Source organism: Caulobacter endophyticus (assembly GCF_003116815.1).
GTDB lineage: Bacteria > Pseudomonadota > Alphaproteobacteria > Caulobacterales > Caulobacteraceae > Caulobacter > Caulobacter endophyticus.
In genome coordinates this window covers 1-56,826 of sequence record NZ_QDKQ01000011.1, presented here as the reverse complement: position 1 = coordinate 56,826, position 56,826 = coordinate 1, and the positions used below count along the sequence as shown (strand labels likewise).

Annotated in this window: 47 protein-coding genes, 1 tRNA gene and 2 pseudogenes (1 of these 50 only partly in view); 23 read left to right on the top strand and 27 right to left on the bottom strand. The window is 70.0% G+C overall.

Annotation, left to right across the window (positions count from 1 at the left end; genetic code table 11):
* Both DDF67_RS01270 and DDF67_RS01265 read right to left on the bottom strand, forming a co-directional pair.
* Positions 1-1,096, bottom strand: partial view of a nicotinate phosphoribosyltransferase gene (locus DDF67_RS01270; RefSeq protein ID WP_109099161.1) — the 5' portion only. It extends 296 nt beyond the left edge of the window; only the first 1,096 of its 1,392 coding nucleotides appear in the window; its start codon is at positions 1,094-1,096; its stop codon lies off the left edge, out of view.
* A 64-nt stretch (positions 1,097-1,160) separates the two neighbouring features.
* A complete protein-coding gene (locus tag DDF67_RS01265; RefSeq protein ID WP_109099160.1) occupies positions 1,161-2,198 on the bottom strand; it encodes a bifunctional nicotinamide-nucleotide adenylyltransferase/Nudix hydroxylase in 1,038 nt (345 codons plus the stop codon).
* A gap of 176 nt (positions 2,199-2,374) precedes the next feature.
* Here DDF67_RS01265 and DDF67_RS01260 point away from each other — a divergent pair, with 176 nt between their 5' ends.
* On the top strand, positions 2,375-2,866 hold the full coding sequence (locus tag DDF67_RS01260) for a hypothetical protein (RefSeq protein ID WP_109099159.1): 492 nt from the start codon (positions 2,375-2,377) through the stop codon (positions 2,864-2,866).
* Here DDF67_RS01260 and DDF67_RS01255 read toward each other — a convergent pair.
* From DDF67_RS01255 to DDF67_RS01240, 4 genes are all read right to left on the bottom strand, one after another.
* A complete protein-coding gene (locus DDF67_RS01255; RefSeq protein ID WP_109099158.1) occupies positions 2,854-3,903 on the bottom strand; it encodes an HpcH/HpaI aldolase/citrate lyase family protein in 1,050 nt (349 codons plus the stop codon). The genes DDF67_RS01260 and DDF67_RS01255 overlap by 13 nt on opposite strands.
* A 95-nt stretch (positions 3,904-3,998) precedes the next feature.
* Entirely contained in the window at positions 3,999-4,358 is a 360-nt protein-coding gene (locus DDF67_RS01250; protein WP_109099157.1) for a hypothetical protein, read from the bottom strand.
* Between the two features lie 3 nt (positions 4,359-4,361).
* Positions 4,362-5,381: a mechanosensitive ion channel family protein gene (locus DDF67_RS01245; protein ID WP_109099156.1), complete on the bottom strand. Its 1,020-nt coding sequence runs from the start codon at positions 5,379-5,381 to the stop codon at positions 4,362-4,364.
* A 98-nt stretch (positions 5,382-5,479) separates the two neighbouring features.
* On the bottom strand, positions 5,480-6,478 hold the full coding sequence (locus DDF67_RS01240; protein WP_109099155.1) for an aldo/keto reductase: 999 nt from the start codon (positions 6,476-6,478) through the stop codon (positions 5,480-5,482).
* A 120-nt stretch (positions 6,479-6,598) separates the two neighbouring features.
* Here DDF67_RS01240 and DDF67_RS01235 point away from each other — a divergent pair, with 120 nt between their 5' ends.
* From DDF67_RS01235 to DDF67_RS01225, 3 genes are all read left to right on the top strand, one after another.
* Positions 6,599-7,486 (top strand): LysR family transcriptional regulator, encoded by an 888-nt coding sequence (locus DDF67_RS01235; protein WP_109099154.1) that lies wholly within the window; start codon positions 6,599-6,601, stop codon positions 7,484-7,486.
* Between the two features lie 125 nt (positions 7,487-7,611).
* On the top strand, positions 7,612-8,097 hold the full coding sequence (locus DDF67_RS01230) for a VOC family protein (protein ID WP_109099153.1): 486 nt from the start codon (positions 7,612-7,614) through the stop codon (positions 8,095-8,097).
* A 77-nt stretch (positions 8,098-8,174) separates the two neighbouring features.
* The gene (locus DDF67_RS01225; RefSeq protein ID WP_109099152.1) at positions 8,175-9,152 is read left to right on the top strand and encodes a phosphotransferase; all 978 of its coding nucleotides are present in this window, start codon (positions 8,175-8,177) and stop codon (positions 9,150-9,152) included.
* Here the strand turns inward: DDF67_RS01225 and DDF67_RS01220 are convergent.
* The 5 genes from DDF67_RS01220 to DDF67_RS01200 all read right to left on the bottom strand — a co-directional run bounded on the left by DDF67_RS01220 (position 9,149) and on the right by DDF67_RS01200 (position 15,541).
* On the bottom strand, positions 9,149-11,218 hold the full coding sequence (locus tag DDF67_RS01220; protein WP_109099151.1) for an ATP-binding protein: 2,070 nt from the start codon (positions 11,216-11,218) through the stop codon (positions 9,149-9,151). The two genes, DDF67_RS01225 and DDF67_RS01220, sit on opposite strands and share 4 nt — an antisense overlap.
* A gap of 110 nt (positions 11,219-11,328) precedes the next feature.
* On the bottom strand, positions 11,329-11,550 hold the full coding sequence (locus DDF67_RS01215) for an alkylphosphonate utilization protein (protein ID WP_109099150.1): 222 nt from the start codon (positions 11,548-11,550) through the stop codon (positions 11,329-11,331).
* Between the two features lie 93 nt (positions 11,551-11,643).
* Entirely contained in the window at positions 11,644-13,062 is a 1,419-nt protein-coding gene (locus DDF67_RS01210) for a purple acid phosphatase family protein (RefSeq protein WP_109099149.1), read from the bottom strand.
* 89 nt (positions 13,063-13,151) lie between these two features.
* Complete coding sequence (locus DDF67_RS01205) at positions 13,152-14,069, bottom strand: site-specific tyrosine recombinase XerD (RefSeq protein ID WP_109099148.1); 918 nt, start codon at positions 14,067-14,069, stop codon at positions 13,152-13,154.
* A complete protein-coding gene (locus DDF67_RS01200; protein WP_199229110.1) occupies positions 14,066-15,541 on the bottom strand; it encodes a hypothetical protein in 1,476 nt (491 codons plus the stop codon). Before DDF67_RS01200 ends, DDF67_RS01205 begins: the two co-directional genes overlap by 4 nt.
* Before the next feature lie 231 nt (positions 15,542-15,772).
* On the opposite strand from DDF67_RS01200, the gene DDF67_RS01195 reads away from it, so the two are divergent.
* The 6 genes from DDF67_RS01195 to DDF67_RS01170 all read left to right on the top strand — a co-directional run bounded on the left by DDF67_RS01195 (position 15,773) and on the right by DDF67_RS01170 (position 23,452).
* Positions 15,773-18,211 (top strand): membrane-bound PQQ-dependent dehydrogenase, glucose/quinate/shikimate family, encoded by a 2,439-nt coding sequence (locus DDF67_RS01195; protein ID WP_109099146.1) that lies wholly within the window; start codon positions 15,773-15,775, stop codon positions 18,209-18,211.
* Positions 18,208-19,464 (top strand): carbohydrate porin, encoded by a 1,257-nt coding sequence (locus tag DDF67_RS01190; protein ID WP_109099145.1) that lies wholly within the window; start codon positions 18,208-18,210, stop codon positions 19,462-19,464. The genes DDF67_RS01195 and DDF67_RS01190 overlap by 4 nt, the downstream gene beginning before the upstream one ends.
* Positions 19,465-19,590: 126 nt before the next feature.
* Positions 19,591-20,166 (top strand): shikimate kinase, encoded by a 576-nt coding sequence (locus DDF67_RS01185; protein ID WP_109099144.1) that lies wholly within the window; start codon positions 19,591-19,593, stop codon positions 20,164-20,166.
* 4 nt (positions 20,167-20,170) lie between these two features.
* Positions 20,171-21,286, top strand: coding sequence for a 3-dehydroquinate synthase (gene aroB, locus DDF67_RS01180; protein WP_109099143.1), 1,116 nt, complete (start codon positions 20,171-20,173; stop codon positions 21,284-21,286).
* A 172-nt stretch (positions 21,287-21,458) separates the two neighbouring features.
* On the top strand, positions 21,459-23,078 hold the full coding sequence (locus tag DDF67_RS01175; RefSeq protein ID WP_109099142.1) for an HWE histidine kinase domain-containing protein: 1,620 nt from the start codon (positions 21,459-21,461) through the stop codon (positions 23,076-23,078).
* Between the two features lie 5 nt (positions 23,079-23,083).
* Positions 23,084-23,452 (top strand): response regulator, encoded by a 369-nt coding sequence (locus tag DDF67_RS01170; protein ID WP_109099141.1) that lies wholly within the window; start codon positions 23,084-23,086, stop codon positions 23,450-23,452.
* Between the two features lie 158 nt (positions 23,453-23,610).
* Here the strand turns inward: DDF67_RS01170 and DDF67_RS01165 are convergent, their stop codons facing one another.
* Complete coding sequence (locus DDF67_RS01165) at positions 23,611-26,613, bottom strand: TonB-dependent receptor plug domain-containing protein (protein WP_109099140.1); 3,003 nt, start codon at positions 26,611-26,613, stop codon at positions 23,611-23,613.
* 447 nt (positions 26,614-27,060) lie between these two features.
* On the opposite strand from DDF67_RS01165, the gene DDF67_RS01160 reads away from it, so the two are divergent.
* On the top strand, positions 27,061-28,935 hold the full coding sequence (locus tag DDF67_RS01160) for an alpha/beta hydrolase family protein (RefSeq protein WP_146197923.1): 1,875 nt from the start codon (positions 27,061-27,063) through the stop codon (positions 28,933-28,935).
* A 57-nt stretch (positions 28,936-28,992) separates the two neighbouring features.
* On the opposite strand, the gene DDF67_RS01155 is transcribed toward DDF67_RS01160, so the two are convergent.
* Positions 28,993-29,565, bottom strand: coding sequence for a methylated-DNA--[protein]-cysteine S-methyltransferase (locus tag DDF67_RS01155; RefSeq protein WP_109099138.1), 573 nt, complete (start codon positions 29,563-29,565; stop codon positions 28,993-28,995).
* A gap of 80 nt (positions 29,566-29,645) precedes the next feature.
* On the opposite strand from DDF67_RS01155, the gene DDF67_RS01150 reads away from it, so the two are divergent.
* A complete protein-coding gene (locus tag DDF67_RS01150) occupies positions 29,646-31,286 on the top strand; it encodes an amidohydrolase (RefSeq protein ID WP_109099137.1) in 1,641 nt (546 codons plus the stop codon).
* A gap of 6 nt (positions 31,287-31,292) precedes the next feature.
* Here DDF67_RS01150 and DDF67_RS01145 read toward each other — a convergent pair whose 3' ends face one another.
* From DDF67_RS01145 to DDF67_RS01135, 3 genes are read right to left on the bottom strand one after another with little or no spacing between them, the layout of a single operon-like run.
* On the bottom strand, positions 31,293-31,682 hold the full coding sequence (locus DDF67_RS01145) for a type II toxin-antitoxin system VapC family toxin (RefSeq protein ID WP_109099136.1): 390 nt from the start codon (positions 31,680-31,682) through the stop codon (positions 31,293-31,295).
* 1 nt (position 31,683) lies between these two features.
* Positions 31,684-31,923, bottom strand: coding sequence for an antitoxin (locus tag DDF67_RS01140; protein WP_109099135.1), 240 nt, complete (start codon positions 31,921-31,923; stop codon positions 31,684-31,686).
* A 55-nt stretch (positions 31,924-31,978) separates the two neighbouring features.
* On the bottom strand, positions 31,979-34,234 hold the full coding sequence (locus DDF67_RS01135; protein WP_158277967.1) for an ATP-binding protein: 2,256 nt from the start codon (positions 34,232-34,234) through the stop codon (positions 31,979-31,981).
* A 158-nt stretch (positions 34,235-34,392) separates the two neighbouring features.
* Between DDF67_RS01135 and DDF67_RS01130 the strand changes: the two genes are divergently transcribed.
* Both DDF67_RS01130 and DDF67_RS01125 read left to right on the top strand, forming a co-directional pair.
* Entirely contained in the window at positions 34,393-36,957 is a 2,565-nt protein-coding gene (locus DDF67_RS01130; protein ID WP_109099133.1) for a helicase-related protein, read from the top strand.
* On the top strand, positions 36,954-37,259 hold the full coding sequence (locus DDF67_RS01125; protein WP_109099132.1) for an RNA-binding S4 domain-containing protein: 306 nt from the start codon (positions 36,954-36,956) through the stop codon (positions 37,257-37,259). The genes DDF67_RS01130 and DDF67_RS01125 overlap by 4 nt, the downstream gene beginning before the upstream one ends.
* Before the next feature lie 7 nt (positions 37,260-37,266).
* On the opposite strand, the gene DDF67_RS01120 is transcribed toward DDF67_RS01125, so the two are convergent.
* Complete coding sequence (locus tag DDF67_RS01120; protein ID WP_269845425.1) at positions 37,267-37,575, bottom strand: DMT family transporter; 309 nt, start codon at positions 37,573-37,575, stop codon at positions 37,267-37,269.
* Between the two features lie 89 nt (positions 37,576-37,664).
* Here DDF67_RS01120 and DDF67_RS01115 point away from each other — a divergent pair, with 89 nt between their 5' ends.
* Entirely contained in the window at positions 37,665-38,219 is a 555-nt protein-coding gene (locus tag DDF67_RS01115) for a TetR/AcrR family transcriptional regulator (protein WP_109099130.1), read from the top strand.
* Between the two features lie 56 nt (positions 38,220-38,275).
* Positions 38,276-39,097, top strand: a complete 822-nt coding sequence (locus DDF67_RS01110; RefSeq protein WP_109099129.1) for a hypothetical protein — start codon at positions 38,276-38,278, stop codon at positions 39,095-39,097.
* A 7-nt stretch (positions 39,098-39,104) separates the two neighbouring features.
* On the opposite strand, the gene DDF67_RS01105 is transcribed toward DDF67_RS01110, so the two are convergent.
* A complete protein-coding gene (locus DDF67_RS01105) occupies positions 39,105-40,052 on the bottom strand; it encodes an acetamidase/formamidase family protein (RefSeq protein ID WP_109099128.1) in 948 nt (315 codons plus the stop codon).
* A 248-nt stretch (positions 40,053-40,300) separates the two neighbouring features.
* On the opposite strand from DDF67_RS01105, the gene DDF67_RS01100 reads away from it, so the two are divergent.
* The 5 genes from DDF67_RS01100 to DDF67_RS01080 all read left to right on the top strand — a co-directional run bounded on the left by DDF67_RS01100 (position 40,301) and on the right by DDF67_RS01080 (position 45,804).
* Positions 40,301-40,510, top strand: a complete 210-nt coding sequence (locus DDF67_RS01100; RefSeq protein ID WP_109099127.1) for an AtzG-like protein — start codon at positions 40,301-40,303, stop codon at positions 40,508-40,510.
* Positions 40,507-41,895 (top strand): AtzE family amidohydrolase, encoded by a 1,389-nt coding sequence (locus tag DDF67_RS01095; protein WP_109099126.1) that lies wholly within the window; start codon positions 40,507-40,509, stop codon positions 41,893-41,895. The genes DDF67_RS01100 and DDF67_RS01095 overlap by 4 nt, the downstream gene beginning before the upstream one ends.
* On the top strand, positions 41,892-42,293 hold the full coding sequence (gene hpxZ / locus DDF67_RS01090) for an oxalurate catabolism protein HpxZ (RefSeq protein ID WP_109099125.1): 402 nt from the start codon (positions 41,892-41,894) through the stop codon (positions 42,291-42,293). The genes DDF67_RS01095 and hpxZ overlap by 4 nt, the downstream gene beginning before the upstream one ends.
* Positions 42,294-42,511: 218 nt before the next feature.
* The gene (locus tag DDF67_RS01085; protein WP_109099124.1) at positions 42,512-44,692 is read left to right on the top strand and encodes a TonB-dependent receptor; all 2,181 of its coding nucleotides are present in this window, start codon (positions 42,512-42,514) and stop codon (positions 44,690-44,692) included.
* A gap of 143 nt (positions 44,693-44,835) precedes the next feature.
* Positions 44,836-45,804, top strand: a complete 969-nt coding sequence (locus DDF67_RS01080) for a nucleoside hydrolase (protein WP_109099123.1) — start codon at positions 44,836-44,838, stop codon at positions 45,802-45,804.
* Between the two features lie 32 nt (positions 45,805-45,836).
* Here DDF67_RS01080 and DDF67_RS26355 read toward each other — a convergent pair.
* The 6 genes and pseudogenes from DDF67_RS26355 to uraH form a co-directional block, all read right to left on the bottom strand.
* Positions 45,837-45,919: pseudogene (locus DDF67_RS26355) on the bottom strand (hypothetical protein); the annotation flags it as partial.
* Positions 45,920-45,969: 50 nt separating this feature from the next.
* On the bottom strand, positions 45,970-47,253 hold the full coding sequence (gene guaD / locus DDF67_RS01075; RefSeq protein ID WP_109099122.1) for a guanine deaminase: 1,284 nt from the start codon (positions 47,251-47,253) through the stop codon (positions 45,970-45,972).
* Positions 47,240-48,265 (bottom strand): xanthine dehydrogenase accessory protein XdhC, encoded by a 1,026-nt coding sequence (xdhC, locus tag DDF67_RS01070; RefSeq protein ID WP_233247495.1) that lies wholly within the window; start codon positions 48,263-48,265, stop codon positions 47,240-47,242. Before xdhC ends, guaD begins: the two co-directional genes overlap by 14 nt.
* A 158-nt stretch (positions 48,266-48,423) precedes the next feature.
* Positions 48,424-50,769, bottom strand: a complete 2,346-nt coding sequence (gene xdhB / locus DDF67_RS01065) for a xanthine dehydrogenase molybdopterin binding subunit (protein WP_109099120.1) — start codon at positions 50,767-50,769, stop codon at positions 48,424-48,426.
* Positions 50,762-52,240 carry a xanthine dehydrogenase small subunit gene (xdhA, locus tag DDF67_RS01060; RefSeq protein WP_109099119.1) on the bottom strand — a complete coding sequence of 493 codons (1,479 nt, stop codon included), beginning with the start codon at positions 52,238-52,240 and terminating at the stop codon, positions 50,762-50,764. Before xdhA ends, xdhB begins: the two co-directional genes overlap by 8 nt.
* A 1-nt stretch (position 52,241) precedes the next feature.
* Positions 52,242-52,589, bottom strand: a complete 348-nt coding sequence (uraH, locus tag DDF67_RS01055; protein ID WP_109099118.1) for a hydroxyisourate hydrolase — start codon at positions 52,587-52,589, stop codon at positions 52,242-52,244.
* 420 nt (positions 52,590-53,009) lie between these two features.
* Here uraH and DDF67_RS01050 point away from each other — a divergent pair, with 420 nt between their 5' ends.
* Entirely contained in the window at positions 53,010-55,313 is a 2,304-nt protein-coding gene (locus DDF67_RS01050; protein ID WP_109099117.1) for an NADP-dependent malic enzyme, read from the top strand.
* Positions 55,314-55,523: 210 nt separating this feature from the next.
* On the top strand, positions 55,524-55,793 hold the full coding sequence (locus tag DDF67_RS26350; protein WP_109099116.1) for a YecA/YgfB family protein: 270 nt from the start codon (positions 55,524-55,526) through the stop codon (positions 55,791-55,793).
* 138 nt (positions 55,794-55,931) lie between these two features.
* Here the strand turns inward: DDF67_RS26350 and DDF67_RS25880 are convergent, their stop codons facing one another.
* The 3 genes and pseudogenes from DDF67_RS25880 to DDF67_RS01035 all read right to left on the bottom strand — a co-directional run bounded on the left by DDF67_RS25880 (position 55,932) and on the right by DDF67_RS01035 (position 56,793).
* The gene (locus tag DDF67_RS25880; protein WP_233245359.1) at positions 55,932-56,126 is read right to left on the bottom strand and encodes a cold-shock protein; all 195 of its coding nucleotides are present in this window, start codon (positions 56,124-56,126) and stop codon (positions 55,932-55,934) included.
* 126 nt (positions 56,127-56,252) lie between these two features.
* Positions 56,253-56,456 (bottom strand): annotated as a pseudogene (locus tag DDF67_RS25875) (cold-shock protein); the annotation flags it as partial.
* A gap of 260 nt (positions 56,457-56,716) precedes the next feature.
* Positions 56,717-56,793, bottom strand: a tRNA-Met gene (locus DDF67_RS01035).
* Positions 56,794-56,826: the final 33 nt, after the last annotated feature.

Here is a 56,826-nt window from a genome sequence, read left to right as displayed (position 1 = left end):
GCAGGCCGCCGCCCATGCCGAAGGCGAGGTTCTCGGCGCTGAATCCGTCGGCGATCACCCGCTCCAGGATCGCGGCGATGCTGACCGGATTGACCCCGTCGCCCTGGATCACCCGCACGTGGTTCAGCACCTTGTAGCCCTTGGCGTTGACCGTGCTGCCGAAGGCCTCGTCCAGGCGCTTCAGGGTCTCGGCGACGATGGCGACCGGATCGCCGGAGTCCGGCCGGATCACCACCGTCGCGCCGCTGGCGATCACCTCGTCGCGCAGCTCCTGGCCCCAGATGCGGCTGACCGCGTCGAACAGGTCGTAGCTGTCGGACACCACCGAGAACAGGCCGCCGGGCTTGCCGAAGCTCTTCAGCATGTTGCGATAGGCGTCGGCCTCGCGCTCGCGGCCCCAGCTGGTGATCGTGCTGTGCTCGGCGGCCGGGATGGAGAAGGCGGCCATCGGCTCGCCATACCAGGCCCGCCCTGCCTGCACGGCGCTCAGGGTGTCGCTGCCCAGGAAGTTGACGAGATGCGCCAGCCCGCCGATCGCCGCGCTTTCCCGGCTGGAGACGCCGCGCGCCCCGAAGTCGTGCAGCTTGAACGGCAGCTGGCCCGCCGGATCGTCGCTGGTCTTCTCCAGCGCCGCGCGGATCGTCTGCTTGACGCCCCAGCTCGTCGTGGCGACGGTCACCGGATACCAGACCCGCAGCAGCAGGGTCTCCAGGTAGGAGGGCAGCCAGAAACACTCTGGGTCGGTGTTCTCGATGGTCATCAGCGCCTGGTGCGTGGGGACCACGGTTCCTTCCGGCACGGCGCGGATGCGCACCGGCAGGCGGCCGCCGTGCACGTCGACGATCCGCCGCCAGCCGGCCTCGTTGAAGGGCTCGCCATGCGTGGCCAGCAGCTCGGCCGCCTCGTCGACCATGGCGTGGGTCACGGGCGCGGCCAACGCCGTCTTCAAGATGGCCTGCAGGCCGAAGAAGACCGTGCGGTCGTAGCGCCCGCCCCGGCTTTCCACATAGGAGAAGGCGCCCGTCGTGCCGGGCGGATACTGCAGCCAGTGGCTGGCCTTGTAGCTGTCGGTGTCGAGGATCAGATTATCGAACATCGCGGAAGCTCCTTGCCCGCGGGGTCACCGTCCCGTCTTTCGGGTCGGATGGGTTTGGCCGGCGTCAGGCGCCGACGAAGTGCTCGAGGATGTGGAAGTGGTCCTCGAAGAACTGCTCCTCCATCAGCAAGGCCTCGCTGATCGGGACCCAGCGCGCCTGCTCGGCGTCGTCGGCGCCCTTCACGCGCGGTAGCGGGCCGGCGGGGAAGTCGAAGTGGAAGGCATGGGTGATGGTGCGGCCGCGCAGCGAGCGGTCGGGGTGGTCGAACACCCGGCTGGCCTTGATCGAGCCGCGCAGCACGGCCGGCGGGATCTTGGCCCTGGTCTCTTCCTGCAGCTCGCGGATCGCCGCCTCCTGCACGGTCTCGCCCTGGTTCACGAAGCCGCCGGGCAGCGCCCACAGCCCCCTTCCCGGCTCGGCGCGGCGGCGCACCAGCAGCACGTGGCCGGAATGGACGACCACCGCGTCGGCGGTGACGAAGGTCGGGGCGTAGGGCGCGGCGGCCCAGGCCTGGCGATAGCTCTTGATGAAGGCGTGCTCGCGGGCCAGCTGGGCGTAGGCGGGCGAGCCGTCGCGAAACGCGCTGAGCATCTCGTACACAGGGCCTGGCACATTGGCCTCGACCAGCCGCAGGCCGCCGGCCTCGCCGGTCAGCAGCCAGTCGCGCAACTCGGTGGCCGACAGCACGTCGGCGTGCTGCACGTCGACCAGTTCCCATTGCGGAAAGGCGGCCAGATAGGCGGCGGTGGCGTCGTCCTTGTTGCGGCCGATCAGGCCGATGGTTGCGCCCTCGTCCGCGCCGTCATGGGCCGCAGCCTCGGCGACGATGCGCTGCACGTCGCCAACCCACAGGGTCTCGCCATAGAGGCGGTCGCGCAGCGGGCGGACGATCACGCGGGCGGCGTCCTCGCCGGCGGCGGCGCGGATCATCACCGCCCTTTCGGCGGCGTTGAAGGGGTTGCGGATGGTGCGGGGCTGGCCGGCGCTGCCGGTCAGGACGATGACCTTGCGCGCCAGGCGCAGGGCGTGCCGCAGCACCGAGGCATGGCCGTTGTGGAACGGCTGGAAACGTCCGATCAGGACGAGATAGTCGAAGCGCATGAGACTCCCTCACGCCGATGTCCGTCGCCGGTCTATCCGGCGACATGTGTTATGCTAACTTTGAGCAAAAGCGGTTGTCAACCCCGGCGTGCAGGCCTCGTGCAAGGTTGAAGGATTGTCGGTGCCGTCGCCGCGCGGCGCTGGACCAGGCTGGGCGCTCGCGCCAAGACGAGCCCATGTCGGAACGCAACGCCTACCTGACCCAGCAAGGGATCGCCGCCGCCCTGACGACACTGCCGGCCCTGCTGCTGCTGGCGATCGGGCTCCCGCCGGCAGATCCCGACGAATACGACGGCGACTTCATGCCCGGTCTGGCGCGCTTTCTCTTCGGCTTCTTCGCGGCGCCGGCGGCGGCCTTCCTGCTCAATCTCTTCACCCGGCGCGACAGCCGCCGCGGCTTACGGCTCGCCGCCGACGTCACCGGCTGGACCGCCGTGCTGGCCGGCGCCCTGGCCCTTCTGGCGGGCGCCTGGCTGGCGTTGATTTCCCTGGCGAATGGCCAGCCGACCGACGGCCCTGTTCTTGGCTGGGCCTTCTTCCTCGCCTACTTCGGCGGGATCATCCTCTGCGCCGTCCACGGCATGCGCGAGCGTCCAGCCTCCAGAAAGGCCGAGCGTCTGGCCCGGCGCCGGCCGCCGCTCAGCCTGTCCGATCCTCAGAACCCGTAGAGCGCCGCGTACTCGGCGTCCTTGGCGGCGATCTGGCGGGCGCAGTCGACCATCACCTTGGCCTGTTTCCAGGTGGCGTCGTCCTGCATCTTGCCGTCGATCATCGCCACGCCCGAGCCGTCGGGCATGGCCTCCAGGATCCTTTTCGCGAAGGCCACCTCCGTGGGATCGGGGCTGAACACCTGCTTGGCGATGGCGATCTGGCTGGGGTGCAGGCTCCAGGCCCCGGCGCAGCCCATCAGGAAGGCGTTGCGGAACTGCTGCTCGCAGGCGACCGGGTCGTCGATCGCGCCGAACGGACCGTAGAACGGCTTGATCCCGTGGGCCGCGCAGGCGTCGACCATCTTGGCGAAGGTGTAGTGCCAGAGATCCTGCTGCACTGAAACGCGGGGCGAACCGTCCGCATGCGGATCTTCAATCACGCGATAGCCCGGATGGCCGCCGCCGACACGGGTGGTCTTCATCGCCCGGCTGGCCGCCAGATCGGCCGGCCCCAGGCTGATCCCCTGCATGCGCGGGCTGGCGCCGGCGATCTGCTCGACGTTCATCACCCCTTCGGCCGTCTCCAGGATGGCGTGCAGCAGGATCGGCCGGGTGACGCCGTGCTTGGCCTCCAGCGAGGCCAGCAGCTGGTCGATATAGAAGATGTCCCACGGCCCCTCGACCTTGGGAACCATAATGACGTCGATCCTGTCGCCCGCCTTCTCGACCAGGGTCGCCACCTCGTCCAGGTGCCAGGGCGAGTTGAGGCAGTTGATCCGCACCCACAGCCCCACGCCCAGGGCCGCAAAGTCGACCTCGCGCGACAGGGCGATAGTCCCGGCCAGGGCCGCGCCCTTGGCGTCGGCGGGGATGGCGTCCTCCAGGTTGGCCAGGATCACGTCCACCGTAGGGGCGATCTCGCCGACCTTGGCCCGCACCTTCTCCAGATGCGGCGGCACGAAATGGATCATCCGCTCGACGCGGGCGGGCAGCTCGCGCCACGGCGCTGGCGCGCCGATGGCCAGGGGTTTGAAGAAGCCTCTAGCGGTCTTCATGCGCGTCTTCCCTAGGTGCTTATTTCGCAGTTGCGAGAAGACTGCGGCGCGCGCGCGAGGGGGTCAAGGGTGGCGCGGGGGAAGGTCCGCCCACGCTACTGGACGTCGTGCTCGATCCATTCGCCGTCCTCGCCGCGCACCCAGCGCTTGTCGACGCCATAGATCCTGATCTCGGCGCCCGCGCCGTGGTCGACGAACTCGACGAGTTGCTCGGCGAACCAGAAACCCTCGTCGAGATCGTCGAAGAAGACGTTCACCGCGAAATCGCGCTCCATGACGCCGACGACGTCCACGCCCGAAACGCTCGGCGTCGTCTCGCCGCGAACGCTTCCGACCCTGCCCGCCACGCCCAGGCGCTCGGCTTCGGGCGAAGGACGGATGCGGACGTTGTCGCCGAAGGACATGGAGCATTCCAGCATGGCGAGATCATGCGACGGCCGGGCGGCGCCGCGCAAGGCTCAGCTCTGCGCCGGCCTGGGCGGCGGCGCGTTGTCCGGATCCTCGCGGCCCAGCTCGTCGGCGGCGTCGTTCTGCGAGACGTGGGTCGCCGCCTTGCCCCTGGCCTTGCGGGCCGCTCGGGGCTCCAGGCGCAGGGCGGCGCGGGCGTCCTCGCCCTCTTCGCCGAACAGGCCGCGCAGGCGCACGTCGCGCTGCGGATAGGGAATCTCGATCCCGGCCCCGCGCAAGGCGTCGTCGATGGCCCAGGTATAGGCCGCGAAGATCGCCGCCGGCCGGCGCACGGCCTCGACCGTCGGCCAGACGATCAGCTCGAACTTCAGGGCGTGCTCGCCATAGCCGACCAGCCACACCTGGGTGCGGCGCACCGCGTCGTCGGCGCTGGTGAAGGGCACGCTGCGGGCGGCCTTCAGCACCGCCTCGCGCACCAGTTCCTTGTCGACCCCGAAGGCGGTGACGAACGGCACGCGGATGCGGCGGGTCGTGCCGCGCAGGGTCCAGTTGATCACCTGGTCGTTCACCAGCACCGAGTTGGGCACGATCACGTCGGTGGCGTCGTTGGTGCGGATGCGGGTGGCGCGCGGCCCGATCTCGTGCACCACCCCGCGCGCGCCGTTCGACAGCTCCACGAAGTCGCCCACCGCCACCAGCCGCTCGAACACCAGGCTGACGCCCGAGGCGAAGTCCTTGATCACCCCCTGCAGGCCAAGGCCGACGCCCACGCCCACGGCGCCGGCGAACACCGTCAGCGAGGTCAGGTCGATGCCCATGGTCGACAGGGCCGCCAGCAAGCCGACCAGCACCAGGCCGTAGGTGGTCAGCTTCTCGACGATGTAGAGCGACGGCGCGCTGTCGGCCGCCCGCGCCCGCAGGCGGCGAAGACCCGCCGCCGCCAGGCGGGCGGCCAGCAGGGCGGCGACGACGATGACGATCCCCGTCGCCAGACCGCCCACCGTGATCGCCGACTTGCCGAGCTTGACCAGCTCGAGGGCGTCCAGGCGCTGCAGGGGGTTGTCGGTCATGGGGCGGAGTTTGAGCCGTCCGGAGCAGGGCTTTCAAGCCCCGCGACGGCGGAAAGGCCGACCCAGAAGACCCTCCCCCCGAAGGGGGAGGGTTCAGATTACCGCCCCACCATCGCCAGTCCGGCTTCCGCGTAGCGCGCGCCCTCGACCTCCGTCTCGGGCACCGCCGCAGCGATCTTCGCCAGGTCGTCGGCCGACAGCGTAACCTCCACCGCGCCGATGTTCTCCTCCAGGCGCGCCGCCTTCGTCGTACCCGGGATCGGGACGATGTCGGGCCCTTGCGCCAGCAGCCAGGCCAGGGCCAGCTGGGCCGGGGTCACGCTCTTGTCGGCCGCCAGTTCGACCAGGGCCTCGACCAGCGACTGATTCTTGGCGATGGCCTCGCCCTGGAAGCGCGGCAGGGTCGAGCGGAAGTCGTCCTTTCCGAAGCCGTCGCCAGCCTTGATCGCGCCAGTCAGGAAGCCGCGGCCCAGCGGGCTGTAGGGGACGAGGCCGATGCCAAGCTCGCGGATGGTCGGCAGCACCTCGGCTTCGATCCCCCGCGTCCACAGCGAATACTCGCTCTGCAACGCCGCCACCGGCTGCACCGCCTGGGCCTTGCGGATGGTCGCAGCGCCGGCTTCCGACAGGCCGAAGCGCCTGACCTTGCCCTCGGCGATCAGATCCTTGACGGTTCCCGCCACGTCCTCGATCGGCACGTTCGGGTCGACGCGGTGCTGGTAGAAGAGGTCGATCGTCTCGATACCCAGGCGCTTGAGCGAGGCCTCGGCCACGGCGCGGATGTTGTCGGGCCGCGAATTGACGCCGCGCATGCGCGGCACGCCGGCCTCGTCGGGGGCGATGTCGAAACCGAACTTGGTGGCGATCACCACCTTGTCGCGGAACGGCCTCAGGCCCTCGCCGACCAGTTCCTCGTTGACATAGGGGCCGTAGACCTCGGCGGTGTCGAAGAAGGTGACGCCCAGGTCCACCGCCCTGGCCATCAGGTCGAACATCGCCTGCTTGTCGGGGGCGGGTCCGTAGGCCCAGCTCATGCCCATGCAGCCGAGACCGAGGGCCGAGACCTCCAGGCCGTCGCCGAGTTTGCGCGTCTTCATGGGCAGCTCCTTTTCGGGAATTTTCGGTCGCGATCCCGCCGCGACGGCAGGGAGATGGGCCTCGGGGCCGGCCACGATAACCGCTTGCGGTCTCAACGCACTCCTGAGCATGTCTCAGCAATGTCTTCGCGCCCCCTACCCGACCTCGCCGTCTTCGCCCTGGTCGCCGAGCGCCGCAGTTTTCGCGCCGCCGCCCAGGCGCTTGGCGTCACCGCATCGGCCCTCAGCCACACGATCCGCAATCTCGAGGCCCGCCTCGACGTGCGCCTGCTCAACCGCACCACTCGCAGCGTCGCCCCCACCGAGGCCGGCGAGCGGCTTCTCGCCAGGCTTGGCCCCGCCCTGGCCGACATCGACGCGGCGCTGGACGAGGTGGCGATGTTCCGCGACCGCCCGGCCGGCCGCCTGCGGATCAACGTCGCCAGCACGGCCGCGCGCATGCTGCTGGCCCCGCGCCTGGGCGGCTTCATGAACACCTATCCTGACGTGCGGGTCGAGATCGTCTGCGAGGACGCCCTGGCCGACATCGTGGCCGGCGGCTTCGACTGCGGCGTGCGCCTGGGCGAGCGGCTGCAGGCCGACATGATCGCCGTGCCCCTGGGCGGCGAGCTGTCCCAGGCCCTGGTCGCCACGCCGGACTACATCGCCCGTCACGGCGCCCCCAAGGAGCCGGAAGACCTGATGAGCGGCCATCGCTGCCTGCTGGTCCGCCGCGCCTCGGGCCAGCCCTATCCGTGGGAGTTCGAGCGCAAGGGCCGCCTCGTCGTCGTCACCCCGCCGCCGGCCCTGCTCACCGACAACGGCGTCGTCATGCTGGAGGCCTGCCGCGCCGGCGCGGGCCTGGCCTTCCCGTTCCGCGAGGCCGTCGCCGACGACATCGCCGCCGGCCGCCTGGTGTCGCTGCTGGAGGACTGGTGCGAGCCCTTCCCCGGCTTCTTCCTCTACTACCCCAGCCGCCGCCAGCTATCGCCGGCCCTGCGGGCGTTCATCGACTGGATGCGGGGGTAGAGGCCCTCTCTTTGAGAGGGATTTAGCGGCGCCCTCGAAAATTCTCCTCGACCCTGTCGGCATGGCCGGCGTTCCTTCGTCCTCGGGAAGACGCGGCCGCCAGTCGCGAAGGAGGAGGAAACGCCATGCCGAAGATCTCGCCGTTCCTGTGGTTCGACAAAGAGGCCCTGGAGGCCGCCGAGTTCTACGTCTCGATCTTTCCCAACTCGAAGATCGTGTCGGTGAACCGCTACCCCGACGACGTGCCGCCGCCGGCCGGTCCGGGCGGGTCGGTGTCGACCGTCTATTTCGAGCTCGACGGCCAACCCCATGTGGCGCTGAACGGCGGGCCGCATTTCAAGTTCACCGAGGCGATCTCGCTGTCGATCGACTGCGACGGCCAGGCCGAGGTCGACCGCTACTGGGACGCCCTGCTGGCCGGCGGCGGCGCGCCGTCGCAGTGCGGCTGGCTGAAGGATCGCTATGGCCTGTCCTGGCAGGTCACCCCGCGCCAGCTGATCGAATTGACCACCGGCCCCGACAAGGCCGTCGCCGGCCGGGTGTTCGCCGCGATGATGACCATGGGCAAGATCGACGTGCCCACCCTGGAGAAGGCCGCGCGCGGCGAATGATGCATATTTGACCCGGATAATATTGACTCGTATTTTTATCCGGGTGAATTAGGCGGCCACTGTCGAGAGGCCGCCCGATGTCCGTCGCCGAAATCCCCGCCGTCGCCCGCGCCCTGCGGGCGACCTTCGCCACCGACGTAGTGGACGCCGAGACCCGCCTGACCGGCGGGCTCTCGGGCGCGGGCAGCTGGCGGATCAGGGTCGGTGGAATTCCCTATGTGCTGCGGATCGACACGGCCCGCGACGCCGTGCGCGACCCGGCCCGCGCCCAGGCCTGCCAGCGCATCGCCGCCGACGCCCTGCTCTCGCCGCGCGTGCGCCACGCCGATCCGGACGCCGGGCTGACGATCGTCGAATGGATCGAGCCTCGGCTTCTTTCCGACTTTCCCGGCGGCGGCCCGGCGCTGCTGGATGAGCTGGCCCGCACCGTGCGCCTGCTGCACGAGGCTCCGGCCTTCCCGCCGCTGACTGACTATGTCGACGCTCTGGACGGCCTGGTCACCGGGCTTCTAGATCGACCCCTGCTGGCGCCGGAGACACGCGAGCGGACAGCGACGCTGTGGGCCGGGTTGGCGAAGAGCAGCCGTGCGGCCGGCGTCGAGACGGTCTCCAGCCACAACGACCTCAACCCCCGCAACATCCTCAGCGACGGACGGAGGCTGTGGCTGATCGACTGGGAGTCGGCCTTCGCGGCCGACCGCTATATCGACCTCGCCGCCGTCGCCAACCTGTTTGCGCCCTCGCCGCAGGCCGCCGACCGCCTGCTGGCGGTCTATTTCGACGCCCCGCCGACTGATCGCCAGCGCGCCCGTCTGGCGCTGGCCCGGCGGGTCAGCCACCTGTTCTACGGCGTGATGTTCCTGGCCCTGGCGGCCGACGAGCGCCCCGACGCCCGCCTCGCTCCGGGCGTCGCCAGCCGGCCGCTGGTCCAGTTGCACGCCGCTCTGGGCGAAGGCCAGCCCCTGCTGGAGACCTGGCGAGGGCGGCTGGAATACGGCCTCGCCCGGCTCGCCGCAGCGGACCGCTGGACGCGGCGCAGGATCGCGGTCGCCTAAGCCGCCTCGGGCTCGCGCAGCCAGGCCTCGACCGTGGCGTAGAGCAGGTCCTTCTGGATCGGCTTGGCCACATGGTCGACCATGCCGGCCTCGCGGCACTGGGCGATCTGCTGGGGCAGGGCGTCGGCGCTCATGGCGATGATCGGCACGGCCGAGGCCGACCCGGGCAGCGCCCGGATGGCCCGGGTGGCGGTCAGGCCGTCCATGCCGGGCATATGGATGTCCATCAGCACGATGTCGAAGTCGCCGCCGCCCGCCATCTCGACCGCCTGCTGGCCGTTCTCGGCGGTGATCACCTCGCAGCCGGCCAGGGTAAGGAAGGCCCCGCCGATCTCGCGGTTCATCGGATGGTCGTCGACCAGCAGGATGCGCGCGGCGGCGATCCGGCCGCCCGCCGCGGCGCTCACCTGGGGCGCGGCCTCGCAGGGCTGCGCCGCCAGCTCGATCCAGAAGGTCGAGCCCTGGTCCGGATTGGCGCTCATGCCGATGCTTCCGCCCATCAGCTCGACCAGCGCCTTGCTGATCGCCAGCCCCAGGCCCGCCCCGCCAAAGGCCCGGGTCACCGAGCTGTCGCCCTGGCTGAAGCGCTGGAACAGGCGGTCGCGCAGCTGCGGCGGCACGCCGATGCCGGTGTCGGCGATCTCGATCCGCAGCAGGTCGACGCCCTTTCCGGGCGCAACCGCCAGCCGCGCGGTCACCCGGCCGGCCGGCGTGAACTTCACGGCGTTGTTGAGCAGGTTCAGCAGCACCTGGCGCAGGCGGTCGGCGTCGAGGCCGTGATGGCGCCCCGTGTCGCCCGTCATCTCGATCTCAAGCGTCAGCCCCTTGGCGCGGGCGTCCTGGGCGACGATGGCGACGGCGTCGCGCAGCACCGCCTCGGCCCGCGCGGGCGCGACCTGCAACTCCACCCGGCCGGCCTCGACCCGCGAGAAGTCGAGCACGTCGTTGACCAGGGTCAGCAGCGCCCCGCCCGCCCCGTCGATCAGCCCCACGTGCCGACGGGCCTCGGGAGCCAGGTCGTTGCGGTCGGCCAGCAGGCGGGTGAAGCCCAGCACGCTGTTGAGCGGCGTACGGATCTCGTGGCTCATGGTGGCCAGGAACTCGGTCTTGGCCTGGCTGGCGGCCTGGGCGCGGGCCTGGGCCTTGCGGGCCAGGGCCTGGCGCCGCACCAGCAGCCGCTTGAGCCGCTGCTGGTTGGCCAGGGCCAGGGCGGCGGCCAGGCAGGTGAACAGCAGCGCGCTGACCAGGAACTGCAGGGCGTGCATGCGCTCGGAGGCCTGGGCTCGCGTCGCGGCTTCGGCCACGATGCCCAGCACGCTCAGCGGCGCGGCGATGGCCGCCACGATCACCGTCGCCCAGGCCGCGCCCTTGGGCCCCAGCCGGAAGGCCACCAGCACGCCGGCGGGAAACACCAGGAACGGCAAGGTGTGGCCGGGGCGTCCGAAGGCGATCAGCGCCGCGGCCGCGACCATCACGTAGCAGGCGATCTTCTCCCAGACCGGCCGCTCGAAACCGCGCTGGATGCGCGGGTCGAACAGGATCAGGGCGATCGGCAGGCCGGCCGTCATGCCCAGGGCGTTGACGAACATCCAGTTCTTGATCAGCACCGGCAGCGGGACGTTGAGCATCGGGGCGCTGGCGAAGGCGCCGACCACGGCCAGGACGGCGGTGATCGGCAGGGCCAGCCCAACCACCCGCAGGGCCTGGGCCAGGTTCTTCAGCCGCGGCGGCCCGCCGAACGCCTTGCGCAGCACCACCGCGATCACCGCCGCCTCGATGGCGTCGAGCACCGTGAACAGGGCCGTCATCGCCGGCGCCGTGCCGCCCAGGCGATCCAGCAGCACGTGGCAGACGGTCGAGACGGCCAGGAGGATCAGGCTGCGGCGCGGCGTCAGCAGGACGAGGCCGCCGGCCAGCAAGCCGTTGCACGGCCACAGGGTGGCCATGCCCGACGGCCCGCGGGTGAGAAGATCGCAATAGGCAATGGTCACGGCGTAGGCGAGGATCAGCGCCAGCAGCAGGCGCGTCTGCCGCGCCTCGCCCACGAACCGTTTTAAAGCCCACATACGCCTACTCGCGATCCCTTCGTCATCCCCCGACGAAATCGACGGCAGGATCGCGCCCAACCCCGCCTAAACCGTTAAGACGAGACGGGAATTTCTGACGATGGGCGCTTCTAGGCCTTCTTGACGAACTCGGTGCGCAGCACGAGGCCCTTCACCTTGTCGACATTGGCCTCGATCTCTTCGGGATCGCCGGTCAGGCGGATCTTCCTGACCAGGGTCCCGCGCTTGAGGGTCACCCCGCCCGAGCCCTTGACCTTCAGGTCCTTGATCAGGGTGACGTTGTCGCCGTCGGCAAGGATCGCGCCGTTGGAATCGCGGGTTTCGTCGGACATGGAAGGCTCCCTGGGCTCAAGATAAGCCCGCACAAAAAGTACGGGCTTCTTAGAGGCCGCTAGACGAAAGTCCAGGCGTTTCGCCGCCGCGACCTACTTCGCGCGGCCCAGGCACGGCGCGCCGTCCGGCCCGGTGGCGCCGTTGCAGACGCGCTGGGCCAGCATCGACTCCTTGCTCTCGACCAGGGTCTTGGAGCCGTCCTTGGCCCGCTTCAGCGTGAAGGCGTCGTAGAGCTTGCCGGTGGCGGTGTAGGCGGCGAAGCCCAGCGTGTCGGCCGCCACGTCGATCACCTGGTAGAACTCGGTGTCGGCGGCGACCTTGTCGGGCTGGGTCAGGGCGCGGTCGTTCAGGGCGTACATCTTCGAGCCGACCACCGAGACCACATAGACCGGCCCCTGCGGCTTGCCGGCCGCGTGGCGGCTGGCGGCGTCGGCCTTGCCGGCCTCGCTGGTCAGGCGCGCGTAGCAATGGTCGTGGCCCTGCAGCACCAGATCGACCTTGCGGGCCTCGAACACCGGCTTCCAGGCGGCCTTCAGCTTTTCGGTGTCCTGCGGGCGGGCGCAGGTGAAGATCGGCTGGTGGAAGGTGACGATGTTCCACCTGGCCTTGCTGGCGGCCAGGGTCTGGTCCAGCCAGCGGGTCTGGGCCTCCAGCGCGCCCAGGTCGAGGGCGGCCGTGCCGTCCAGGATGATGAAGCGAACGCCCTGGTAGTCGACGTAGTAGGTCGTCTCCTTAACGGGCTCGGCGCCGTTGGCCGGCAGGGCGAACTGCAGCGGCCAGTAGGGACCAAGCTTGCGACTCTCGGCCCCGTCGGGCTTGGTCACGTCGACATATTCGTGGTTGCCGGTGGCCGGCAGCTGCGGAACGGTCGAGAAGTTGTAGGCGCCGGCCGCTGTCCACTCGCCCCACTCGTCGTCGTGGTCGAGGTCGTCGCGCTGGGCCACCAGGTCGCCGGCGTGCAGCACCAGGGCCGGCGCGGCGGTCGACTGGAAGCCCTGGCGGATCACCCGCGAGCCGATCGGCAGGATGCCGTTCTGGGTGTCGCCCAGATAGAGGAAACGGAACGGCCGGAACGTCGCCGCGGCGGTGTGGAACTGCAGCCACTCGCTCCAGCCGTCGGCGCCCTTCACGCGGTAGACATAGGCCGTATCGGGCGACAGGCCCGTCAGGCGGGCCTGGTGATAGAGGGCCGGGCCGTTGGCGCTGTCGATCGCCTTGCTGGTCCCAGACAGCGTGCTGGCGTGGAAGGCCAGGCTGGGGCCGTCGATGGCCGGGGCCAGCTGGATCTCGGCGCTGGCCTGGCGTGGATCGGTGCGCCAGGCCACGGCCATTTCGCGCGAGGGATCAGCGCCCGCGGTCAGCACGATGCGGTCGGGCAGGCCCTTGGGCTTGAACGGCAGGCCGGGCGAGCGCGGAACGGGCTGGGCGGCTTCCTGGGCGAGACCCGGCGTCGTCGACAGCGCCGCGAGCCCGATCGCCGCCGCACCGACCAGAAGTTTCCGCAGGCTCATGACATTCCCTCCGCCGACTGACGACCCCACCGCCGCCGCCCCGCGCTACTGCCCGGGTTCCGTGACAGATTGACGAAGATCCACCGCTCCTACCCCTTCTTCCCCAGCGGGTGCTTGGTGCGCACCACCTCGGCCAGATGCTCGCCGGCCACGTGGGTGTAGATCTGGGTGGTGCCGATGTCGGCGTGGCCCAGCAGGGTCTGGATCACCCGCAGGTCGGCCCCGCCCTCCAGCAGATGAGTGGCGAAGGCGTGGCGCAGCACGTGGGGGCTGACCTTCTCGCGGTCGACGCCGCCAGCAATGGCCGCGTCCTCCAGCAGTTGCGACACCCGCCGCGCCGTCAGCCGTCCGCCCTTGCCGCGCGAGGGGAACAGCCAGGGGCTGTCCTTCTGGCCCTTTGGCAGGAATTGCAGCCTTCCCTCCAGATAGGCCTTCACCGCCGCGCGGGCCGCGTCGTTCAGCGGGGCCAGACGCTCCTTGCCGCCCTTGCCCTTGACCATCAGGAAGGCCGGATCGCGGGCCAGCGCCGACAGCGGCAGGGCCAAGAGCTCGCTGATCCGCAGGCCCGAGGCGTAGAGCAGCTCGATGATGCACGACAGGCGCAGGCCCTGGGCCCCGTCCTTGTCGGAAGCCGCCGCCAGCAGGGCGTCGATCTCGGCCCGCGACAATACCTTGGGCAGGGGCCGGCCGGCCTTGGGAGCCACGACGCGGCGCGACGGATCGTCGGTGCGCCAACCCTCCCCCAGGGCGAAGCGATAGAACTGCCGCACGGCGGAGCGTCGCCGCGCCGCCGTGGCCGGCGACAGGCCGCGCGCGCCGAGGTCCTGGAAATAGGCCTCGATGGTCCCTGCGTCTGCCGTGTCGAGATCGTCGTTCTTGCCGCCCAGAAAGCCACGGGCGTCCTCGAGGTCCTTCTTGTAGGCGCGCAAGGTGTTGGCGGCGGCCGCGCGCTCGACCGCCATCATCTCGAGGAAGGCCTCGACCCAGCCCCCGGCCTTTCCGCTCATTTCTTCTTCGCAGCCGGCTTGGCGGCGGCGGCGGGCTTTGGCGAAGCCGGCGGCGCGGGCAGCAGGCCCTCCACGGCCAGGGCCCGGGCGTCGGCGGAGAGGCCCGCGCGGTTCAGGGCCGCGACGATGCGGCCGCGGTCGGCGGCCGAGGGTCCCGCGACGCCGGCCTCGGCGGCGACCGACAGGGCCAGCACGGCGGCCTCGCCCTTGCGGCCGGCGGCGGCCGCGCTGTCCAGCAGCGCCAGCCGCGCGGCCGAAGCGTTCGACTTACCCGCCTCGAAGCTTGCGAAGGTCGTACGGTCCTCGGGGCTCAGCGCTCCGCCCAGGGCCTGCAGCACCACGGCGGCTGGCTGGGCCGGCGACTTGGCTCCGCCGCTGGCGCCCAGCTCCACGAGCCGGTCCAGCGCCTGGTCGGTCGAGCCGCCCGAGCTCGCGGCCAGGGCGGCGTCGAACAGGGCCAGGTCCTGGTTGCCCACGCCGGGTATGGCGTCGCCCGTCATCTTGCCGCGAATGGCCTGGGCGGTCTTGACGTCGCCCGCCGTCAGGGCCGCGCGCAGGAAGAGGCCAGGCTCGGTGATCGGCGCGTCGGCGGCGACCATGGCCGCGATCAGCGGGGCGGCGGCGCGAGCGGCGGCGGCGAAGTCCGCGCCGGGCTTTGCTGATTTCAGGAACGCCCAGTCCGAACCTTGAGCGGCGGCCAGGTCGTCGGCCGGCGGCGCCAGAACGCCCCGGGTGGCCGGCGTCGCGGTGGCCGAGGCGGCCTGGACGTCGAGCCCCAGCTTCCTGGACAGGGCGTAGTTGATGCCGGTGCGCAGATTGGCGCCGCCGGTCGGCGCGGCGCCCGACAGCAGGGCCGGCATCAGCCGGGCGTAGTCGGCGTCCTTGCCCTGCTGCTGGGCGAGGTTGAAGGTCAGTTGGGCCTCGGCGGTCTGGCCCGCCCGCGCCTGGCAGAAGGCCCGCAGCCGCAGCCAGTAGCCCGTTCCGCGGTCGGCGCTCAGCGCATCGGCCACGGCGCAGGCGCGGTCGTCGTCGCCGGCGATCAGGCTGGCCTCGGCGGCGGCCATGGCCAGGGCGGCGTTTTGGTCGAGACCCGGCGTGCGGTCCATCACCCGCTTGGCGCCGGCCGCCTCGCCCAGGGCGATCAGGGCCAGGGCCCGCGTCCCGCCCATCTCGGGATCGTCGCCGACCCCGGCGGGCGCTCGCGCCCCGGTGGCCAGCACCCGCCGTGCGAACTCGGCGAAGGCCGGCGACAGCGGCTTGGCGGCCAGCCTGGGCAGGGTCTCGCGCATCAGGCCCGGCGAGGCGTCCTTCCACAGGTCGCCGGGCAGGCCGGTGTCGGCGGCCGGATTGGAGAACAGGTCGGGCGGCGCCAGCGTGGACACGGCCACGTCCTGGGCGTGCGCAGAGGCCGCGACGGCGAGAACGGAAACGGCGGCGGCGAGCGCCAGCGGGGAACGCGGGGAGAAAGCCATGACTCCCACTATGGCAAGGAAGCGCGGCAGGCAGAAGACGGTTGGACGGCGATAGAGCGGCGAAAGGGCGTAACCGCGGTCGCCCATAAATGCTTGCGAGGGGCCCAATTTGGGTCCAAAGCGCGAATGTGCAGCTTACCTAGCGTGAGCTTGAGCCTCTGGGGGGCTCCATACGTCCATCAGTGCGGACGGGAGTGGTCGAGCCGCGTCGATCATCCACGGGAGCCCCCAATGCCCTCCACCCTGTCCGACACCCGAAAAGCCGTCAGTCCGCTGGCGCGGCTGTGGCTGCTGCTGCTCGGCGCGGTCATCGTGGCCGCGGGTCTGTTCTTCGTGATCGGCGGCGGCAAGCTGCTGGCGCTGGGCGGCAGTCCCTACTTCGTGCTGGCCGGCGTGGTGCTGGCCGCGGCCGGCGTGCAGATCTGCCGGGCCAGGACGACCGGCGCCCTGCTGTTCGGGGCGGTGTTCGTCGTCACGGTGATCTGGGCGCTGTGGGAGTCGGGCTTTGCGTTCTGGCCGCTGATCTCGCGCCTGCTGGCCTTGAGCGTCGGTGCGGCCGTGGTGGCCTTTTCCTATCCGCTGATGGCCCGGGCCAGCGGCAAGCCCCCGGCCCTGGTTCCCGCCCTGGCGACCGGCGCGGTGCTGGCCCTGGGCGCGGCGGCGGGCTTCACCGCCATGTTCTTCCCCCATCCCACCGTGGCCTTCACCGGCGCGGCCGGCGGTCTGATCCCGGTCGATCCGGCCAAGGCCCAGAAGAACTGGGAAGCCTACGGCAACACCCCCGGCGCCAGCCGCTTCGTGGCCCTGGACGAGATCACCCGCGATAACGTGGGGGGCCTGAAGGTCGCCTGGACCTACCGCACGGGCGACGTGGCGGTCAGCGACGGCAACGGCGCCGAGGACCAGAACACCCCGCTGCAGGTCGGCGACACCGTCTATATCTGCACCCCGCACAACAACGTCATCGCGCTGGACGCCGACACCGGCGCCGAGAAGTGGAAGACCATCGTCGACGCCAAGGCCTCGGTCTGGATGCGCTGCCGGGGCCTGGCCTATTTCGACGCCGGCGCGCCGCTGCTGCAGCCGACCGCCGCCGGTGCCAGCCCCATCCTGGCCGCGACCATCCCCGAAGGCGCGCCCTGCCGTCGCCGCATCCTGATGAACACCATCAACGCGGTGCTGATGGCCTTCGACGCCGACACCGGCAAGGCCTGCCAGGACTTCGGAACCGCCGGCCGCGTCGACCTCAAGGCGGGCCTGGGCGACGCGCCCGACCCGCAGTACCAGGTGACCGCTGCCCCGACCCTGGCCGGCACGACGATCGTCGTCGGCGGCCGCATCGCCGACAACGTGCAGGTCGACATGCCCGGCGGCGTGGTGCGCGGCTTCGACGTGATCACCGGCGCCCTGCGCTGGGCCTTCGATCCGGGCGATCCGTCGATCACCGGCGCGCCGCCGGCCGGCAAGACCTACGCCCGCTCGACGCCCAACGTCTGGTCGTCGATGTCGTACGATCCCTCCTCCAACACAGTGTTCATGCCGGTGGGCAGCGCCTCGGTCGACCTCTACGGCAAGACCCGCAGCGCGCTCGACCACCGCTACGGCGCCTCGATGCTGGCGCTGGACGCCACGACGGGCCGCGAGAAGTGGGTGTTCCAGACCGTCCACAACGACCTCTGGGACTTCGACGTGCCGATGCAGCCCAGCTTCATCGACTTCCCCAAGGCCGGCGGCGGCAGCGTTCCCGCGCTCGTCTTCGGCACCAAGGCCGGCCAGCTCTACGTGCTCGACCGCGCCACGGGCCAGCCCCTGACCAAGGTCGAGAACGTGCCGGTCAAGGCCGCCGACATTCCCGGCGAGCCCTATGCCCTGAGCCAGCCGCGCTCGACCGGCATGCCGCAGATCGGCGCCCAGACCCTGAAGGAAGCCGACATGTGGGGCGCCACGCCCTTCGACCAGCTGCTGTGCCGCATCGCCTTCAAGGGCATGCGCTACGAGGGTCTCTACACCGCGCCGGGCACGGACAAGTCGCTGAGCTTCCCCGGCTCGCTGGGCGGCATGAACTGGGGCGGCCTGTCGACCGACCCGACCACCAACACCATCTTCGTCAACGACATGCGCCTTGGCCTGTGGGTCCGGATGATCCCGCAGGACACCAGCAAGGCCGCGGCCGCCGGCGGCGGCGAGGCGGTCAATACCGGCATGGGCGCCGTGCCGCTGAAGGGCACGCCCTACTCGGTCGACAAGAACCGCTTCCTGTCGGTGCTGGGCATTCCCTGCCAGGCCCCGCCCTACGGCACGATGACCGCCGTCGACATGACGACCCAGAAGATCAAGTGGCAGGTTCCGGTCGGCACCGTGCGCGACACCGGTCCGCTGGGGATCAAGATGGGCCTTCCCATGCCGATCGGCCTGCCCACCCTGGGCGGCAGCCTTGCCACGCAAGGCGGCCTCGTCTTCTTCGCCGGCACGCAGGACTACTATCTGCGCGCCTTCGATTCCGCGGCCGGCAAGGAGGTCTGGAAGGCCCGCCTGCCGGTGGGCAGCCAGGGCGGCCCGATGAGCTATCGCTCGCCCAGGACCGGCAAGCAGTATGTGGTGATCACCGCCGGCGGCGCGCGCCAGTCGCCCGACCGCGGCGACTACGTGATCGCCTACGCCCTGAAATGAGCAGGCTGGTCGAACGGCTGGGCTCCGCCGCCGGACTGGCGGCGGCCCTGGCCTGCGCCTCGCCGGCCCTCGCCGGCGAACGCACGAGCCTGACCGGCGATTGGGGCGGGGTGCGCACCGATCTGGCCGAAGACGGGATCGCCTTCCGGGGCGACTACGTCTCGGAGACCTTCAGCGTGCTGGACGGCGGCCTGCGACGCGGCGGCGGCTACACCCAGCAGATCCGCGTCGGCGCCGACTTCGACCTCGACAAGCTGGCCGGCTGGCCGGGCGCCATCGTCCACGTGACCTTCAATGACCGGCGCGGCAAGGGCGTGTCGTCCGACGTGGTCGGCAACCGCCTGCCGATCCAGGAGGCCTATGGCGGCCAGTATACGCGACTGACCGAGCTTTCCATCGAGCAGCAGCTGGACGGCGGGCGGCTGGACCTGCGGGCCGGCTTCTTCGCCATGGGCAACGACCTGGGCGGCATGGCCATCGGCTGCAACCTGGTCAACGCGGCCTTCTGCGCCCACCCGCTGTCGATGTCGGGCGACAGCGGCTGGTACAACTATCCCAACGCCCGCTGGGGCGTGGCGGCGCGCTATGCGGTTCGCCCCGACCTGCTGGTGCGCACCGGCGTCTATCAGGTGAACCCGGCGCTTAACGACAAGGCCAACGCCTGGCGTCTGTTCGCCTCGGGCTCAACCGGCGTCATGCTGCCGCTGGAGGTGGAGTACGACCGGAGCGGAAAGGGAGGCCTGCCCGGCCACTACAAGCTGGGGGCCTATTACGACAGCTCGCGCGTCACCCGTCAGGGCGAGACTGGAACGGTGAAAGGTCGCTACGGCGTCTACCTGCTGGCCGACCAGATGATCTGGCGGCAGGGAAGCGGCAATCGGGGCCTGTCGCTGTTTGGCCAGTTCACCAGCAATCCCAAGGCCTCGGCGCCGATCACCCGCTGGTACGAGGCGGGCTTGGTCAAGACCGGCACGTTCCGGGGCCACGACGCCGACACCGTCGCCCTGGGCCTGATCCACGCAAGGCTCAATCCGCGCCTGCGGCAGGCCTATGCCGACACCGCCGCTTCGCCGGTCGATCACGCAGCCCTGCCGGCCGGCGAGACCGCGATCGAACTGAGCTACGGCTGGCAGGCGACCCGCTGGCTGACCGTGCGCCCCGACGTGCAATACATCATCGAGCCCGGCGCCTTCAGCTATCGCGACACCCCAAACGCCCTGGCCGTGGGCGCGCAGGTCAAGGCGCAGTTCTAGTGGGGCGGGGTCGGGGCGAGAACAGGCCGCTCCCGCCCCCTCCCCCAAAACTAACGCCCGCCCCAGGAATAACCGCAGGTCCAAGCGTGGCGGCGGGGGCGCGGGTCGTGTATCGGGGGATCGACCATGACCGCCGACCTCGCCCCGCCCCGCCATCCAGACCTCCGTGACCGGACCATCGTGCTGGTCGGGCTGATGGGCGTGGGCAAGTCCAGCGTGGGCCGGCGCCTGGCCAATACGCTGGACCTGCCGTTCCGCGACGCCGACAACGAGGTCGAGCGCGCCGCCGGCCGCTCGATCCCCGAGATCTTCGCCGAGATGGGCGAGGAAGCCTTCCGCGACGGCGAGCGCCGGGTCATCGCCCGCCTGCTGGACGAGCCGCCGCACGTGCTGGCCACCGGCGGCGGGGCCTTCGTCAACGCCGAGACCCGCGCCCTGATCAAGGACAAGGCCATCGCCGTCTGGCTGAAGGCAGACCTGGAGCTGCTGGCCCGCCGCGTCGGCCGCAAGGACGGCCGTCCGCTGCTGAAGAACCGCGACCCGATGGACGTCCTGCGCGAGCAGGCCGTGACCCGCTACCCCGCCTATGGCGAGGCCCACCTGACCGTCGAGACCGGCGACACGCCCCACATGGTGGCCGTCGAGGCCGTGATCGCCGCCTTGCAGGGCCGCCTCGCCGCCGCGTCCGCTACCGGAGAGTAAGACCGTGATCCGCACCGTTCCCGTGGGCCTGGGCGATCGCGCCTACGACGTCGTCATCGGCACGGGCCTGATCGACAGGGCCGGCGAGCACGTGCTGCCGTTCCTCTCCAAGCGCAAGCGCTGCGCCGTGGTCACCGACGCCAATGTCGGCGAGCACCATGTGGAGCGGCTGTCGGTGTCGCTGGAGAAGGCCGGCGCCTCGGTCGACGTGATCGTGCTGCCGCCGGGCGAGGAGACCAAGAGCTTCGAGGGCCTGGCCCACCTGTCGGACCAGCTGCTGGCGCTGAACCTGGAACGCGGCGACATGATCGTGGCCTTCGGCGGCGGCGTGATCGGCGACCTCGCCGGCTTCGCGGCGGCGATCTACAAGCGCGGCGTCGACTTCATCCAGATCCCGACCTCGCTGCTGGCCCAGGTCGACAGCTCGGTCGGCGGCAAGACCGCCATCGACACCCCGCGCGGCAAGAACCTGATCGGCGCCTTCCACCAGCCGCGCCTCGTGCTGGCCGACCTGGACGTCCTGGCCACCCTGCCCGCCCGCGAGCTGGCCTGCGGCTACGCCGAGGTGATCAAGTACGGGCTGCTGGGCGATTTCGACTTCTTCGAGTGGCTGGAAAAGAACGTCCACGCCGTCCTGGAGCGCGATACGGAAAGCCTGGTCCGCGCCGTCGGTCGCAGCGTCGAGATGAAGGCCGAGATCGTCGCCGAAGACGAGAAGGAGGCCGGCCGCCGCGCCCTGCTCAACCTCGGCCACACCTTCGGCCACGCCATTGAGGCCGAGATGGGCTTTGGCGACGCGCTCAAGCACGGCGAGGCCGTGGGCGTGGGCATGGCCCAGGCCTTCCGCTTCTCGGCCGCGCAGGGCCTGTGCCCGGCCCAGGACGCCGTCCGCGCCGTGGCCGCCATCAAGGCCGCCGGCCTGCCGACCACCCTGGCCGAGGTGCGCAGCCAGCCCTTCGGCGCCGACGCCCTGATCGCCCACATGGGCCAGGACAAGAAGGCCGAGGGCGGCGCCCTGACCTTCGTGCTGGTGCGCAGGATCGGCGAGGCCTTCGTGGCCAAGGCCGTCGATCCGGCCCCGCTGCGCGCCTTCCTGCTGACCGAGGGCGCGGCGGGCTGAGACCCGCCGTCTGGCCGCCCCGCTGCGTGGTCCAAGGGGAACGAGGCAGGCGTTTCATGTCGTCGCTTCCCTGGAAGCCAAGCTTGTTTACGATCGGCGGAACCGCTCTGGTTCCGGCGCGTTGAGGACGACGCGCCGTGTTGTCGGCGTTGGGGTCTAGGGGGGAGCCTAGGTGACCGTTTTGGAGGCCGACGCGGTGTCAGCGACGGAGGAGATTGCCGATCTCCGCCGACGGCTGGCCGAGGCGCAGGCGGCCCATGCCGACGAGGTGCGCCGCAACCAGGCGTTCAGCCGCATCGCCGCGGCGATCGGCGCGCACCAGAGCCTTGGCGAGACGGTCCAGGCCGTGATCGACGGCGGGGTAGAGCTGATCGGCGCCCAGTTCGGGGCCTTCTTCTACAATGTCGTCGACGAAGCCGGAGAGAGCTACATGCTCTACGGCCTGGCCGGCGCGCCGCCCGAGGCCTTTTCCGACTTTCCGATGCCGCGCAAGACGGCGATCTTCGCGCCAACCTTCGACGGCACGGGCGTGGTCCGCTCCGACGACGTGACGGCCGACCCGCGCTATGGCCAGAACGCGCCGCGCAAGGGCATGCCCGAGGGCCATCTGCCGGTGCGCAGCTATCTGGCCGCGCCGGTCAAGACCTCCGACGGCCTAGTGCTGGGCGGCCTCTTCTTCGGCCACCGCGAGCCCGGCAGGTTCGACGCGCGGGCCGAGACGGTGATCGTGGGCCTGGCCGCCCAGGCCGCCGTCGCCATCGAGTGGAGCCGGGCCGGCCAGGCCGGCGACCGCGAGCTCACCGAGCGCCGCCGCACCGAGGAGCGCCTGAAGTTCGCCCTCGACTCCGGGCGCCTGGGATCCTGGGAGCTCGACGTCGAGACCCGCGCCTACGACGCCTCCGACATCTGCAAGTCGAACTACGGGCGCACAGCCGACGAGGACTTCGGCTTCGACGACCTGGTGGCCACCATCCACTCCAGCGACCGCGCACGAATGCTGGCCGCCATGGACGAAGCCATCCGCACCGGGGGCGACTACGATATCGAGTACCGCGTGGTGATCCCCAGCGGCGAGACGCGCTGGGTGCACGCCCGCGGCCGGGCCGCCGTGCGCGACGAGACGCCGGTGATCGGCGGCGTGCGGCGCATGGCCGGCGTGTCGCTGGACGTCACCGAGCGCAAGCGCGCCGAAGAGCGCCAGCGCCTGCTGCTCAACGAGCTGAACCACCGTGTCAAGAACACCCTGGTCACCGTGCAGTCGATGGCCGCCCAGACCCTGCGCGCCGCCGACGACCTGGACGCCTTCCGCGAGGCCTTCGAGGCCCGGCTGATCGCCCTCTCGCAGACCCACAACCTGCTGACCGAGCAGAACTGGGAAAGCGCCAGCCTGCGCGAGATCGTCGACGCCGAACTGGAGGCCTTCGCCGGCCGCGAGCGGCTGGACTTCGACTACGACCGCGACCTGCGCCTCAACCCCAAGGCCACGGTGGCCGTGGGCATGGCCGTGCATGAGCTGGCCACCAACGCCGCCAAGTACGGCGCCCTGTCGACGCCGGAGGGCCGCGTGAGCATCGCCTGGACCATCGCCCCGCCCGAGGCGCCGGGCCGGCTGGTCCTGCGCTGGACCGAGCGCGACGGCCCCGCCGTCAACGCGCCGACCCGGCGCGGCTTCGGCGCCCGCCTTCTCGAGAAGGGCCTCGCCGGCGAGTTGTCGGGCGTGGTCCGTCTCACCTATGATCAATCAGGCTTGGTCTGCGCCATGACGCTGCCCCTCGCCGCCCTGGAGCCGTGAAACAGATGAAGACCCTCGCCGCCCTGAAGGTACTGGTTGTCGAAGACGAAGCTCTCGTCTCGATGCTGGTCGAGGACATGCTCGGCGATCTCGGCTGCGAGGTCGTGGGCCCGGCCGCCGAGATCGAGGAAGCCCTGCGCCTGGCCGGCTCGGCCGAGATCGACGCGGCCCTGCTCGACGTCAATCTCGGTGGCCGCCCGATCTTCCCGGTGGCCGACGCCCTGAAGGCGCGCGGCGTGCCCTTCGCCTTCGCCAGCGGCTATGGCGAGGCGGGCCTTACCGAACCGCACAAGGGCTCGCCCGTGCTGCAGAAGCCGTTCCGCGAGGCCGACCTGCGCCGCGTGCTCGAAGGCCTGGCCGCCCAGGTCGCCTGAGGCCGGCAAGGCTGCTTTCCGCCAGCGATCCGAATACGCAAACGCCCGCGCTCGCGCGGGCGTTTTCATGTGCGCGTCGCCACGCGCCGGACCGCGGGGCGACGAAAAAGGGGCGGCGCTTGCGCGCCGCCCCCTGTCCGTCCGGATGACCGTCGCGCTTAGAAGCGACGGGTCAGGCTCACGAAAGCCTGACGGCCGATGTAGTCGTACTGGGTCGCGAAGGCGTAGCTGCCAACGCGGCCGTAGGTGTAGTTGCCGCGGTCGGCCAGGGCCGGCGACACCTTCGGCGGCGCTTCGTTGAACACGTTGCTGACGCCGACCAGGCCTTCCCAGGTATCGGTGCGGTAACGCAGGGACAGGTGGTGGTACCACATGGCCTCGGCGTGGTTCTTGCCGCGGTAACGCGCGCCTTGCGGCGTGGTGTAGTTCGACGGGGCCGAGATGTCGGTGCCGAACTGGTAGTCGTAGTTCGACTGGTGGCCGACGAACTCGGTCGACCAGGTCAGGGTCACGTCGTTCCAGCGGTAGCGGGCCTGGGTGTTGCCCACGACCTTCGGCTCGCCGATCAGACCGTTGAAGTCGTCGGTGTTGCCCGGGAACAGTTCCTGGGTGTCCTCCAGCGTGTAGCTGAATTGGGTTTCCAGGGTGAAGTTGCCCGGCCCGACGTCCTGCGAGTAACGCGTGGTCAGGTCGATGCCGCGGCTCGTCTGCGAGACGATGTTGCGGAAGCTGCCGTCGATCTCGGTGATCCCGTAGCGGGTCGACGAGCCCACGGTCAGGTCACGCGTGAACAGGCTGCAGAACGGGTTGGTCGGGAAGTCGGCGGCGGCGTAGCACTGACCGACGACGGCCGCGCCGTTGCTGGTGACCTGGTCGTTGACCTCGATCTCGTAGTAGTCGACCGCCACGCTCAGGTCGGCGAACTCCGGCGTCCAGACGAAGCCGGCGCTGAAGGCCTTCGACTTCTCGGGCTTCAGGTTCTCGCCGCCGCCCGTGGTGATGAACACCGAGGGGTTGGCGCCGGTGTAGTTGCCCGGGATGCCTTGAGCGGCGCAGTTCTGGGCCACGACCGGGTTGATCACCGAGGTGCCGTCGCCAGCCCAGCGGATGCAGGGGTCGACCGAAGCCTGGCTCAGATAGCCGCCCTGGTCGCCCAGGAAGCGTTCGAACAGCGCCGGGGCGCGGAACGAGGTGCCGTAGCTGGTGCGCAGGCGGTACTGATTGCTGAGCTGCCAGTTCAGGCCGGCCTTGTAGGTCGAGTTCGAACCGTACGACTTGTAGTCCGAATAACGGCCCGACAGGTTCAGCGTCAGGGCTTCCACCGCCGGCAGGCCCTTCAGCAGCGGGGCTTCCAGTTCGCCGTAGGCTTCGGTGACGGCGTCGTCGCCCTTGGTGCGGTTGGCCGTGGCCAGGTTGTAGAAGTTCTGGTTGGCCAGGTTGGCGCCCGGCTTGTCGTCCAGTTCGTCACGACGGTAGGACACGCCGAACGCGCCGGCGAGCTTGCCGGCCGGCAGGGTCAGGATGTCGCCCGAGATCTGGCCTTCGACGATCAGCTGGGTGTAGTCGGTGACGCCCTTCTCGGTCAGCTTGAGGTAGGCGTAGTCTTCCGGAGTCAGGTTGCCGGTGCGCAGGACCTGATCGGAGAACAGGTTCACCGCGTGGCAGTTGGAGAGCGTATAGCCGAAGCCGGTGCAGTAGGGGGTGTAGGTCGCGGTGTCGGCCCAGTCGCCGCCGATCGAGGCCAGGAACAGGTCGCTGTTGATGCCCGTCAGCGAGTATTCGCCGCGGTTCTTCGAGTAGCTGACATAGGCGTCCCAGTCCCATCCGGTCAGGAAGCCGAGGCCCTGGCCGAACTTGCCGCGCAGGCCGGCCAGACCGCGGAACACCTTGACGTCCTGCTTGAAGACGTAGGGCGTCAGCACCAGCGACTGCGGGACGAAGGTGTTCGGCGCGATACCCGAACCGGCGCAGTTGAACGGGTTAACTTCGCACGGCGCATTTTCCCAGATGTAGGGGAACAGCTGCTGCACGTTGGTCTGCGACGACTTGCGCTGGTGGCCCAGGAATTCGCCGTACAGCTCGCCGAAGTTCAGGTCGTACTGGCCTTCGGCATAGAGGGTGTAGCGCTTCACCGGCGAGATGAAGTCCGAGGCCGCGTCGAGCGAGTTGACCGAATCGCGGTCGTTCAGCGGCGCGAAGCGATAGCCCGGCATGGCGGGGTCGGCGGCGGCGGCGGCCCAGAAGGGCTGGTTGGCGGCGTAGGCCGGGCCGTCGGTCGAGATGCGCGCGCGGCTGCCGTAGAACGCGCCGGTCGCGCCGACGGTGACCGGGATGTAGTTGAACAGCGCGCCCGAGGCGCCGAAGCACTTGTAGGTGCCGGTGTCGACGTCGATCCAGTCGTTGCGCTGGCCGGTGACGGGATCGAAGGTGTACTGCTCCTGGCAGTTCAGGTCCTTGCGGTCGCCGTACTTCAGGGCCTTCTGCTCGTAGTACTGGCCGCTGATCAGGAAGCGACCGCGGTCGAGCACTTTGCCGTAGGCGCCGCTGAAGGTGTATTCGTTGCCGCCGTCGCCGCCGCCGCCGAAGCGGCCCGAGGCTTCCAGTCGGCCGCCGTCGAGGTTGGTGCGGGTGATGACGTTGACGACGCCGGCCACGGCGTCCGAGCCGTAGACCGACGAAGCGCCGTCCTTCAGGATTTCATACCGTTCGACGATGGCGTCGGGCAGGATGTTCAGGTCGACGGCCGCGACGGCGCCCTGCGTGCCGGCCGGCGGCAGGCGGCGGCCGTTCAGCATGACCAGGGTGCGTTGGTCGCCCAGGCCGCGGATCGACACGGTGTTCACGCCGCCGCCGCCGTTGACGACGAAGCCGGTGAACTGGTTGTTGATCTGGGTCGAGCCGGCGGCCACCGAGGCGCTCTGCAGCACTTCGGTCGGGTTGATCATGCCGGCCAGCGACGAGCTTTCGGCGGTGATCACCTGCACCGGCGAGGCGCTGTTGTATTCGCTGCGCTTGATGCGCGAACCGGTGACGATCAGTTCGTCGACTTCGGTGCCGTCGGCCGGCGCGGCGGTTTGCGCGGCCGCAAAGGTCGGCGCCGCGGCGGCGGCCATCAGGCCGACGATCATGCTCGTTCCCAGCAGGAACTTACGTTGCAACATTTCTACTCCCCTCGAGCCCCAGACTCGGAAAAATCAGCCGGCGGCAGCGAACTGCACGCCCGGCGCTACCTTCAGTAGGCTCGGGGAAACCGTCCCGGCAACGTTGTTTGCCGAAAATCCGCGCATTCTTGCGAAAACCGTTACAACATGATCACACTTCAGCCATGTTGATGCGTCCGGAACGACGTTTTGGGGGTGAGTTGCGCGCCCGGTAGGCGCGCGTCTTCACATGAACGTTTTCCTGACGTGCATTAGGCGTTCGGCGCCCGTGCGGCGCGAATCGCAAGCAAATGGGGTGCTTGAGTGAAGTCGAAGAACAGATTCGCCTGGTCGGTCGCGGCGGCCGCTCTGGGCTTGTGCTTGATTACCGGGCACGCTGACGCCCGAGTGACCAATCCCGGCGCCCCCTCCGCCCGCGAACTCACGCGCTTCCCGGGAATCACTGGCGTGGTGATCTCGCCCGACGGCAAACACATCGCGGCCCTGATCTCGGCCAACGGCGACGAACAGGTCATCGGGGTCTGGGAAACCGACCACATCGACCGCCCGCCGGCGATCCTCAGCTCGGCCCGCATGGCGTTCAAGAGCGTCGAGTTCATCAAGAACGACCGCCTGGCCGTCATCGTGCAGCAGACCTACACGATCGGTTCCAGCAAGGGCCACCTGGCCAAGCTCTACATCACTGACCTGAAGGGCGAGAAGTGGAACCCCGCCCTGCCCGAAAGCCGGGCCCGCTCCGAGAACGCCGAGCTGGAGAAGAACCTCCTCAACCCGGAAATTCTCGACCGCCTGCCGCACGATCCGCGCAAGATCCTGGTCGTCGACGACAATGGCGACGTGTTCAAGGCCGACGTCTATTCGGGCACGGCCGACCGCGTCGAGCGTGGCTCCGAGCGCTTCGGCAACCTGCAGACCGACGCCAAGGGCGAGATCCGCGCCAAGACCGAGATCGACTACCAGGACGGCAAGGCGTTCTACGTCCAGTGGATCAAGAACCCGGCCACCGGCCAGTTCGAGGAGCACTTCCGCTCGTTCCTGAAGGACCGCAACGTGTTCGGGATCTCGGGCTTCTCGAGCGATCCCAACATCGTCTACGTGCAGGGCGTCCGTAACGGCGACAAGGCCGGCATCTACGAATACGACATCCGCACCAAGACGTTCCTGGAGCCCGCCTTCGAGCACAAGATGTTCGACGCCAGCGGGGTCTTCGAGGACATCGACGGCAAGCTGCTGGGCTTCGGCTACGAAGACGCCGCCGGCAGCACCTACTGGACCGACCCGCAGCTGGCGGCCATGAACAAGGGCCTGCGCGCCGCCCTGTCGATCAAGATGGTCCCGCAGGACTGGACCGATCCGGGCACCGGCCAGACGGCCAAGATCAACGTCGCCGACGGCGCCGACGTGCGGGTGGCCAGCTGGGCGGACGACCGTTCGGTGGCGATCATCCAGAAGTCGGGCCCCAAGGATCCGGGCGAGTACTATTTGCTGACCAAGGACGGCAAGCTCAGCCTGCTGGGCAAGGCCCGTCCGTGGATCAAGGCCGAGACCCTGGGCGACACGCGCCTGGTGCAGTACGCCGCCCGCGACGGCCTGATGATCCCGGCCTTCCTGACCACGCCGCCGGCCGCGTTCGGCAAGGGCCCGTTCCCGACCATCATCATGCCCCACGGCGGCCCCTGGGCCCGCGACCACCTCAGCTGGGACGTCGCCGGCTGGGTGCAGTACTTCGCCTCGCGCGGCTATGTCGTGCTTCAGCCGCAGTTCCGCGGTTCCGAGGGCTGGGGCCGCAAGCTCTGGACCGCCGGCGACAGCGAGTGGGGCCAGAAGATGCAGGACGACAAGGACGACGGCGCCAAGTGGCTGATGGGCCAGAACATCGCCGATCCGAACCGGACGGTGATGTTCGGCTACTCCTACGGCGGCTATTCGGCCCTGGCGGCCACCATCCGCCCCAACGGCCTCTACCAGTGCGCCGTCTCCGGCGCCGGCGGCAGCCTGGCCGACATGAAGCGGGTCACGGCCGAAAGCCGCATGATGCGCGAGTATCAGCGTCCGTTCGTCGGCGGCCTGGACGCCATCAAGATGGCCGGCGAGGCCAAGATTCCGGTCTTCCTCTATCACGGCGACCGTGACACGAACGTCGACATCAAGGATTCCGAGCGCTTCATCGCGGGACTGAAGTCGGCGGGCAAGCCCTACAAGTGGCTGGAGATCAAGGACATGGGCCACGGCTACGTGACCATGACCCCGGCCATGATGGAGACCCAGCTGGTCGAGATCGAAAAGTTCTTCCAGAACGAGTGCAAGCCCGGCGGCCTCTGAGCCGCCATGGCGGAACGGAAAGGGGCGGCTCGCAAGAGCCGCCCTTTTTCGTCGCCCTCAGCGCCCCTTGGGCGGGGCGACCGAGAAGTCCATGTCGAACAGGGTCGGCACGTCGGTGATCCTGGCCCGCTCGATGGTCAGCAGTCTGGCCTTGGTGGTCGCGCCGCCGTCGGCGCTGAAGCCGCCCATCCTGCCGTCGGCGCCCAGCACCCGGTGGCAGGGCACGACGATCGGCCAGGGGTTCTCGCCCAGGGCCTTGCCCACCGCCCGCATCGCGCCCGGCTCGCCCATGGCCTTGGCCACCTGGCCGTAGGTCGAGGTTTCGCCGGGGCGTATGGCGCGGGCGATCTCGTAGACCCGGCGATTGAAAGGCTGCACCACCGTCAGGTCCAGCGCCACGTCCGAAAGGTCGTCGCGCCCTCCGGCCAGCAGGTCGATGATGCGGTCGGCCGCCTCGTCCACCTCGACCGGCGGAGCGGTTTCGACGGCGTCGGGATAGCGCTTGCGCAGCCGCGCCCAGGCCGCCCCCGGCGCGGTCTCGGGCAGCTGCACGCCGAGCAGTCCGCCCGCGCCCCACGCCAGGCCGCAGCGACCGATCGCCGTCTCGAAAAGCATGAAGCCCTGTCCCATCGCCCCTCAGATTAACACCGCTGTTGCCGGACGCGAGGGCCGGCCTCTACCTTTCCACGATCCTGCTTCGGAGACCGCCTTTGCGCCGCACCGCCCTGCTCGCCGCCGCCTTCGCACTCGCCCTGCCCGCAGGTCCGGCCCTGGCCGGCGACATCCTGGTCCACGGCGGGCCGATCCATACCGGCGTGGCCGGCGCCCCGCCCGCCGAAGCGGTGCTGATCCGCGATAGCACCATCGCCTTCGTAGGCCCGCTGGCCCCCGCCCGCGCCAAGGCCGCCAGGGACGTCCGCGACATCGACCTGAAGGGCGGCGCGGCCTATCCCGGCTTCGTCGACGCCCACGCCCACCTCACCGGCATCGGCCTGCGCGAGCTGACGCTCAACCTCGACAGGACCGACTCCGTCGAGGCCCTGGTCGCCGCAGTCCGCGCCCATGCCCAGGCCCATCCCGGCGACGCGCCGATCTACGGCCGCGGCTGGATCGAGACCCACTGGCCCGAAAAGCGCTTCCCCAGCCGCGCCGACCTCGACCGCGCCGCCCCCGGCCGCATCGTCGTGCTTGGCCGCGCCGACGGCCACGCCGTGGTCGCCTCCAGCGCCGCCCTGGCCAAGGCCGGCCTGACCCGAGACACCAAGGCCCCGGCCGGCGGCCAGATCCTGCGCGACGAGACGGGCGAGCCCACCGGCATGCTGGTCGACCATGCCCAGGCCCTGGTCGAGGGCGTGATCCCGCCGCCGTCCCCCGCCCTCAAGCGCCAGGCGCTGGAGACGGCCGGCAAGCTCTACGCCTCGCGAGGCTGGACGGGCCTTGGCAATATGAGCGTCGAGGCGCCCGACCTCGACCAGCTGCGCCAGCTGGCCGCCGAGGGTCGCTTCTCGCTGCGCGTCGACAACTACATGGACCCGGCCGGCGCCGCCGAGGTGCTGGAGACCGGCCCCAGCGCCGACCCGACCGGCCTGATCCGCCTGCGCGGGATCAAGCTCTACATGGACGGCGCCCTGGGCTCGCGCGGGGCGGCCCTGCTGGCGCCGTACAGCGACGCCGAGGGTCTGGGCCTGGTGCTCACCGAGCACGGCCAGGGCCTGGCCCTGATGCAGAAGGCGCGGGCCGTGAACGCCCAGGTCGCCATGCACGCCATCGGCGATCGCGGCAACCGCATGGTGCTGGACTGGTTTGGCGAAGCGCTGGGATCGGACACCGGCCGCCGCTGGCGGATCGAGCACGCCCAGGTGGTCGACGCCGCCGACCTGCCGCGCTTCTCCAGACTGGGCGTCGTGGCCTCGATGCAGCCCAGCCACGCCATCGGCGACCTCTATTTCGCCCCTGCGCGCCTGGGCAAGGACCGCCTGAAGGGCGCCTATGCCTGGGCCGATATGCTCAAAAGCGGCGCGGTCGTCGCCGCCGGCTCAGACGCGCCTGTCGAGGTCGGCGACCCGCGCATCGAGTTCTACGCCGCCGTCGCCCGCAAGAGCCTGACCGGCTTCTCCAACGCCGACTGGCATCCCGAAGAGGCCGTCAGCCGCCAGCAGGCCCTGCGCATGCTGACCTGGGCGCCAGCCTACGCCGCCTTCGCCGACCAGCAGCGCGGCACGCTGGAGGCCGGCAAGGCCGCCGACCTCACCGCCTTCGATCGCGACTTGATGACCGTGCCCGAAGCCGAGATCCTGAAGGCCCAGCCGATCCTCACCGTGGTCGACGGCAAGGTGGCGTTCGAACGGTAGGAGGCGCTACCAGGCCAGCAGCGCCAGTCCCGGAACGTCCTGAAAGCCAGCGGGATTGCAGGTGACCAGTGTGGCGCGGTGGGTCAGGGCCTGAGCCGCGATCATCCGATCAAGGATCTTGCGACGGGAGTAGCCCGTCGCCTGCACGATTGATCGATAGGCGTCGGCCGCTTCCGCGCCGAAATCCAGCACCGGCAGAACGTCCAGCATCGCGTCCAGCCGGGCTCGGCGCACGGCCACGTCCGCCAACTCGCGATAGACGCCGCCTTCGAGCTCGACACGCGAGACAATGGACAGCAGCACAGCGCCGTCCAGCCCCGCGACCTTGGCCGAGATGGCGGGATCGCCGTCTCGCAGGTGGATCGCAACGTTGGTGTCGAGGATGAAGGCGGCCACTTCAGAGCCCGGGACGCTCGGGGAAATCCTCGTCGTCGCGCACTTCTACAGTGCTCGGCTTCGGGAGCGCAGCCAGGCGCTTCACTAGATCCTGAACCGTGCCACGCGCCGGATAGATCGTCAGCACGTCACCCGAGCGCACCAGGGTGAGTTCGGTCTCCTCGGCGAACGCCACCTCCTTGGGCAGACGAACCGCCTGACTGTTGCCGCTTCGGAAGGTCCGAGTGCTGGACTTGGTCATTCGCATCTCCAAGTATGCACTCGTATATACAACGAGTAAGCGCCTGGTTCCAGGCCTAAGCCGCGTCCGCCTTCGGGCTCGTCACCCCTTCGATCGCCGCCAGCAGGTCGGCCAGGTTCAGCGGCTTGGCGACGAAGCCGTTCATGCCGGCGACGAAATAGGTCTCGACCTGGTGGGGCATGGCGTTGGCGGTGACCGCCACGATCGGGACGGCGGCCCGGCCGTGGGCGGCCTCCAAAGCGCGGATGGCCTCGGCGGCGGCCAGGCCGTTCAGCACCGGCATTTGGATATCCATCAGGATGAGGTCGATGGCCGGATCGGCCCTGTAGGCGGCCACCGCCTGCTCGCCGTCGGCGACCAGCGTCAGGTCGACCTCGAACGGCGCCAGCAGGGCCTGGAGCACCGTCTGGTTCACCAGATTGTCTTCGGCCGCCAGGATGCGCAGCGCGCCTTGCGGGGCCGCTGGGGCGACAGGTGGGACGGCGTCCGTCGCCGGCCCTTCGGCCAGCGGCGCCAGCGGCAGGTCGACGCCGAAGGTCGCCCCCTCGCCCTCGCGGCTTTCCAGCCAGAGCCCGCCGCCCATCCGTTCGGCCAGGCTGCGCGAGATGGTCAGGCCAAGCCCCGTGCCGCCATGGCGCCGGGTGGCCGAGGCGTCGGCCTGGGTGAAGGCTCGGAAGATCCGCTCGCGATCGGCCTCGGAGACCCCCTCGCCGGTGTCGGCCACCTTGAAGCGCAGGCCCGCGTCGCTTCGCTCGACCAACACGGCCACGCCGCCCTGGTCGGTGAACTTCACGGCGTTGACCACCAGGTTGCCGAGGATCTGGCGAAGGCGGGGCGCATCGCCCAGCCAGGCGCCGGCCGCCGCCTCGTCCACCGTCAGCGACAGCGAGAGATCCTTCTCGGCGGCCAGCGGCGCATAGGGCGCGATCGCCAGGCGAACCGTCTCCTCCAGATCGAACGGGGCCTCGTTCAGCTCCATCCGGCCCGCCTCGATCTTGGACAGGTCCAGGACGTCGTTGAGGATTTCCAGCAGGGCCGCGCCTGAGGCGCCGATGATCTCCAGGCGCTCGCGCTGGTCGCCGTCCAGGGCCTCACGCGACATCACCTGGGCCATGCCGAGTATGCCGTTCAGCGGGGTGCGGATCTCGTGGCTCATATTGGCCAGGAACTGGCTCTTGGCGCGGTTGGCGCTCTCGGCCAGGCGCCGCGCCTCGATCTCCCGCTCGGTGACCACGACGTGCTCGGTGATGTCGGTGATGATCAGCAGGAAGCCGCCGTCGTCGGCCGGCGTCAGCTTCAGCGACTGGAAGCGTCCGTCGGGCGAGCTGAAGGTGTCGGGCGACACCCACTCGCCCACCTGGTCTTCGACGGCGTCGAGCACCGCTCTCGCCGCCTGCCGGGCCTTGGCGTCCATCGAGGTGCGCTCGGCGATCTCGGAAAGGCTCATGCCGCGCGCCAGGGTCAGGCCATACGGGCGCGCGAAGTCGCCCAGGGTGGCGTTCCACACCTGCAGCAGGTTGTTGCGGTCGAAATAGCCCAGGCCGATCGGCGCGCGGTTGAGGGCCGAGCGCAGGGTGGCGAAGGCCGAGCGATGGGCCAGGCGGTGGGTCAGCAGCATGCCGCCCCCGGCCAGAACGATCATCGACACCATGGCGATGACCGACTGGGCCAGCTCTTCGCGCGTGAAGCGGCCCGCCGCTTCCGCGTCGGCCACTGGCAGCAGGGTGACCGCGCCCATGCCCACGAAGTGCAGGCCGCAGACGGCGGCGGCCAGCAGCAGGATCGAGGCCGCCCGCCCGCGCAGGCCGGTCTCGCGCCTGAGATCGGCGAAGGCCAGGGCGGAGAGAACCGCCGCGATCAGGATGGCCGCGACGACCAGATCCGATCGCCAGATCATCAGGGCCGGCAGGCGCATGGCCGAGACTCCGACGAAGTGCATGGCCGCGATGGCGCCGCCGCAGATCGCCCCGCCGGCCGCGCGTCTCGCCCGTCCGCTCGCCGTCATCGCCAGGCCCGCGCCGCCCGCCAGGCCGGCAAGCGCCACCGCGAACGACAGGGCCGTCATCGGCTCGTCGAAGCTGAGCCGCAGCGCGGGCTGGAAGCCCAGCATGGCGATGAAGTGCGTGGCCCAGACGCCGCTGCCCAGCACCAGCCCCGTCAGCAGCACCCAGGCAAGGCGGGCGGATCCCGCCGCCGTCGCGCCCCGATGATAGGCGTGCACGCCCACGGCCATCGAGGCAAGGCAGACGACAAGCGCCCAGATCACCAGCGTCGGGTCGTGCTGATCCAGGCACCGGAGCGTGGCGAACATGGGTCCTTGGCCGGGATAAGCGCGAGCGGGAGGAACTCTCCCGTCGTCATAGCCGCTCGCGCCGTGCAGCATGGTTTACGGCCTGGGCGGCGGATCGTCGCATCCCGGCCAAGCCCCCGCTTGCCTCGCCACGATTCCCGCCCCACTTTCGGAAGGTCATGAGCGACCGTTCCACCGGCCTCGCCCCGTCGCGGCTCACCGCGGTCCTGGGGCCCACCAACACCGGCAAGACCCATCTGGCCGTCGAACGCATGCTGGGCCACGGCTCGGGCATGATCGGCCTGCCGCTGCGCCTGCTGGCGCGCGAGATCTACGACCGCATCGTCAAGCTGCGCGGCAAGGCGGCCGTCGCCCTGATCACCGGCGAGGAGAAGATCACCCCGCCGCGCGCGGCCTATTTCGTCTGCACCGTCGAGGCCATGCCGCTGGGCCGCGAGGTCGACTTCGTGGCCATCGACGAGATCCAGCTGTGCGCCGATCCCGAGCGCGGCCACATCTTCACCCACCGCCTGCTGCACGCCCGCGGCAAGTTCGAGACCATGCTGCTGGGCGCCTCGACCATGGCCCCGCTGGTCCGCCGGCTGCTGCCCGACGCCGAGATCGTCGGCCGCGAGCGGTTCTCCAACCTGTCCTACGCCGGCTCCAAGAAGCTGACCCGCCTGCCCCGGCGCACGGCCGTGGTCGCCTTCTCCACCGACGCCGTCTACGCCATCGCCGAGCTGATCCGCCGTCAGAGGGGCGGCGCGGCCGTGGTCATGGGCAGCCTCTCGCCCCGCACCCGCAACGCCCAGGTCGCCCTCTACCAGAGCGGCGAGGTCGACTTCCTGGTCGCCACCGACGCCATCGGCATGGGCCTGAACATGGACGTCGACCACGTGGCCTTCGCGGGCCTGCGCAAGTTCGACGGCCGTCGCACCCGCTGGCTGCACCCGCAGGAGGTGGGCCAGATCGCCGGCCGCGCCGGCCGCTACACCCGCGACGGCACCTTCGGGGTCACGGGCGACTGCGAGGAGATGGACGAAGACCTCGTCCAGGCCGTCGAGGAGCACAGCTTCCAGCCGGTGATGGCCGCCGAATGGCGCAGCGCCAAGCTGGATTTCGGCTCGCTGCAGGGCCTGCTGCGCTCGCTGTCCGAACCGCCAAACCGCACCGGCCTGACCCTCTCGCAGGAGGCGCTGGACGAGCGCACCCTGCGCAAGCTGGCGACGCACGAGGACGTCGTCGCCCGCTGCAAGACCGACCGCTCGGCCCTGCTGAAGCTGTGGGACGTCTGCCAGACGCCCGACTTCCGCAAGACCACCGACGACGACCACCAGCGGATGGTCCGCACCCTGTTCGACGACCTGACCACCGGCCGCAAGCGCCTGCCGGAAGACTGGATCAACGGCCAGTTCAAGGCGCTGGATCGCACCGACGGCGAGATCGACAGCCTGGCCGCGCGCCTCTCGGGCGTGCGCACCCTGTCCTACATCGCCAACCGCCCCGACTGGCTGGCCAACCCCGTCCACTGGCAGGGCCGCACGCGCGAGCTGGAAGACAAGATCAGCGACACCCTGCACGAAAAGCTGATGGCCCGGTTCATCGACCGCCGCACCAGCGTGCTGATGAAGCAGCTGGGCGAGCGCGAGGTGCTGCTGGCCGGGGTCGCGACCGACGGCGAGGTCAGCGTCGAGGGCCAGGTCGTCGGACGGTTGACGGGCGTCACCTTCGTCCCCGAGAAGGCCTCGACCCCGCTGGAGGAGCGCGCCCTGCGCAACGCCGCCCAGCGCGCGGTCGGTCCCGAGATCGCCCGTCGCCTGGGCCTGCTGGCCGCCGAGCCGGACGATGCTTTCGCCCTGACGCCCGACGGCGCGATCCTCTGGCGCGGCGAGGCCGCCGGGGCCGTGCGCTCGGGCGGCGACCTGCTGGCGCCCCGCGCCCGGCTGCTGGGGGAGCTTGGCCCAGCGCCCGCGCGCGAGCGGGCCGAGCGCCGACTCGACGCCTTCCTGGCCGCCGAGGTCGACCGCCACCTGGCCCCGCTGCGCAAGCTGCAGGCGGCGCTGGCCGGCGGCGAGCTGCGCGGCCTGCCGCGCGGCGTCGCCCACCGCCTGCTCGAAGCCGGCGGCGTGCTCGACAAGCGCCCGCTCGATCCGGAACTGAAGGCGCTCAGCCAGGCCGAGCGCCGCACGCTGAAAAGTCTCGGCGTGCGCATCGGCGCCTTTTCGCTCTATGCGCCGGGCGTGCTGAGGCCCGAGGCCATCGCCTGCGCCCGGGCGCTCGACCCCGGCGGCTGGCGCGGACCGCTGGTCGGCCTGTCGCCCCTGCCCTCGCCTCCGCCCTCGCCCCGCGCCCTGGTCGCCAGCGGCCTGCGCGTCGCGGGCAAGCACCTGGTGCAGGTCGAGACCCTGGAAAAGCTCGACGCCCTACTGCGCGCCGAGCAGCGTCCCGGCGGCGTGGTGCTGACCACCGAAGCGCTGGAGGCCCTGGGCTGGACGCCCGCCGAGGCATCCTCGATCCTGCGCGCGCTCGACTACACCCCGGCCGTGCGCGCCAGGCCCGACGCGCCGATCGTCTGGAAACGCCGCGGCGCCCAGCGGCTGGAGCCCAAGCCGGTCAAGGCCCGCCCGGACTCGCCATTCGCGGCCCTGGCCAAGCTGACCGAACCACCGCCTCCGCCCGCGCGCCGCAAGAAGCCCCGCCGTCGCAAGCCGGCCGCCGCCGCGCCCGAAAAGGCCGCCTCATGAGCGACGCGGCCCACGACGACGCCCACGCCGACCACTGCCGCGCCGACGTCTGGCTGTGGCGCGCCCGCTTCTTCAAGACCCGCTCGATGGCCGCCCGCTTCGTCGACGAGGGCCGCATCCGCCTGACCCGCGCCGGCTCGCCCGACAGCCGCATCGACAAGCCCTCGCGCTCCCTCAAGGCCGGCGACGTCCTGGTCTTCGCCATCGGCGGCCGGCTGGTGAACGTGCGCATCCTCGACTGCGGCGAACGCCGGGGCCCGGCGACCGAGGCGCGCGGGCTCTACGAGGCGCTGGAGGGGTAGCGCCCGCTCAGTGGCCGAACTTCAGGGCCGCCACGCCGGCGACGATCAACGCCACGCCCAGATAGCGGGTCAGCGAGGTCGGATCGCCGAAGACCAGCACACCAACCAGGAAGGTCCCGGCCGCGCCGATGCCGGTCCACACCGCATAGGCCGTGCCGAGCGGGATCTGCCGTTGGGCGATGAACAGCAGCGTGCCGCTGGCCGCCATGAAGGTCAGGGCGACGGCGATACCCAACAGCCGCGTGCCCGGCGCCTGGGCCATTTTCAGGCCCACCGGCCAGCCGATTTCCAGCAGGCCGGCAAAAACGAGGTACATCCAGGCCACGAAGCGTCTCCTTTGATCGTCATTGATCGAGGCTGCGCCTTTAAATACGATCGTATTTGAATAATTCAAGGAACCGCCGGATGGCCAGGCCACGCACGATGGATCGCGACCGCCTTCTCGACGCGGCCGAGGCCGTCGTGACCAGGAACGGCGCGGCCGCCCTGTCGTTCGGCGCGGTCGCGGCCGAGGCCAGCGCGCCCAAGGCCAGCGTGCAGTCGGCCTTCGTCACCAAGGAGGGCATGATCAACGCCCTGCTCGATCGCTGGTCCGCGCAGGAGCGAGCGCGCTTCGACAAGGCCGTCGGCCCATCGCCGACGCCGCGCGAGATCATCGCCGAGCACCTGCGCTCGACCGCCGACGAGGAAACCGAGACCATCAGCCGGGTCGCCACCCTGCTGGCGGCCGCCGCTGGCGCTGGCGAGAAGGTCGGCCCCATGGCCGACTGGTACGCCGCCCGGGTCGGCGACCTGTCGGCCGCGACGCCCGAGGCGCGCCGGCTGCGGATCGCCTTCCTGGCGGCCGAGGGGTTGTTCTTCATCCGCCATCTGGTCGGCTTCGAGATCGGCGATCCGCTGTGGCGCGAGATCTTCGACGATCTGCTGGCGTTGACGGACCCCGAGGCCTCTTCCCTGTAGACGTCGCCACGCGAAACGCTACCTTGGGTCGAGCTTTATCCTGGGGGAGTATCTGCGTGGCGTCGTTCCGTCCGGCCCTGGCCGTCAGCCTGGCCCTTCTGCTTTCCGGCGTCGCGCACGCCCAGCCGGCCGCCTCGGTCAGCAAATCGCCCGCCAGGCCCACCGCGCCGATCAAGGCCTACGAACTGCCGCAGCTGGAGGCTTTCGGGACCGCCATCTACCGGCAGGACATCGCGGCCTGGCTGGCTAGCGACGCCCTGACCGCCAAGGTGTCCGACCTGCGGGCCGCTGGCCTGAAGGGCTGGCTGGTGCAGGACGACGGCAAGACCGCCAAGGTCCGCTTCCTGCGCGACACGGGCAGCGGCCTGGAGATCGGCTACGATGTCGTGGTCGACGGCAAGGGCGCGGGTCCGGTCACCGAACCGGCCGACCGCAAGCTGACCGACGAGGAACGCCTGGCCTTCTCGGCGCGCCAAGCCGCGGCGGCCGCCCAACCCGCCGCCTGCCGCGCTGGCTACAACACCGCGATGGTCAAGAACCCCGACGGCGACGGCTGGATCGTCTGGCTGCTGGCCCCCGCCCCGGCGGCCGGCGCCATCCCGGTCGGCGGCCACTACCGGATCTTCGTCGCCGCCGACGGCAAGACCGTCAAACAGGTCGACGCCCTGTCGGCCTCGTGCCTGCTGATCGAGAAGCCCAAGGCCGCCGAGGGCAAGCCGGCCCTGGCCTTCGCCAGCCACATCGTCTCGCCCACGCCGGTCGAGACCCACGTGTTCCTGAGCCGGCTCTACAAGCTGCCGCTGGGCGTCGGGACCAACGGCGGCAAGGACATCTGGATCGTCGAGCAGGGCAAGGTCCGCAAGGCCCAGACCAAGTAGGTCCGCCTCAGAACAGCACGCCCTTCTCCAGCATGCCGTGCACGCCCTTCTCGCCGTTGACGGTCTGGGTCACTCGGAAGTCCACGGCCAGCGAGCAGAACTGGTAGGCCTGCACGCGGGTCAGGGCCGAGCGGGCGCAGATGAAGTCGATCATGCCGCGCAGGGCCTGCTTCATGGCCAGGTCGAGGTCCTCGTTGAAGCCCATGACGATGTAGTGGGTGGGCGTCTCGGCCCGCGGCCAGGTCGCCACGCCCACCTCGGAAGCCTTGTGCAGGATGAAGGTGAAGGTCCCGGTCAGCCCCATCTCCAGCGCATTGACGCAGACCTCGCCGTCGCCCTGGCGGCCGTGGCCGTCGCCGGCCGAGAAGTTGGCGCCCGGAACCCAGACCGGCAGATAGAGGGTCGCGCCCGCGCCCAGCTCCTTGTTGTCCATGTTGCCGCCGTGCTCGCGCGGCTCGCGGCTGGACAGGCGCCCGTATTTCGCCGGCGGCGCCACGCCCATGGTGCCGAAGAACGGACGCAGAGGCAGTTGCGGCCCCCACTCCGGCTTGCAGACGCCGCGCGCCTTGTCGACGGCGATGTGGCTGACATAGCGGTCGGGGAAGTCTTCCGGGATCGTGCCGGCCAGCGGCCGCACCGCGCAGTAGCCCCAGTCGTTGTTGGGCTCCACCGCCTCGATCCGCACTTCCAGGGTGTCGCCGGGTTCTGCCCCGGCGATGGCCACCGGCCCGGTGAGAATATGCGGCCCGATCCGATCCAGCCCGGCGTCGTGGATCGCCTGCAGGGCCGGCGGGATGGTCAGCCACGACTCCGCGCTCGGCATCACCTCGGGCCCGCCGGAGACGCAGTCGAAGGTGACGCTGTCGCCCGGCTGGACGGTGAGCACCGGATCGAAGGCCGCGTCGAAGATGCCGAAGCGGACGGTTTGCGGGGTGGAGGCGAGGTGATGATGCATGGCGAAGCGGTGACCGAAGGCTTGAAACGGCCTCCAGTCTCCGACCGCGCCGCCGCTGGAACGAAGCGCGGGCCTCCGCCCGCGCCGCGCTTTGCGAAACCTGCCTGCCGCCTGGGCGCCGGTTGCACCAAGGTCGCGCATACAGCAGGCGATCGGCCTAGCTTAAGCGCTTGAAAAACCCGCGCTGGCGGCGCTATCGTCGGCTGGCTATGAAGTATTCAATTACTTCCTAGCGTGAGTGACTTCCCATGTCGGGCGGCGATCTGTCGGCCTTCCAAAACCTCACCGACGCCAAGGTCGCCGCCTATCTGGATCGCCGCAGCGCCGAGCTTGGCCTGCCCGTTCCTGAAAGCTGCCGCGACGGCGTCGCCGAGAACCTCGCCCTGCTGCGCGACCAGACCGCCCTGTTCGCGGACCTGACGGATCCCGACGCCCAGATCGAGGCGTTCGAGCCATGAGCTTCGACACCGTCCAGGGCCTTGGCCGCGCGCTGCGCGAGGGTCGCACCACCGCCCGCGAGATCACCCAGCGCACGCTGGCCGCCGCCCGGGCCGAGCCGTTCAACGCCTTCACCGCCGTGTTCGAGGCCGAGGCGCTGAGGCAGGCAGACGCCGTCGACGCCGCCTTCGCGGCCGGGGTCGATCTTGGGCCGCTGGCCGGCGTGCCCTTCGCGGTCAAGAACCTGTTCGACGTAGCCGGCCATGTCACCCTGGCCGGCAGCAAGATCCGCCGCGACGCGCCCCCCGCCGCCACCGACGCCACCGCCGTCGCCAGGCTGAAGGCCGCTGGCGCGGTGCTGGTCGGGGCGCTGAACATGGACGAGTTCGCCTACGGCTTCGTCACCGAGAACGCTCACGACGGCCCCACCCGCAATCCGCACGATCCAGCGCGCATCGCCGGCGGCTCGTCGGGTGGTTCGGCCGCGGCGGTCTCGGGTGGCATCATGCCCCTGACCCTGGGCTCGGACACCAACGGCTCGATCCGCATTCCCGCCAGCCTGTGCGGCGTGTTCGGGATGAAGCCGACGCTGGGCCGGCTGTCGCGGGCCGGAACCTTCCCTTTCGTCCATAGCCTGGACCACATCGGCCCGTTCACGCGCACGGCCGCCGACCTCGCCCTGGCCTATGACGCGCTACAGGGCCCGGACCCGTGCGACGACCTCGCGCCGCCGGTGGCCGACCCGCTGTCGGGGCGGCTGGACGCCCTGGCCGAACGGCCCCTGCGCGTCGGCGTTCTGGGCGGCTGGTTCCAGCAGGGCGCCTTCCCCGAGGTGGTCGAGGCGCTGGAGATCGTCGCCGACGCCCTGCAGGCCCGCCGCGACGTCGAGCTGCCCGGCGCCCAGGCCGCCCGCGCCGCCGCTTTCGCGATGTCGGCCTCCAAAGGCGGCCATCTGCACTTCGAGGATCTGGCCGCCCGCGCTCTCGACTACGACCCGGCGGTGCGCGACCGCCTGCTGGCCGGCGCCCTGCTGCCGGAAGAGGTCGCCGACGCCGCCCGCCGCTATCGTCCCGTGTTCCGCGACGCGGCCCGCAAGCTGTTCGCGGACTTCGACCTGCTGCTAGCCCCCGTCGCCCCCTGCCCGGCCCCGCCGATCGGCCAGGCGACCATGGAGCTGGCCGGCGCGCAGGTTTCGGTGCGCAAGACCCTGGGCGCCTACACCCAGCCGATCAGCTACATCGGCCTGCCGGTCGTGGCCGCGCCGGTGAACCGCCCCGGCAGGCCGCCGGTCGGCGTGCAACTGATCGCGCCGGCCTGGCGCGAAGACCTGGCCTTCGCCGCGGCCCTGCGCCTGGAGCGCGCCGGGGTGATCGCCGCCCATCGTCCACCGGAGTTCAAAGGATGATCGTCAACGACGCCGAGGTGCTGGCGCAGGTGACCGCCGCCGTCGACGCCTACGAGACGGCCCTGATGACCAACGACGTCGAGGCGCTGGACGGCTTCTTCCGGGACGCTCCCGAGACCGTGCGCTACGGCGTGGCCGAGAACCTCTACGGCTTTTCCGAGATCGCCGCCTTTCGAATCGGCCGGACCGGCGGCTCGCCGCTGCGCGAGCGCCTGCGGACCGAAATCACCACCTTTGGGCGTGATTTCGCGATCGCCAACGTCGAATTCCTCAGAACCGGGGCAAAACAGCCCGGCCGCCAGAGCCAGACCTGGCTGCGCACCGAAAGCGGCTGGAAAATCGTGTCCGCGCACGTTTCGCTGCTTCAGGGCGGCGCCGACCAACGCCTTGCTCCATAGGCGATAGACGCTCCGCCCAAGGACAATAAGTAAGTATGTGCTGACTTATGATCTAGTTTTGGGCGCCGTTGTCGCAGCGTGGTCAAATAGTGACAGCCCCAGAACAAACTTCACGGAGTCGATACTGAGTCGTCATCAAGCCTTTTGATTTCAGCGACGCCATTGTGCATTGCACCCCGCAACCGGCTCCTCCACCGGTGTTCGAAGGGGATTTCGACATGACCAATCAAGCCAAGCTGCGCTCGGGCGCCGCGTTCGGCGCACTCCTGCTGGCCGCCGCCGTCGCGGCCCCGGCCTTCGCCCAGGACGCAGCCGTCGCCCTCGACGACGTGATCGTCACCGCCCAGAAGCGCTCGGAAAACATCCAGGACGTGCCGGTCTCCGTCGCCGCCGTCTCGGGCGAGAAGCTGGCCTCGATCTTCGCCGCGGGCGAAGACGTCCTGGCCCTGTCGAGCCGCGTCCCCGGCCTCTACATCGAAAGCTCCAACGGCCGCGCCGCCCCGCGCTTCTACATCCGGGGCCTCGGCAACGCCGACTTCGACCTGGCCGCCTCGCAGCCGGTGTCGGTGATCATGGACGACGTCGTCCTCGAGAACGTCGTGCTCAAGAGCTCGCCCGTCTATGACGTCGAGCAGGTCGAAGTCCTGCGCGGCCCGCAAGGCACGCTGTTCGGCCGCAACACCACCGCCGGCATCGTCAAGTTCGACACGGTCAAGCCGAGCGAAGACTTCCGCGCCAACGGCACGGCCACCTACGGCTCGTACGGCTCGGCCACCTTCGAAGGCGGCGTCGGCGGCGCCATCGTCCCGGGCAAGCTGGCCGTCCGCGCCTCGGCCCTGTACCAGCACCGCGACGACTACATCGACAACAGCTTCACCGGCGTGAAGAACGCCCTGGGCGGCTACAACGAAAAGGCCGCCCGCCTGCAAATCCTGGCCACCCCGACCGAGGACACCTCGATCCTGGCCATCGCCCACACCCGTTCGCTGGACGGCACCGCGGCGGTCTTCCGCGCCAACATCCTCACGGCCGGCAGCAACAAGATCAATTCGAACTTCGACCGCGACAAGGTCAGCTACAACGGCGGCGACAACAACCCGCAGGCGTATGACTCGACCGGCGTCTCGCTGAAGATCGACCACGACTTCGGCGGCGTGAAGCTGACCTCGATCAGCGCCTACGAGACCGCCAAGGGCCGCAGCCGCGGCGACATCGACGGCGGCGTGGCCGGCGTCGGCCCGGGCTTCATCCCGTTCGACTCCGACACCCAGGACTCCATCGGCGACCTCGACCAGGTCACCCAGGAAATCCGCCTGGCCAGCGACACCGACGGCAAGCTGGCCTGGCAGGTCGGCGCCTACTACTTCAAGTCGGCCTTCACCGTCTCGACCAACCCGTTCTTCGTCGCCCCCTCGACCCTGGAGCACAAGAACACCTCGTGGGCCGTGTTCGGTCAGGGCTCCTACCAGGTCACCGACGCCCTGAAGGTCACCGCCGGCGTCCGCTGGACCGACGACGACAAGGACATGGAAGTCCTGTCCTCGCCGTTCGGCGCCTCGGCCCCGGTGTCGGTCTCCGACAGCCAGGCCAGCTGGGACCTGTCGGCCTTCTACGCCGTCAGCGACGACGTCAGCGTCTACGGCAAGGTGGCCCGCGGCTTCCGCGGTCCGTCGATCCAGGGCCGCGACATCGCCTTCGGCAGCCCGGCCTCGGTCGCCCAGTCGGAAACCATCCTGTCGTGGGAAGCCGGCGTCAAAAGCGAGCTCTTTGAACGTCGCCTCCGCCTGAACGGCGCGGTGTTCACCTACACCATCGACGACCCGCAGTTCAGCGCGGTCGGCGGCGGCGCCAACTCCAACCGCCTGATCAACGCCAAGAAGGGCGAGGCCTACGGCGTCGAACTGGACGGCGAGTGGAAGGTCACCTCGAACCTGCTGGTCACCGCCGGCTACAGCTACAGCCACACCAAGATCAAGGACTCGGGCCTTGCCGTGGCCGTCTGCGCCCAGTGCACCGTGACCGATCCGCTCAACACCGCCGGCCAGGCCCTGGTCAACGGCAACCCGTTCCCGAACGCGCCGGAATACATCCTGAACTTCGGCGCCCGCTACAACGTGCCGGTCGGCGCGAACGGCGAACTCTTCGCCGAGACCGACTGGTTCCGTCAGGGCTACACGAACCTCTTCCTCTACGAGAGCAAGGAGTTCAACAGCAAGGACACCTTCGAAGGCGGCCTGAAGCTGGGCTACGCCCGCACCGACGGCGCGTATGAAGTGGCCGTGTTCGCCCGCAACATCACCAACGAGGTGAACCTGCGCGGCGGCATCGACTTCAACAACCTGACCGGCTTCGTCAACGAGCCGCGCGTGGTCGGCATCTCGCTGAGCGCCCGCCGCTAAGCGACGACAAAGCTGAAGCAAACGGCGGCCCGGGCGTTGAAAAACGCCCGGGCCGTTGTCGTTTTGACATGCTCGCGCCGCCCTGGAAGGCTAAGGTCATCGGCTTTCCCGGCCTCCCGCCGGGCTCGCAGACAAGAAGACCGATGACGACCAAGATCATCTTCGACACCGATCCCGGCATCGACGACGCCATGGCCCTGCTGTTCATCGAGGCCAGCCCGGCGCTCGACCTGGTGGCCGTGACGACCGTGTTCGGCAACGCCGACATCGACACCACCACCCGCAACGCCCTCTACCTCAAGGACCGCTTCGGCCTCACGGCGCCGATCTTCAAGGGCACGGACAAGCCGCTCACCCGCCCGCGCAATCCCTCGCCCACCTTCGTGCATGGCGAGAACGGTCTGGGCGACGTCGAACTGACCGGCCTGGTCGCCGCCGAGCCGGAGGCCAAGCCCGCCTACCAGGCGATCATCGACATCGCCCGCGCCAATCCCGGCGAGATCACCCTGGTCGCCGTCGGCCCGCTGACCAACCTGGCCCTGGCGCTGCAAGCCGATCCGGAAGTGGCGACCCTGCTCAAGGGCGTGGTGATCATGGGCGGCGCCTTCGCCGTCGCCGGCAAGCCGGGCAACGTCACGCCCGTCGCCGAAGCCAACATCTGGAACGATCCGGAAGCCGCCGACCGCGTCTTCACCGCGCCCTGGCACGTCACGGTCATCGGCCTGGACGTCACCACCCAGGTGATCATGACGCCGGACTTCATGGAGGCCCTGGAAGCCTCAGCCGGTCCGGCCGGCCAGTTCCTCAACGCCATTTCCAAGCCCTATGCGGCCTTCTACGGCGGCCGCGACGGCATCGTCGGCTGCTGCGTCCACGACGCCGCCGCCGTGGCCTATGTCATCGACGAGAGCCTGTTCGAAGTGCGCCGCGGCTCGGTCCGCGTGGTCACCGAGGGCATCGCCCTGGGCCAGACCCTGCAGAAGGTCGAAGGCGAGCTCTTCGGCCCGTCCGCCTGGGACGACCAGCCGATCCACAGCGCGGCGATCAAGGTCGATGCGGACAGGCTGCTGGCGCTGTACGCGCGGACGATGAACGGGGTGGTGGCGGGGTAACCCCCTCAGTCGCTCCGCGACAGCTCCCTACTCCTCCCCCGTGCAACGGGGGAGGTGGCGCGGCGCTATCAGCGCCGTGACGGAGGGGGCGACGGCCGGCACTGAGCCCAGTCTCGCCCCCTCCACCGCTTCGCGGTCCCCCTCCCCCGCAAGCGGGGGAGGAGATCACTTGCGATACCGCTCCACGCCCGCCAGGTACGTCCGGGCCACGACCCGGTCATCCCCCAGCACGGTCAGAGCGAACAGCCGGTCCTCCAGCCCCTTGGCCGCCGCCAGCCGGCGCGCGAGCAGCGGCGTGGCGGCGAGATCCAGCACCAGGAAGTCGGCCTCCTTGCCGGGGGCCAGGTTGCCGATGCGGTCGTCCAGGTCCAGCGCCCTCGCCCCGCCCAGGGTGGCCAGGTACAGCGCGTGGAACGGATCCAGCGCCTGCCCGCGCAGCTGGCCCACCTTGTAGGCTTCGCCCAGGGTATGGAGGATCGAGAAGGTCGTGCCGGCCCCGACGTCGGTGCCGATGCCCACCTTCACCCCATGCTGGCAGGCGGTCGGCAGCGGGAACAGGCCCGAGCCGAGGAACAGGTTCGAGGTCGGGCAGAACGACACCGCCGCATCCTTGGCCGCCAGCCGCTGGAAGGCCTCGCCCTGAAGGTGGACGCAGTGGGCGAAGACCGAGCGCTTCCGCACCAGGCCAAACCGCTCATAGACGTCGAGATAGTCGCTCGCGCCGGGGAAAAGCTCCGCGGTCTCGACGATCTCGCGCGGGTTCTCCGACAGGTGGGTCTGCATCCAGACGCCGGGATGCTGCGCCAGCACCTGGCCGGCCATCTCCAGCTGGGCGTCGGTGCAGCTGATCGCGAAGCGCGGGGTGACCGCATAGCCCAGCCGTCCCTTGCCGTGCCAGTCGGCGATCAGGCCTTCCATGTCGGCCCGCGCCCCCTCGACCGTATCGGTCAGGCCCGGCGGGGCGTTGCGGTCCATCAGCGCCTTGCCGGCGATCAGCCGCATGTCGCGCGAGAAGGCCTCGGCGAACAGGGCTTCGACCGATCCCTTGTGCACCGAGCCGAACACCAGGGCCGTGGTCGTGCCGTTGCGCAGCAGCTCGTCGACGAAGAAGGTCGCCGTCTCGCGCGCGTGCTCGGGATCGGCGAAGGCGGCCTCGGCGGGGAATGTGTGCTGCTCCAGCCAGTCGAGCAGCTGCGCGCCATGGGCGGCGACGATGTCGACCTGCGGGAAGTGGATGTGGGTGTCGATGAAGCCCGGCGTGATCCAATGGCCCGAGAGATCCTCGACCGGAACCTCGACATGGTCGGCCGCCAGCGCCGCGTAGTCGCCGCACGCGACCACCCGTCCTTCATTCACGACCAGCAGGCCGTCGTCATGGAAGGCCACGGCCTTCTCGTCCTTCGTCGGATCTCCAACCAGATGGAGGATCGACGCCCTATAAGCTTGCACTGGCGCCCTCGTCGTTGCGGGCCTGCGCCGCTTCTAACCGCATCAAGAGGTCGGCCGCCACAGAGACGGCGATCACCTCCGGCGCCTTGCTCTTCAGGCCCGGCAGGCCGATCGGGCAGGTCAGGCGGTTCAGCGCCAGCTGCGAAAAGCCGTCGTCGCGCAGCCGGTGCATGAACCTGGCCCGCTTGGTCTTCGAGCCGATCAGGCCGAGATAGGAAAACCCGCCGCCCGCCAGCCCGGCCGAGGCCAGGGCGTAGTCCAGGGCGTGGTCGTGGGTCAGGATCAGGCCGTAGGCTTCCGGCGTCGCGCCCATGGCCAGGGCCGCCAACTCGGCCGGCTCACGCACGACGACGCCGGGAACATCGGCCGCCTCGGGCCGGCTGTCATACCAGAACAGCCGAAACGGCAGGGGCGCGAAGGCTCGGGCGATCGCCTGGCCCACATGCCCCGCGCCGAACAGCAGCAGCGGCCGGCGCGGGCTTTCGCTGCGCTCGACCAGCTCGTCGCCGAGTTCGGGCCGCGCCCCGCGCGCGGCGGCCGGCGAGCCGCCCAGGCTGACGGCCGGCGGATCGGCGTCCAGCGCTGCGATCGGAGCGATCGTCTTGGTCAGGAGACCCGGATCGAAACGGGTGCGCAGCTCGAACGGCTGGTCGGCGTCCATCCGGCGCGCGGCCTCGGTCAGCCAGTCGCGGCTGGCGGCCTCGACCCGCTCGATCATCAACCTCACCCGGCCGCCGCAGCACTGGGCCAGCAGCGGCCCCAGCGGATAGTCCTGGATGGCGAAGGCGACCTGCGAACCGGTCAGCATCCGCCGCGCCTGGCTGGTCGCCTGATGCTCCAGATTGCCGCCGCCGATCGTGCCCGACTGCCCGCCCTCCCAGACCACCATCTTGGTCCCCGCCTCGCGCGGCGCCGAGCCCTCGGTGGCCAGCACGGTGACCAGGGCGGCGTTATCGTTCGCATCGAGGCGCGACAGGGCCGCGCGGGCCCAGTTCTTGTGGGTCGCGAGCAATTCAACCTCTCCCATAGGGAGAGGGAGGGGCCCACGCCGTCAGGCGTGGGAGGGTGAGGGGTTTTGACGGCGAGCGGTTTACCCCCTCACCCTCCCACCGCTGCGCGGCGGGCCCCTCCCTCTCCCCTTGGGAGAGGTTTGAAGAAGCGAAGCCGGCCTCAGCCATTGGCCCGCCTCCGCACGTCCTCGACCGCCGTCAGCACCGCCTCCGGCGTCGCCGGCGCGTCCAGGTCCGGCATCACCCGGTGATCGCCCACCGACGCCACCGCCCGGGTGATCGCCGAGAACACCGAGATCGCCAGCATCAGCGGCGGTTCGCCCACGGCCTTGGAGCGGTGGACGGTCGGCTCGGCGTTGCGGCCGGGCTCCCAGAGCTTGATGTTCAGCACGCGCGGCCGGTCGCTGGCCGTAGGAATCTTGTAGGTCGAGGGGGCATGGGTCTTCAGCACGCCCTTGGCGTCGTAGACCAGCTCTTCGGTCGTCAGCCAGCCCATGCCCTGGATGAAGCCGCCCTCCACCTGGCCAAGGTCGATGGCCGGGTTCAGCGAGCGCCCCACGTCGTGCAGGATGTCGGCGCGCAGCACCTTGGTCTCGCCGGTCAGGGTGTCGATCACCACCTCGCTGCAGGCCGCGCCATAGGCGAAATAGTAGAACGGCCGCCCGCGATGGGTCTTGCGGTCGTAGGCGATCTTGGGCGTGGCGTAGAAGCCGGTGGCCGACAGCGAGATGCGCGCCAGATAGGCCTGCTTGCAGAGGTCGGGAAAGCTCACCGTCTCGCCGCCGATCCGCACGCCGTCGGGCGTGAAGGCCACCTGCGAGGGATCAACGCCCCACTTCCCGGCGGCGAAGGCGACGAGCCGCGCCTTCAGCTTGCCGGCCGCATCCAGCACCGCCATGCCATTGAGGTCCGCCCCCGACGAGGCCGCCGTGGCCGAGGTGTTGGGCACCTTGTCGGTCGTGGTCGAGGTGATCTTCACGCGCTCCAGCGGAACCTGGAAAGCCTCGGCGGCCACCTGGGCGACCTTGACGTACAGCCCCTGCCCCATCTCGGTGCCGCCGTGGTTCAGCATGATCGAACCGTCGGCGTAGATGTGGATCAGCGCTCCCGCCTGGTTCAGGTGGGTGGTGGTGAACGACACCCCGAACTTCACCGGCGTCAGGGCCAGGCCCTTCTTCAGGATCGGATTGGCGGCGTTGAACGCGTCCACCGCCTTCTGCCGGGCCTCGTAGTCGCAGGATTTCGCCAGTTCCTCGATCAGCTCCGGCGCGACGTTGTCTTCCACCACCTGGTAGTAGGGCGTGAGATTCCGGCCCGCTCCTTCTCCATGGGCGCCATAGAGGTTGCGCTGGCGCACCTCCAGCGGATCGAGTCCCAGGCTTTGGGCCACCGCATCCATCACCCGCTCGATCGCCGCCATGCCCTGCGGCCCGCCGAAGCCCCGGAAAGCGGTGTTGGAGACGGTGTGGGTGCGATAGCGGTGCGAGACGATCTCGACCGCCGGCAGGTAATAGGCGTTGTCGGCGTGGAACATCGCCCGGTCGTTGATGGCCGGCGAAAGGTCCGTCGTCGCCCCGCAGCGCGAGGCCAGCTCCAGCCGGATGCCCTGCAGCCGCCCCTCGGCGTCGAAGCCGACGTCGTAATCCACCTCGAAATCATGCCGCTTGCCGGTCATGACCATGTCCTCGTCGCGGTCGGGACGGCACTTGGCCGGACGGCCGGTCTTCACGGCCACGAGCGCCGCGGCCGCCGCGAACAGCGAGGCCTGCGTCTCCTTGCCGCCGAAGCCGCCGCCCATGCGCCGCACCTCCACGGTCACGGCGTGGTCGGGACGGCCCAGCACGCGGGCGATCAGGTGCTGCACCTCGGTGGGATGCTGGGTGGAGCACCAGACGTGGACGTCGCCCTCCTCGCGCGGCGTCGCCAGCGAGGCCTGGCCTTCCAGATAGAAGTGGTCCTGGCCGCCGATCGCGAACCGGCCTCGAACCCGATTTGGCGAGGTGGCGATGGCCGCCTCGGCGTCGCCGCGGGCCATGCGCTGGCTGGCCTCGATCTTCAGTTCGGCCTTGGCCGCATCCTCGATGGTGATCGCCGCCGGCAGGTCCTCGTACGCGACCACGGCCTTGGCCGCGGCGGCGCGGGCGGCGGCGATCGAGGTGGCGGCCACCGCGAACAGGCTCTGGCCGACGTAAATGACCTCGCCTTGCGCGAACAGGCGGTCGTCATGGATCACCGGGCTGACGTCGTTCTCGCCTGGAATGTCGTCGGCGGTCAGCACGCAGACCACGCCGGGCGAGGCGCGCACGGCGCCGAGGTCCATCGCCGTGATCCGCGCGTGGGCCCGGGTGCTCATGCCCAGGTGCACGTGCAGCATCCCCGCCGGCTCGGGCAGGTCGTCGACATAGATCGCCGTGCCGGTCACGTGGCGCAGGGCGCTGTCGTGCGCGACCGAAGCGTGGACGCCCTGGAACGGGGTCACCTTCAGGGGAACGCCGGAATCAGCCATGGGCCGCCTCCGCCAGCACGCTGGTCGCCACGCCGGGCTCTGCGCTCTCGATGAAAGCCCGGATCAGCAGGTTGCGCGCCGCCCGCGCCCGGTACGCCGCCGAGGCGCGCATGTCCGACAGCGGCGTGTAGTCCTCGTCCAGCCTGGCGGCCGCGGCCTCGACGCTCTCGTACGTCCAGGGCGAACCGATCAGCGCCGCCTCGCAGGCGCCGGCCCGACTGGGCGTGCCGGCCATGCCGCCGAACGCCACACGCGCCTCGATCACCACCCCGTCGACAACGGTGACGGCGAAGGCGCCGCACACGGCCGAGATATCCTGGTCGAAGCGCTTGGACAGCTTGTAGACCTTGAAGATCTGGCCGGCCGGACCGCGCGGCACGATCACCGCCTCGACGAACTCGCCCGGCTGGCGGTCCTGCTGGCCGTAGGCGATGAAGAAGTCCTCCAGCGGGATCTCGCGCGTCGTCTCGCCCTGGCGCAGCACCAGCCTGGCGCCCAGCGCGATCAGGGCGGGCGGCATGTCGCCGATCGGCGAGCCGTTGGCGATGTTGCCGCCGATCGTGCCGCTGTTGCGCACCTGGGTCGAACCCAGCCGCCGCATCATCTCGCCCAGGCTGGGATAGCGCCCCGCCAGGGTCTCGATCGCCTCGACATAGCGCACGCCCGCGCCGATCCGCAAAGCGTCGCCCACCCGGCCGATGGTCTTCAGCTCCGGCACGCGGCCGATGTCGATCAGAACCTCCGGCGGCTTGCGAAGCTTGGTCACCCACAGCCCCACGTCCGTGGCCCCGGCCACGAAGGTCGCGTCGGGATTGGCCTCGGCGGCGGCGGACAGCTCGGAGAGGCCGCGCGGCGCCAGCCAGCGGCGGGTGACGCCGCGCACCGGATCCTCGTGCGCCAGGGTCAGCATGGTCTGGCGCTGTATGGCCTGCAGCGGCGCGGCCACGTCGGGCGCGGCCTCGCGCACCACCTCGCGGGCGGCGTCCAGGATCGGGCCATAGCCGGTGCAGCGGCAGAGGTTGCCCGCCAGCACGTCCTCGACCGGCGCACCGGCGCCGCAGGCGCCGACCGCCCGGCCGTACAGCGACATGACGATGCCCGGCGTGCAGAAGCCGCATTGCGAGCCGTGCCTGTCGATCATCGCCTGCTGCACGGGATGCGGCCTTCCCTCGCATCCTGCCATGGCCTGGGTGGCGAGGCTCTCGACGGTCATCACCGCTTTGCCGTCCAGCATCGGCAGCAGCTGGATGCAGGCGTTCACCGCCCGCCAGTTGACGGGATCGAGGTCATCGCCGGTGGTCAGTTCGCCCACCAGCACGGTGCAGGAGCCGCAGTCGCCCTCGGCGCAGCCTTCCTTGGTTCCGGTTCGCCGCAGCGGCCCGCGCAGGTGCTCCAGCAGCGTGGTCGCAGGATCCACGCCCGCCGCCTCCTGCGCCTGGCCGTCCAGCAGGAAACGGATCGTCCCGCCCATCTCAGCTGCCTCGGTAGGTGGAATAGCCGAACGGCGACACCAGCAGCGGCACGTGATGGTGCTGGGCCGCGTCGGCCACCGCGAAATCGATGGTCACCACGTCGAGGAACGGCGGGTCCGACACCCCGGCCCCGCTGGCGGCGAAATAGGCGGCGATCTCGAACTCCAGGCGATAGCCGCCGGCCTCCAGCGCCTGCCCCTCGACCAGCCGCGCGCGGCCGTCGGCGTCTGTGGTCGTCGCTTTCAGCAGCACCGGCGGGCCCTCGATCCGGCGCAGCACGCGCACGGCCACGTTGGCGGCCGGTCGGCCGGCGGCGGTGTCGAGGATATGGGTCGTCAGGCCGCTCATCGCCCTTGCTTCCTCGCGCCCTGCGGTGTGGTGGTCATCATACGCTCTTTCGCCTTCCCCCGAAGGCTGGAACCGCCCGCACGGGCTGTCCAGCGTCGTCGGCGCCGCACGGGCCTCGCGGGCGCCTCGCCCCGCCGGTTCGCCCAGCCAGGCGGCGCCGTGCGCCCGCCGATTGAGCGTATATAAGTCTTTTATTACTTACTAGAGCTCGACCCAGGGTCGTCCGACGCCGCCGAAACGACGCGCCAGGGCCGCAGAATCACAAAAAATGGGCCGCAGGCGCTGCGTAAGGTTGGAAATGCGCGGCCAACCCCGGTAGCTACACGGCCAGACGGGCCGCGTGCGTTCCTCTCCCAAAACGAACGCGAAAAGACGGCCCGCTTTCACAGCGCTGCGCAGAACACCCGCGAAGGATCGATGATGGACGAGGATTTCCGTAAAGCCGCCCTGGACTACCACCGGCTGCCGCGGCCCGGAAAACTGCAGATCGAGGCCACCAAGCGGATGGCCACCCAGCGCGACCTCGCCCTGGCCTATTCCCCCGGCGTCGCCGCCCCCTGCGTGGCCATCGCCGAAGACCCCGATCTGGCCCGCGACTACACCGCCCGCGGCAATCTGGTGGCCGTGATCTCCAACGGCACCGCCGTGCTGGGCCTGGGCGACATCGGCCCGCTGGCCTCCAAGCCGGTGATGGAAGGCAAGGCCGTCCTCTTCAAGAAGTTCGCCGGCATCGACGTCTTCGACATCGAGGTCGACGCCAAGGATCCTGACCGCTTCATCGAGGTGGTGGCCGCGCTCGAGCCCACCTTCGGCGGCATCAACCTCGAAGACATCAAGGCGCCGGAGTGCTTCGTCATCGAGCGCGCCCTGCGCGAGCGGATGAACATTCCGGTCTTCCACGACGACCAGCACGGCACCGCCATTGTCTGCGCCGCCGCCGTCCGCAACGCCCTGCTCGTCCAAGGCAAGCAGCTGAAGGACGTCAAGCTGGTCACCTCGGGCGCCGGCGCCGCCGCCCTGGCCTGCGTTGATCTGCTGGTGTCGATGGGCCTGCCGGTCGAGAACGTCACCCTCACCGACATCAAGGGCGTGGTCCACGCCGGCCGCGATCCGGACATGCCCGAGAACATGGCCCGCTACGCCCGTCCGACCGACGCGCGCACCCTGCCCGACGTGCTGCCCGGCGCCGACATCTTCCTGGGCCTGTCGGCCCCGCGCGTCTTCAAGCCCCAATGGCTGCCGCTGCTGGCCGAGAAGCCGTTGATCCTGGCCATGGCCAATCCGGATCCGGAGATCCTGCCCGAGCTGGTCTATGCCGACCGCCCCGACGCCATCATGGCCACGGGCCGCAGCGACTATCCCAACCAGGTCAACAACGTCCTCTGCTTCCCGTTCATCTTCCGCGGCGCGCTCGACGTGGGCGCCTCGGAGATCAACGAGGCGATGAAGGTGGCGGCCGTCGAGGCCATCGCCGAGCTTGCCCGCGCCGAGGCCAGCGAAGTGGTCGCCAGCGCCTACGGCGGCGCAGCCCCGATGTTCGGCGCCCAGTACATCATCCCCAAGCCGTTCGATCCGCGCCTGATCCTGCAGATCGCCCCGGCCGTGGCCCGCGCGGCCATGGAGAGTGGCGTCGCCACCCGCCCGATCGCCGACTTCGACGCCTACCGCGCCGAGCTGGAGCTGTTCGTCTACCGCTCGGGCCAGCTGATGCGCCCGGTGTTCGAGCGCGCCCGCAAGGCCACAAAGGCCGCCAAGGTCCGCGTCGCCTACGCCGAGGCCGAGGACGAGCGCGTCCTGCGCGCCGTCCAGACCGTGGTCGACGACGGCCTGGCCGCGCCGGTGCTGATCGGCCGCCGCGACGTCATCAAGGCCAAGGTCGCCGAGATGGGCCTGCGCCTGGATCTGGGCGGCGGCGTCGAGATCCTCGACCCGCTGGCCGACCACGAGGTGTTCGAGCCGATCGTCGGCCAGTACCAGACCCTGGTCGGCCGCCGCGGCGTGCCGCCCCTGGCCGCCAAGCGCCGCGTCGAGGGCCGCCGCACGGTGGCCGCCTCGATGCTGCTGCAGACCGGCCAGGTCGACGCGGCCCTGGTGGGCGGCAGCGGCGACTGGTGGCAGCACATGACCTACGTGCTGCCGATCATCCCCAAGCGCGAGAACGTCGGCCGGGTCTATGCGATGTCGTCGCTGATCCTCGACAACGGCACGCTGTTCTTCTGCGACACCCACGTCAATGTCGAGCCGACCGCCGAGCAGATCGCCGAGATGACCCTGCTGGCCGCCGAGTCGGTGCGTCGCTTCGGCCTGACGCCCAAGGCGGCGCTGCTGTCCCACTCCTCGTTCGGCGCCAGCAACTCGCCGACCGCCCGCAAGATGCGCGAAGCCCTGTCGATGGTGCGGACCGCCGCGCCCGAGCTGGAAGTCGACGGCGAGATGCACGCCGATGCGGCCCTCTCCCAGGCCCTGCGCGACCGCCTGGTGGGCGACAGCACCCTGAAGGGCTCGGCCAACCTGCTGGTCATGCCGACCCTGGACGCGGCCAATATCAGCCTGACCCTGCTGACGGCCGCCACCGAGGCCCTGCTGGTCGGTCCGATCCTGCTGGGCATGAGCCGGCCGGTGCACGTGCTCACCCCCAGCGTCACCGCTCGCGGCATCGTCAACATGACCGCCCTGGCCGTGAACCAGGCCGCCGCCGAGCGCGCCGCCGCGCAAGGCCTCTGACGGCGCGGCACGAGGCCGTGGCCTGTTCGTCCATCCCGCGAAGGCGGAAAGGGTCGAACAGGCCACAACCGGCGTTCGACGCGCCGGTCTGGACATGTAGGCTGAGGCTACTTTCGACGGACGGCTGCAGGCGCCCCTTCGCCGGCGCCGCTTTTCCAGCATGAGACCCGCCGTGTCGCCCGAAGCCGCCGACCTGACCCCGAACTCGAAATCCTGGACGCCTTTCTGTCGTCGGAGGAAGTTCCGCGATCAGCCCTGCTTCCGAGCGAGCTCGACGGCTTCCTGACGGGTCTCGCGGTCGGTCCAGAGCGGATCATGCCGGCCGAATGGCTGCCCCATGTCTGGGGCGGCGACCGCCCAGGGAATCCACGCCTACTGGCGGCGGTCGGCCTCCAGACCCGCCGGCTCAAGGCCGGGCGAAACGACGCCTGCCCTTGCGGCTCGGGGCGCAAGCACAAGAGGTGCTGCGGCGCCTGCTGATCCCGACAGGACCCGCCGCGAACGCAGAAAGGCCCCGCCGGAGCCTCCAGCCATCCTCGGGGATGACGGAGGCCCCAGCGGGGCCTTCTTGCATTCAGGCCTCAGGCGCCGACCGCGGACGATCGGCGCGCGCGAGCCTTAGAGGATGCGCAGGTTGCCGGCCGAGGTCTTGCCCGAGCGGCGGTCCTGCTCGAGTTCGTAGCCGACTTGCTGGCCTTCGTTCAGGCCGCGCAGGCCGGCGCGCTCGACGGCCGAGATGTGCACGAAGATGTCGCCACCGCCGTTGTCGGGCTGGATGAAGCCAAAGCCCTTGGTGCTGTTGAACCACTTCACGACGCCCGTACCAGCTTCGCCGGTGCCGCCACCGCCGCCGCCGCCGTAGCCGCCGCCGCGCGGGGCGTCGAAGCTGCGTTGCGGACGACGCGGAGCGCCGCCGGCCGGAGCGGCGCCATGGCCGGTCACGCGCAGGTTGCCAGCCGAGGTCTTGCCCGAACGGCGGTCCTCTTCCAGCTCGTAAGCCACTTGATCGCCTTCGTTCAGGCCCGACAGGCCCGAACGTTCAACCGCGGCGATGTGGACGAACACGTCCTGGCCGCCGTCCTCGGGCTGAATGAAGCCAAAGCCCTTGGCCGGGTTGAACCACTTAACGACACCGTTCGCCATCTTATCCTCAAAACCTCAATCGACGGGCCAATTGCCGGCCCGCGTCCTTCCACAGCAACTCATGACGCAAAACTGCGGCACGCGCTATGGCCTTTGCACGGAGAATATGGACGGGAAGCGGCCACAGGCCAGAAAAATTCGCGCGCGGAGGCCGCCCTGTCGCCAAAATACCACTATGAGTGGTAAACGCGGACGCGAAAAAAGGCCGATACGGATCGTATCGACCTTGCTGCACAGCCCAGAAGACGCCTGCGGAAGATTGGGTGCGGGGACAGGATTTGAACCTGTGACCTTCAGGTTATGAGCCTGACGAGCTACCGGGCTGCTCCACCCCGCGGCAGGGGTATTGATCGTGGGTAGGGTTCTGGAC

Coding starts and splice junctions, on each gene's coding strand:
- DDF67_RS01265 (WP_109099160.1), bottom strand. CDS start 2,198: ATGCGCTTCGACTATCTCGTCCTGATCGGACGTTTCCAGCCGTTCCAC.
- DDF67_RS01260 (WP_109099159.1), top strand. CDS start 2,375: ATGTCGGAACGCAACGCCTACCTGACCCAGCAAGGGATCGCCGCCGCC.
- DDF67_RS01255 (WP_109099158.1), bottom strand. CDS start 3,903: ATGAAGACCGCTAGAGGCTTCTTCAAACCCCTGGCCATCGGCGCGCCA.
- DDF67_RS01245 (WP_109099156.1), bottom strand. CDS start 5,381: ATGACCGACAACCCCCTGCAGCGCCTGGACGCCCTCGAGCTGGTCAAG.
- DDF67_RS01240 (WP_109099155.1), bottom strand. CDS start 6,478: ATGAAGACGCGCAAACTCGGCGACGGCCTGGAGGTCTCGGCCCTCGGT.
- DDF67_RS01235 (WP_109099154.1), top strand. CDS start 6,599: ATGTCTTCGCGCCCCCTACCCGACCTCGCCGTCTTCGCCCTGGTCGCC.
- DDF67_RS01230 (WP_109099153.1), top strand. CDS start 7,612: ATGCCGAAGATCTCGCCGTTCCTGTGGTTCGACAAAGAGGCCCTGGAG.
- DDF67_RS01225 (WP_109099152.1), top strand. CDS start 8,175: ATGTCCGTCGCCGAAATCCCCGCCGTCGCCCGCGCCCTGCGGGCGACC.
- DDF67_RS01220 (WP_109099151.1), bottom strand. CDS start 11,218: ATGTGGGCTTTAAAACGGTTCGTGGGCGAGGCGCGGCAGACGCGCCTG.
- DDF67_RS01215 (WP_109099150.1), bottom strand. CDS start 11,550: ATGTCCGACGAAACCCGCGATTCCAACGGCGCGATCCTTGCCGACGGC.
- DDF67_RS01210 (WP_109099149.1), bottom strand. CDS start 13,062: ATGAGCCTGCGGAAACTTCTGGTCGGTGCGGCGGCGATCGGGCTCGCG.
- DDF67_RS01205 (WP_109099148.1), bottom strand. CDS start 14,069: ATGAGCGGAAAGGCCGGGGGCTGGGTCGAGGCCTTCCTCGAGATGATG.
- DDF67_RS01200 (WP_199229110.1), bottom strand. CDS start 15,541: ATGGCTTTCTCCCCGCGTTCCCCGCTGGCGCTCGCCGCCGCCGTTTCC.
- DDF67_RS01195 (WP_109099146.1), top strand. CDS start 15,773: ATGCCCTCCACCCTGTCCGACACCCGAAAAGCCGTCAGTCCGCTGGCG.
- DDF67_RS01190 (WP_109099145.1), top strand. CDS start 18,208: ATGAGCAGGCTGGTCGAACGGCTGGGCTCCGCCGCCGGACTGGCGGCG.
- DDF67_RS01185 (WP_109099144.1), top strand. CDS start 19,591: ATGACCGCCGACCTCGCCCCGCCCCGCCATCCAGACCTCCGTGACCGG.
- DDF67_RS01170 (WP_109099141.1), top strand. CDS start 23,084: ATGAAGACCCTCGCCGCCCTGAAGGTACTGGTTGTCGAAGACGAAGCT.
- DDF67_RS01165 (WP_109099140.1), bottom strand. CDS start 26,613: ATGTTGCAACGTAAGTTCCTGCTGGGAACGAGCATGATCGTCGGCCTG.
- DDF67_RS01155 (WP_109099138.1), bottom strand. CDS start 29,565: ATGGGACAGGGCTTCATGCTTTTCGAGACGGCGATCGGTCGCTGCGGC.
- DDF67_RS01140 (WP_109099135.1), bottom strand. CDS start 31,923: ATGACCAAGTCCAGCACTCGGACCTTCCGAAGCGGCAACAGTCAGGCG.
- DDF67_RS01135 (WP_158277967.1), bottom strand. CDS start 34,234: ATGTTCGCCACGCTCCGGTGCCTGGATCAGCACGACCCGACGCTGGTG.
- DDF67_RS01130 (WP_109099133.1), top strand. CDS start 34,393: ATGAGCGACCGTTCCACCGGCCTCGCCCCGTCGCGGCTCACCGCGGTC.
- DDF67_RS01125 (WP_109099132.1), top strand. CDS start 36,954: ATGAGCGACGCGGCCCACGACGACGCCCACGCCGACCACTGCCGCGCC.
- DDF67_RS01120 (WP_269845425.1), bottom strand. CDS start 37,575: ATGTACCTCGTTTTTGCCGGCCTGCTGGAAATCGGCTGGCCGGTGGGC.
- DDF67_RS01115 (WP_109099130.1), top strand. CDS start 37,665: ATGGCCAGGCCACGCACGATGGATCGCGACCGCCTTCTCGACGCGGCC.
- DDF67_RS01105 (WP_109099128.1), bottom strand. CDS start 40,052: ATGCATCATCACCTCGCCTCCACCCCGCAAACCGTCCGCTTCGGCATC.
- DDF67_RS01100 (WP_109099127.1), top strand. CDS start 40,301: ATGTCGGGCGGCGATCTGTCGGCCTTCCAAAACCTCACCGACGCCAAG.
- DDF67_RS01095 (WP_109099126.1), top strand. CDS start 40,507: ATGAGCTTCGACACCGTCCAGGGCCTTGGCCGCGCGCTGCGCGAGGGT.
- hpxZ (WP_109099125.1), top strand. CDS start 41,892: ATGATCGTCAACGACGCCGAGGTGCTGGCGCAGGTGACCGCCGCCGTC.
- DDF67_RS01085 (WP_109099124.1), top strand. CDS start 42,512: ATGACCAATCAAGCCAAGCTGCGCTCGGGCGCCGCGTTCGGCGCACTC.
- DDF67_RS01080 (WP_109099123.1), top strand. CDS start 44,836: ATGACGACCAAGATCATCTTCGACACCGATCCCGGCATCGACGACGCC.
- xdhB (WP_109099120.1), bottom strand. CDS start 50,769: ATGGCTGATTCCGGCGTTCCCCTGAAGGTGACCCCGTTCCAGGGCGTC.
- xdhA (WP_109099119.1), bottom strand. CDS start 52,240: ATGGGCGGGACGATCCGTTTCCTGCTGGACGGCCAGGCGCAGGAGGCG.
- uraH (WP_109099118.1), bottom strand. CDS start 52,589: ATGAGCGGCCTGACGACCCATATCCTCGACACCGCCGCCGGCCGACCG.
- DDF67_RS01050 (WP_109099117.1), top strand. CDS start 53,010: ATGGACGAGGATTTCCGTAAAGCCGCCCTGGACTACCACCGGCTGCCG.